This is a genomic window from Bradyrhizobium manausense (assembly GCF_001440035.1).
GTDB lineage: Bacteria > Pseudomonadota > Alphaproteobacteria > Rhizobiales > Xanthobacteraceae > Bradyrhizobium > Bradyrhizobium manausense.
In genome coordinates this window covers 3866-60582 of record NZ_LJYG01000045.1, presented here as the reverse complement: position 1 = coordinate 60582, position 56717 = coordinate 3866, and the positions used below count along the sequence as shown (strand labels likewise).

Sequence of the window (56717 nt, the reverse complement as noted above, 5' to 3'; positions counted from 1 at the left end):
GCGTCAGGTTGGCGGCCTCTTTCATTCTCAACGTTCCGCTTATCGACCCAAAACCGAAGCCAGGTCTGGCGTATCGGACGTCTTGGCATGAGTTGCGGCCGAAGTCGCGCAATTCCTCGCCGAGGTCCGTGCGGCTGAGCGCATAGCGGCGCGATCAGGGCAATAACGGCGCCGCCGCCGTACCAAGATGCTCCGCAGCGGCCTGCACGCACGTTGCATGCCTACGGCGTCGCTCCGTAAACGTCAGCGCATCGATCGACGGTCGCAGCTTGTAGCCTGCGGCGGCCAGCCGGGCGCAGAGCTGTGGCACGGACGCTCCTGTCGTATCGTCAACCAGAGGATCGAGGCCGACCACTCGGTTCAATTCGTCAATGAGCCGCAATCCTTCGCTGCGAAGAAGGATCGCGGGAGCTAGGCTCCCCGGGTCATCGATCAGTAGCTCGAGGATGAGCGCGAGGTCCATCATTGCGCCAAGAGTCGCCGGCCACCCGGCGCCTACTGACGCCGACCTGAAGTAAATCAGGGAGGGGTGCGATGCATGGCTTTGGAGCACGGATGCGCACCAGTCGCGGCCGCCATAGAGAACGCGCCTGATTTCCTCGGGGGAGTTCAGGTCGGCGTAACGTTCCAGCAGTCCTAGCGCAGAGGGCGGCTCGCCCGCCGCCGTTGTGAGCTTCAAAATCCCGGAGTCGCGGCGAGAGATGCCCTCCTGCACCTCGAGCAAGTAGGTCACCGCCATCGTCAGGACCGAAAGGCCGGAGAAGCCCGCTAAAACGAGGGCCCAACGCGCGGGTCCTTGCGCCTCGATGCCGCTCAGCCCCACGGTACAGAGGGCGCTTCCGACGATGAACAACGCCTGAAGGAAATCGGGAGACGGAGAGAACGAATACCTCAAGCCATGGGCCACCAGGCCGAAGCCCAGCAAGAGAAGACCCATCCAGATGAAAAAAGAGCCCATCAAGATTGCGGGTGCGAAACTGGTCGAAACCGCACGCTTGCCGCGACGTGTCCACTTCCAGATCGGGACCGCCACCACGAGGAGCCTACGGGCTACGCGCAAAGCGCCTCTGCTCTCGCCAGGGACGACGACCGTGTCGAACACGTCTCGCAGAGCGAGCACGACCAGAACAACACCAGCAGCGATCTCGATTGCCCGCGCGATCACGGCAAGACGCCGCCAGAGGCGCGAGAACCCCACCTGAACACGTCAAGTCTCGCAGCGGGTCACGAGCACCGCTGCACACATTGCGAGCACCGCGATCAGAAAGGTTCCGGCGGACATCGTCCGCCTGCCGTACTCATGTCGGATCAGAAGCATCGGATCACTTCCGATTGTCGATCATGAACCCTGCAGTTTTGTTTTCGTTCCGACACTCTGGACCGGCGATCACTCGCCGCTGGCGGCGGTACGCTATGCCTGGTTAGGTCCGATGTTGGCCAATCTGCGAAGATGCGCCGCCGTCTGGCGGAGGTCCGCTCATCCCTCACGCCGCCACAGCGGAGGAGCTAGTTTGCTCGTTCTGGCGGGCGCGCAACTTGAAGGACAGAACGACCAGCGCAATACCGAAGGCCATCGCGTAGGCTCCCATCCACCACGTAAGGACCACTGCCCCGATCAGCGGCATAGCAACCAGAAGCGCGCCATAAACGAGAGACAACAGCCCGCCCAGAACCATCCACCAGCGGCCATGGTCAAGCTTGAGGCGAAAGGCCGCAGCCATCATCAGCGCGCCTGAGATGATCGCCCAGGCAGCGACCATGAAGACAAAGGCAAGCACCGTCAGGCCAGGCCAGACAAAGGCGGCAACGCCGACGGCGATATTCAGCAGGCCTTCAAATACCAGCAGTCCCCATTGATCCTTCCGTCGCATCGCACGAACGGCGGAAATGATTCCTGCTATGCCGTCGACCAACATGTAAGCCGAGAACAACAACGCCAGCGAAAGCATGGTGGGCCCCGGAAAGAGAAAAGCGAGCAACCCGAAGATAATTCCGAAGATGCCCCGCAGCAGGAACAGCCACCAATTCCTGGCAAGCATCGCGGAGGCGGAGTCGATGTTGAAGTCAGCATTGCTGTTGAACGTCGTGCTGGTCATGTCTAGCTCCAAGAATAGCAGTCGGAATAGCCGTCGGTTCCAGGTCCCCGCCATCCTAGCGACCTGCCGCCACGACGTGCCTTGACAGCTATCAAGCTTTGAGCGCTCCGAGACAATTCGGATCGTAGAGTCTTACGTATTACTTCTAAATGGCAGAACCGCCCTTGAGCAGTACGATGAGCAGGGGCGCGAGTACCTCTGCAGAGGCAAGGAGAAGAGCGTGCCGAAAGACCGTCCCATGAACGGCGTTGAACCCGACAAGTCAGAAGATGACATTCAACGCGAGATGTTGGGGCCGCGCGGCGTTCCCGGAGCGCCAGACCCCGCCAAGATGACGCCGCAGCGCGCGAAGAAGACGCCGCTCTACCATTTGGACCCCGGCCACCCTTCGTAGAGGGGGACGACCGTGCTGATCGGTACCATCGGTGGGAGCGATCGACAGAACTGCTCGGCCTCTTCGTCCGGCCGGGCATTGTGGCCGCTGTGCTGTGCGTGGATCCGCGCCGGCGACGCCTGGTCTCTCATTCGCGTGCAGAAAGAAAGGACCGCTCAGCTGTGTGCTGGCGGTCCAAGTCAAGGGAGGACGCCCGGGGAAAGGGCAGCGATGGTGGACACCGCGTTTGATTGATCGCAAACGCCAAAGGGCCGCGCATTGACGGTTCTCAATGAGATCGCGGTAAAAGTGAAGAGCGTGGGGCCATGAGCGCCGGACACTGCTGACACCAGTCTGGGCGGCAGAACATCCTCCGGCTATATGGTCCCGGCTGACATCGCATGGGAAGAAAGCGTCGGGGGCGTGCGCGCGGTCCGCTCCGATGCCCTGCTGGATTCATGGCCGGCGATCAACCCTCAATTTTCTTGATCGTTGAAATGGGCCACTGACCATCATGTCCAACTATGGATATGCGCAGCCCATGAATGTCGTCGAGAAACAGGCGTTCAATCGAACCTGCCTTACCGTCCGTCAAGATGACAGCGCGCCCTATCAGCTCTTCCTCAGCTTCATGTAGCTCGGCAAGGATGTTCATAGCTCGCTGGTCACCCGTCACTTCGGGCACCGCTACTTGCCGGTGAGCGACTTCATCGCCTCAAGAAGGCGTTCAAGTCTGAATGGCTTTTGAAGCATGACACTGCCCGATACCGGACGCGGCGCGGTGTGAGTGTAGCCGGTCGCGTAGATGACCGGGATACGTGGATTCGACTCCCGACATTTGATGGCTACATCCCATCCCGACAAAGTGCCGGCCAACCTTATATCGGTGAATAGAAGTTCGGGTGTGGCCTGCGCGCAGAGCTGGAGCGCGCGTTCGCCGCTATCGGCCTCCATCACTTGATGTCCGTGCGCCTCCAGAATGTCCACCACCACGTCACGGATCAGGTCTTCGTCCTCTGCTACAAGAACCCGCAAGTTATCCTCCGCTCGCGCTCTTCGTCCACGACATGAGGACCTTGCGCAAAATGGTGGTCCCTTCCCTGCAGGAAAGGGCAGCTCGCCGATGCAGCCAGCAAACCAGCGCATAACAATTCGCCGCCGGTTCCAGCGTTCCTAAGGACACCAGGCCTTATCCCCCCAGACGAGCCGCAGGCAATTCGAGGATTGGTAGGCCGAGATCCCGCGTTCTTTCCGAGGGGCTAGAATAGTCGATCGAGGAGACGTGGCGATGTGACAGTGATCGGACCCTGGCTATCCCGGTTGCGTTCCTCCGCAGCGCTTTCCCGCTTGTTTGGTCGCGGAGTGGTTGGAGCGGCTACTAGGAACGATCCAACAGAAGGTGAGTTCGTCCTCCAGACACAATTGAAAACAAGACCAAGAGGACGAACATGACTCGATCGGTGGAGGAGCTACGACGCGAGTCCGAGCGTAGCCGGGCAGAGTTGGCGGCCACGGTCGACCGTCTGAAGCAGGGGATCTCCGAAACGACGCGGGATCTGCGTCAGATGGTCTCGCCCCAGCACGTCAAATCGGAAGTGTCGGAGTATGTGAGCGACAAAGCTCAAGGCTGGGTCGAAGGGCTCAAACAGCAGGCGATGGACAACCCGATGCATGCGATCGCCGCGGGCACCGCAGTGGCCGTGCCTCTGCTGCGATTGGCGCGAGGTGTACCCCTGCCGCTTCTCATGATTGCTGCGGGCCTCGCTCTTACCTCCAAGAGCGTCCGCGAGCGGGCTGCTGGAGCGGCGTCGCCGCTGGTGGATGGTGCGGGCCGATTCATCGGCCAAACTGCCGAGGGAGTGCAGGCGAAGGCGAAATTTTCCGAATTCCAAGGACGGGCCGCCGGCGCCGTCAACGATGCGATGGACGCGGCCAAGACGGCGGCCGACGACCTCAAGACGCGAGCAACGGAGGCGGCTGGAACAGTAGCTACCAAGATCACCGGGGGAATGGACGCCATCAGGGATTCGGCGACCGCCGCTCCGGAACAGGCGCGCCAGATCGTCGGCGACAATGCCGCGCTGATTGGAGGACTCGGTATCGCCATCGGAGCCATGATTGCGGCCGCGCTCCCGGAAACGAAATTCGAGGACAGGACGGCAGGCCCGACCAGGGACAGCCTTAAGGAGGCGGCAAGCGAAATGGCTCAATCCGGTTTCGCGGCAGCCAAGGAGGCCACGTTGTCTGCCGCCGATGCTGCCACGACATCCGTGAGTGAAGCCGATCTCGGGCGGCACGCGAGCCGCATGACACGCAATCTTGCCGACAACCTCAAGGAGGCGGCGGGCGAGGCCGTCGACGCAGCATTCAGCCCATCCTCAAAATCGAGCACCTGAGAGACAGAACATGAGCGATTCAGATGTGATCAAACCGGCCAACTTCAACAAAGGTAAGAACAACTCCTCCACAAGCCTGAAGGATCAGGTTGGGGACGCCGGGGCCGAGATGAAGCAGCGCGCCACGGAGGCCCTGCAGGCATCGGCGGACATGGCCCGTGACAGGTTCAGCGAAGCCACCGATGCCGCTAAGGACGTCGCGAGTGGTACCGTCGACCAAATTCAAGAGCGTGCGCGGGAACAACAGCGAGCGGGCGCCGATTTCATCGAGCGCCTAGCGGGCAACTTCCGCCAGGCCGCCGGCGCCTTCGAGATTGACGTGCCATTCGCCGCACGAGGGATCAATTCAGCTGCGGACTACGTGGAAGAAGCGGCCGCGAAGGTTCGCGACGGCAGCTTCCGCGAACTCGTGGGCGGTGCGACCGATTTTGCGAAGCGGCAACCCGCGGCATTTCTAGGCCTGTCCGTTTTGGCCGGGTTCGCCGCAGTACGCTTTCTAAAGGCTTCCGGCGGCTCCTCGACCTCACAGCGAACGGGCTCGACGACAGCCGCAGGAGCTGGCTCATCTGGGCAGAGAGCCGCCTACGCGAGTGGCTTCAGTGGCCAAAACTCGACGGAATCCACGACTGGACAGCAGCAGAAGTCACCTTCGGGGAATGGTGGCGCATCATGAGCATCAAGCACGATATCGAAACCGGCGAGAACGATCTTCACAAAATTTCGGGACTCGTCGGCGACGCAATGGCTCAGGTCGCGAAGCTTTTCCAGAATGAGCTTGATCTGGCGAAGGCCGAACTTGCGGAAAAGGTGCAGAGGCTCGGTGGAGCCGTTGGACTATTTGCCGGAGGCGCAGTCCTGGTTATACCTGCCGTAGTGATGGCATTGTTCGCGTTGTCATCGGCGCTGATCAGTGCCGGGTGGTCGCCGACATTGGCCTACCTAAGCGCGGCGATTGTCGCGGCCGCCATATCGGGCGCCTTGTTTGCTGTTGGCGTGAAGCGGCTGGACCCGCGCAACCTCACGCCGCAGGAGACGATACGGCAGCTTGAAAAAGACAAGGACACTGTGAAGGGAATGGTGCGATGAGCGGTGGTGCGCAAACCGGTTTTTTTGACAGTCTCCTCGCTGCGGCCCGAGAAAACCCGCTCTCCGCCGCGCTGATCGGGGCTGGAGCACTCTGGCTGCTGGTTGGCGACGAGAAGATTAAGGGTGCTGCACGATCGGCTGCCAACGTCGCGTCAGATGTCGTCGACACCAGCGCGAGCAATCTTCGGGCTGCCGCCTCGGGCTTGCAGCGGACGGCAGCACCGCCGACTGCCCCGGAGTTTGACCATGACGGGAGCGATGCGGGCGGGACGATACGCGCGGCCGCCGGAACTGCAGCCGACACGATGTCTGATGCGGCGGAGGGCGTCCGGGACCGTTTCGAGGAAGGCGTAGCTTACGCTCGCGAACGGTTCGCCAACGTGGGCACAGCAGAGACCTTGGCGAAAGCTCAGTCTTCGCTCGGCGACATTATGGAGAGGCAACCGCTGGTCATCGGCGCCATCGGCTTGGCCATCGGCGCCGCACTCGCGGGCGCGTTTCGAACGTCTCAGATCGAAGACGAGTACATCGGCGGGGTCAGCGACGAGGTGAAGGATGATCTGAGCAGGCGTGGGACTGCCGTGTCGAAGGCGCTGCGCGAAGCGGCCGATACGCTGGTGGCGGAGGCGGGCGATATGGGTGCCGAGGCGGTGGATCGGATGAAGCAAGCGGGAACGGATGCCGTCAAAGCAGCAAAGGAAAAGGCAAAGCAGTCGTGAGGCCGGACGGCCTTGCGATGGGCCACCATCTCGCAGTTCTAAATCTTGAGCCAGGCAGCCGAAATGAGCCGCGGAATCTCGCGGCGGCATGACTGACAGCAAGGCGCCGCCGGGACGCCGCTGCACGGACTGGGCTTCAGGAGACCTGTCATTTGCTACCCCGGAGATAGCTCGCTTTTGGTCAAAAGCGCCGTGCCGATCGGGCGTTTCCTGTTTACCTTCGCCTTCGGACATCTCGCCGCAACGCCCTAATGGAAGCGATGGGCACAACAACGCACATCGGACGTTCGCCCTATCTTAGTGCGGCGCTGATCGCGTTAACTAGGTCGTTTTCCGTGAATGGCTTCAAAATTATTCGCAGGTCGTTGAATTCCTTCCGGACATTCAGATCACGATAGCCGCTCATGAGGACGACCGGCAAAATTGGCCGCATCGCGCGGATCGCTTTCGCAACCTCGCCGCCGCTCATTTCCGGCATCGCGAAGTCCGCGAGAACGAGATCTATTTCCTGATTGCTTGCGAGCACGCGGAGCGCTGCGCTGCCGCTCTCCGCCGACACCGCTGCATATCCGAGAACATCGAGCATCCTGACCGTGGACCTCAGAACAGCCTTGTCGTCATCCACGACCAGAACACGCAATCGCGTCGTGGTCTGCAGGCGTTTGCTCGCATCAACGGAGTCGGCATGGTGATCGGCAGCGTCGATCCTAGCGCGCGGCAAGAAGACCTTCACCGCAGTACCCTCGCCGAGGCGGGTCTCAATACGCACGCCACCGCCGGACTGTTTAGCAAAACCGAAGACTTGCGCTAATCCGAGGCCCGAGCCCTTTCCCGGTTCCTTCGTCGTGAAAAACGGCTCGAAAACATGCAGCAGAACCTCGTCTGGGATACCGTTGCCGGTATCCTTGATGGCGAGAACCACGTAGTCTCCCGGCGACGGCTCTTCCGGCTGGAATGACTCGCGTTCGATGACGGTGTTGAACGTCTCGATGGTGAGTGTGCCGCCCGGCTGCATGGCGTCCCTGGCGTTGATAGCGAGATTGAGAACGATCATCTCGATTTGGTTTGGATCGACCAAAGCGAGCCAGAGATCCGGAGCAAATATCGTTTTGAGTTGCACCGTTCCGCCTAGGGTGACGCCGAGCAGATCGCCCATTCCGGCGATCCTGCTGTTTAGATCGACCTGGTCGGGCTCAAGCCGCTGTTGCCGCGAAAAGGCGAGGAGTTGCGCAATGAGCTTCGCACCCCGATCAGCAGCAGACCGGATCAATTCGATGCCTTCCTGATCGTAAGGCCCTTGCACCGTATGGGAAAGCAGACGCGCATTGGTGAGCACCACGCTCAGCAGGTTGTTGAAATCGTGCGCCACGCCTGACGTGATCTGCCCGATCGCATCGAGCCGCTGCAACTGCTGGACCTCGGCTTCGGCGATCTCCCGTTTCTCTATCTGAGAGCGCAGCGCGTTATTGGCCTCTTCCAGCTCCCGGGTTCGTGCTTCGACGCGGCGTTCGAGTCTTTTCTCAATACGTTTTCGGTCGGTGACATCGATCACGACACCATAAAACCAAACGGGCTTGTCATTCTCGAACTGCGTCTGGCCACGCGTCGCGATCCAACGCTCCCCGCGGTCATCGCCGAGCACCCGATATTCGACATCGTAAACCCCGTCGCCCCGTGGATCGATACATCGTTGAATAGCAGCCTCGACAGCTCCCACATCCTCCGGATGCACCGCTGTGAGCCAGGTGTCGTAGTCCACGGTCGCATCCGCTGGAAGGCCCCACATTGCCCGGCACTTTTCGTCCCATTTCAGCTCATTGGTTTGAGGGTTCCAGGAATAGCGGCCCAATTCTACCAAGTCGACCGCAGCCTTTAGCCGCGCTTCGCTCTCGCGCAAGGCCGCTTCGGTTTGCGCCCGCTCGATCAAGTCGGCCGCTTCCCGGCCCAGCACATCGAAGCGGCTGAAATCGTCCTTGCTGGGCTCGTGCGGCTCCCGCCAATGGGTCGAGACCATGCCGAGCGCGCGGCCATTGCGAGACTGCAGCGGCGTCGACTGGACCGCGCGCAGGCTGGAGAGGCGGTAGGCCTCCAGGTCCTCGGTCCCCGCCATGAAGGTGCAGGTCTCGGTGTCGCTGACGAGAATGCGCCGTCCTGTCTTCAGCGCTTCGCTGCACGTGCTCGCCGAGTTGCAGTCGACGCGATCCCAGAACGCCGCCGCGTCCGGATGAAAGCCGCGCCAGGCCAGCAGCTTCAAAATCCCCGTATCCGGCTCAAGTATCTGCATGCTCGCACCCTGTGAGCGCATCACCGCCATGGCCGCATCGAGAATTTGCTCGTAGAGAAGCTCAGGGCGGTTGGAGAGCAGCTCCAAGCTGACCTGCTGGAGCTGACGAGCACCTTCGAGCTCTTGCGCGAGTCTGGCCTCGATTTTTCGCGCGCTTTCTTGGGCTTCCGAGAGGTCGCGTGTGCGGTCCTCAATCCCCCGCTCCAGTTCCATGCAGCGGGCTTCTGCTTGATCCAACGCCTCGGTAGTCTGGAAGGTGCCGGCCGCGGTGTGGGAAAGGCTTTGCAACAGGCGGGCATCTTCCGCGTCGAATTGCCCCTCCGGCGTATGCTTCATCGCCCAGAGCGCGCCGACCGGCTTCCCGCGCGCATGCCAGGGCGCCGCCAGGACCTCGTAGACATGCGGTCCATGTCCCGTCATCCCGGGAAAGAGCCGCTCCCCTTCGCGGAACAGGACTACGCTGTCGCGAGCGATCACGGCCTCGCTCAGGCGAGCGTCATCAGGCACGGTACGGCCAGCCTCGGCCGCGAGCTCGCCGCTAACGGCGCGCCAGCGGAAAACCCGGTCGCCACGGTCGGGAAGGCTGATGCCAGCGGAGTCGGCATGGCATAGCAACACGGCCAACTCGGCGCATTTCTGAAGCACGGCACGCGGCTCGGCGGTCATATCCTGAACCAGAGCAGTCAGGGCCCGGTTCTCGGCCTCATAGTCCGGGGCCTTGCACGGGCGCCGGGCCAGCTCCGCCGTAATCACGCAATCGTCAAGTCCATCCAGTGTACTGGTCTGGCCTTCAGGCGTGGTCATGATGACCTCCTGAGATGAGCCAAGAGTGCTCGCGAACCCTGACGCATTCAATGTGCAGCGAACTGGCTCCGGCCAAGTGGCCACCTCGATCTCGATGATGGCATCGCGGTCCAGATGCGGTGGCATACGGACTGATCGCCAGCACAATGAGCAGTGATAGCGCGCCGTTCCTAGATTGGCGCGACTGGTAATGACTTATGTTGGCCCGGAGGTCCCCGGCGAGCGATTGCAAGCAAGCGTCTGATGGGCTTTTGGTGCGGCATGGCTGTGCTCCCCAACTATGCAGGCGGGAGCTCGCTCGGTCTCTCAGCCACCGGTGCCTACGGACAAAGCCTCGACCGATGATAGAAGCAAGCTACCACAGGTCGTACTGGACCGAAAGGCGACGGCGACAGATGGAGGAGGGAGCGCTCAATTACTCACTTGGCTTGGACTGCCGTGAACCCGACGATCGTCTTGGGACAGGATAGATAGGCCGACGTGACGATCCTCTGGACTAACGAGCCGAATTTTGCGCGCTGACGCGCCACACCGTGTTGCCGGTATCGTCGGCAACCAGCAGCGCACCGGTGCGGTCAAGCGCTACGCCCACGGGGCGACCATGCACCGTATCGGTATCATTGCCGAGAAATCCGCTGACGACCGGGATGGGTTTGCCCTCCGGTCGCCCATTCACCAGCGGCACGAAAATGACCTGGTAACCGTTGACCGGGCTGCGGTCCCAACTGCCGTGCTCGCCGACAAAGATGCCGTTGTCAAACTTCGGAGATAGCGTCTCGCCTTTGCTGAATGCAAGGCCGAGCGCGGCCACGTGAGAACTTAGGCCGTAGTCGGGCTTGACGGCCTTGGCCACAAGGTCAGGTCTCTGCGGATGGACTCGGACGTCAATGTGCTGGCCCCAATAGCTGTAAGGCCAGCCATAGAAGGCGCCCTCCTGCACCATTGTGAGATAGTCCGGGACAAGATCCGGGCCGATCTCGTCCCGCTCGTTCACCACCGCAAACAACCGGCCAGTTTCGGGATCGACCGCCAGATTAGTTGGATTGCGCGTACCCGAAGCAAAGATGCGCTTGGCACCAGTCTGGCGGTCGACCTGATAAATCGCGGCGCGACCCTCTTCGGCGTCGAGGCCGTTTTCGGTGATGTTGCTGTTCGACCCGACCCCAACGTAGAGCTTGGATCCATCGGAGCTCGCTGCCATCGCCTTCGTCCAGTGGTGGTCGATCGGTCCGGCAGGAAGGTCCGCAAGCTGCGAACCTGGCTCGGTGATCTTGGTCTGTCCGAGCGTGTATTTGAACGCCATGATTGCGTCCGTGTTGGCTACGTAGAGTGTGCCGTCCACATAAGCCACGCCGTAGGGCGAGTGGAGGTGGTCGACGAGTATTGTTTGCTGCTCCGGCGTTCCATCTCCGTCGGCATCGCGAAGCAGTGTGATGCGGTTACCGCCCTTGCCGGCGGTTCCGGCCCGCGCCTTAACCTTGCCTTGGATGAAGTCCTTGGGCCGGAAAGGTGTGGTGCCGGGGCTGTTGCCCTCGACAACGAGGACGTCGCCGTTCGGCAGAGGATAAACGATGCGAGGATGCATCAGCCCTGTCGCCATTGCCTGAACTTTCAATCCTCCCGCGACCGTTGGCGTCTCCCCTGGTTTCCAGCCAATCTCCTTGGGAACGCTCATGGGTGGCAACAAGTAGTTCTGAGGCTCCGGCAGATAGGGATCCGACCCGTATTGCCGCATTGGATCACCGCCTTGGTCGCTGCAGGCGGTCAGCGCGAGGAGGGCGCAGAGGGCTGGCAAGGCTCGAAGCATTGCATGGGTCACAGGCTGTCTCCGGTCGCGGTGGTACGAACCGTTGTCACCTTCCAACCGGTGGCGGCGGCCATCAGGAGCAGAATCGTCACGATCGCGGAAAGCGAAATCCCCTGCGGCACTACCGAGGTCCAGGCGTCGCGACTGTGAACGAAGACATTCACGAGCGACAGCAGCGCTGCCGCTGCCACGAGCAGGAAGGGGATCCAATTGATCCGTCCAGCTCGGCTGGTGAGAAAATCGATGATCAGGATGATGGTGGCGAACAGAGCCAGGACCAAGCCTGCCGCGATCAACCATGTTGACGAATTGGCCCACTGCCAGTTCGACGTATTCCAGTACATGATATCGGTCGCCAACCCTGCGATCAGCAGGGTTGATCCGGCACCGATGAAGCCGGGATGCAGCAGTGATCTGGGAGCGGCTCCGGGCGCCAATCTCGACATTTGTCCTCCGAAGGCATCGCCGCCGCGCCAAGCCGGCGCATTCGCTGAATTCAGACGTGGCGGGAACGCGGGAGCACTCGGGCAGTTCCTACCTACCGGCGGGGGCGTTGGCGACCATCGGTTAAGCGCGGGCCATCAGCCGTTCTGGATGGTGGAGGAGTTTGAGCTCGTTCAATTTCGTCCGTTCCGTGGTCGATCCGGCCATGGAACTCGCGGGCGCGGTGGGTGTTGCATGGCCGCGGCAGCAGGAGCGAGTAGGAGGGCATGTGAACCGACGCCAGCTTGTTCAAGGGTCGGCAGTGCTGCCGGCGTTGCTGCTCGCTTCGCGCAGCGGTTTCGCCGCGGCGCCGGATGGTGTGTTTGGGCCGTCGACGGTGAGGGACTTGGCCCGCATGCTGGCGGGCAAGCCGTACGAGGCTCCCGACGAAAAGCTTCCGAGCGAATTGAGGGACTTGGATTACGATCAGTACCGTTCGATCCGCTTTTTGCCCGAACGGGCGCTTTGGCGCGACAAGAATCTTCCATTCGAGGCGCAGTTCTTTCATCGCGGCTTCTTCTACAAGAACAAGGTGACGATCTTCGAGGTCGCCGACGGAAAGGCAACCGAGATCAAGTACCGCAAGGCGGACTTCTCGTTCGGCGAGAAGGTCCCGGCGTTCGAAGACATCGATCTCGGGTTTGCCGGCTTCCGCATACACTCGCCCATAAACCGCCCCGACTATTACGACGAGGTCTGCGTCTTCCTCGGCGCGAGCTATTTCCGCGCCGTGGCCAAGGGGCAGACGTACGGGCTTTCCGCCCGGGGGCTTTCGATCGATACGGGTGAAGCCAAGGGCGAGGAATTTCCGCTCTTCAAGGCCTTCTGGCTCGAGCGGCCGGCATTGGGTGCGACCTCGCTGGTGATCCATGCTCTGCTCGATAGCAAAAGCTGCGCAGCGAGCTACCGGTTCACCGTGCGGCCCGGGGACACGACGGTGTTCGATGTCGAGATGTCGGTTTACCCGCGAGTCGAAATGCAGCGCGCCGGCCTCGCACCCATGACCAGCATGTTTTTCTACGGCCCGAACGACCGCAACGACATCGACGACTTCCGTCCGTCCGTCCACGATTCCGATGGGCTTGCGATCTTCAACGGAAAGGGCGAAAGCCTCTGGCGCCCACTCAGCAACCCTCGCGATCTGCAGATCAGCACCTTTCAGGATCTCAATCCGCGGGGGTTTGGCTTGATGCAGCGCGAGCGAAATTTCTTCGCCTACCAAGACATCGAATCCGGCTTCGAGAAACGCCCAAGTCTGTGGATGGAGCCGATCGGTGACTGGGGCGAGGGCGGCGTCGTGCTGTTCGAGATCCCGACCAAAGAGGAAGTCCACGACAACATCGCCGCGTTCTGGCGGCCGAAAACCCCGCTCCAGGCTAAAGGCGAACACAACTACACCTATCGGCTGCATTGGGGACCGGATAGCCCAAAACCGCATTCGCTCGCCAGATTCACCCGAAGCGGCATCGGCGCGAGGGGCGAGGACGCGCGCCTCTTCGTGCTCGATCTGGTCGGCGACAACCTCAAGGGCATCGATCCTGCGGCCGTCAAGGGCGTGGTGACGGCGGAGAAGTCCGAGGTGAAGAACATCGTGACGCAGCCCAACCCGTACACCGGCGGCTGGCGGCTCAGCTTCCAGTGCCAGGTGAAAGGCGAGCCGATCGAGCTGCGCGCGTTTCTCACCCAAGGCGACAAGCCCTTGTCGGAAATCTGGGTCTACCGATGGGCACCCTGACTGCACCGCAGCCGATGGCTGGCGATGTCGCGACCCAGCGCCTGCTGCCGCGCGAGGCCCCACTTCCGATGGCTGCTGGCGACCTCGGAAAGAGCCGGATACCGGACCGTCTTCCTGCGGCGGCTGTGCCCGCGTTGGCCTGGCGACGCGGCGTCATCCTTGTCTCCACGGCGGCGCTTACGGGAGCGGGTGGCTACGAGATGTATCGCGTGCTGCAGGTCGGCGGCGTTACCATCCTCGAAGCCATGGTGCTGGCGCTCTTCTTGGTTCTGCTCGCTTGGGTCGCCTTTTCTTTCGCGTCTGCGTTGGCCGGCTTCTTTGTGCTGCTGGCCCATCGTCCGGACGGGGACGGCCCGGCGACGGAGCTGCCTGCCGTCGCAAGCCGCACCGCTATGCTGCTTCCCACCTACAATGAAGACCCGCACCGATTGACGGCGCGGCTTCGTGCGATGATCGAATCCTTGGAGGCGACATCGCACCAAAAGCTGTTTGACTGGTACGTTCTGAGCGACAGCACTGATCCGGACATCTGGGTGGCCGAAGAAAAAGCCCTGCTCGCGTTGCGACAGGCCGTTGGAACGCGGCTGTATTATCGCCACCGGGCCGACAACACGGCGCGGAAAGCCGGTAACATCTCCGACTGGATCACGCGGTTCGGTGGCATCTACGACTTCATGATCGTGCTCGATGCCGACAGTCTGATGAGCGGGCGGACCATCGTCCGATTGGTCCATGCTATCGAGAGCAACCCGAGCGCCGGGCTCGTCCAGACGCTTCCCATGGTCGTGAACGCGCGAAGCCTGTTCAGCCGCGTCCAGCAATTTGCGGGCCGCCTGTACGGCCCCATGATCGCGGCCGGCGTGGCGTGGTGGCACGGCTCGGAAGGCAATTACTGGGGCCACAACGCGATCATCCGGGTGAAGGCTTTCGCGGAATCGGCCGCGCTGCCGCAGCTGCGCGGACGCAAGCCATTCGGCGGCCACATCCTGAGCCACGATTTTGTCGAGGCCGCACTGATGCGGCGGGCCGGATGGGGCATCTACATGCTGCCGACGCTTGGCGGCAGCTACGAAGAGGTGCCGCCCTCGCTCCTCGATTTTGCGGCGCGCGATCGACGCTGGTGCCAAGGCAATCTTCAGCATCTCGCTGTCGTGCCGGCGCGAGGTCTGCATTGGGTGTCGCGCCTGCATTTCATGGTGGGAATCGGGGCATATCTGACCGCACCGCTGTGGCTGCTCTTCCTGCTGCTGGGCATGCTGATCTCGCTGCAGGCCCGCTTCGTGCGGCCGGAGTATTTTCCGAAGGGGTTCTCGTTATTTCCGACCTGGCCGGCCCAGGATCCCGTACTCGCCATTTGGGTGTTCGTCGCCACCATGGGTCTGCTGCTGCTACCGAAGCTGCTCAGCCTAATCCTGCTTTGCGTGCGGGGTTCGGCGCGACGCCAATTCGGCGGCGCATTGCGAGCCTTGGCCGGTCTTTTCGCAGAGATCATCGTATCCGCGCTGATGGCACCGGTGATGATGATCTTTCAGTCGATCGCGGTGGTCGAGATTCTGGCCGGTCGCGATGCGGGCTGGCAGACGCAAAGGCGCGACGACGGCACGGTGGAGCGCCGCGAGCTCTATCGGAAATACGGCGTTCCAACCCTGTGCGGCGTGGCGATGGCGGCAAGCGCCTACGCCGTTTCGCTGCCGCTTCTGCTCTGGATGTCGCCGGTTATCGTCGGACTGCTGTTCGCCGTTCCCATCGGCGCGCTCACCTCCCAGCCCATCTCGGGCAATTTGTTTGTCACCCCCGAAGAACGAGAGCCGCCTCCGATCCTGCGTCGGGCGAACGAATTGAGCGCGTCGGCGGATGCAGGGATCAAACCCGCGTTGGTGGAGCTGCGCGAAGACCCTGCGCTCCTGACCTTCCATCTCGCGCAGCTGCCGCCCCCCCGCGCCGCCAGGCCCGACAAGGTCGACCCCAATCTGGCGGTCGGCCGTGCCAGGGTCGATGCGAGCGATACTTTCGAGGAGGCCGCAGAACATCTGTCTTCGCGGGAGGTCTTTTCGATCTTGAACGACGGTTCGGCGCTCTCGACCGTGTTGAAGAAGCGATGAAGGTTTGGTCTGCCGGCGCGTCTATCGGCGAGAGGCAAGGGTTGGGCTCGAAGCCCTTGCTTCGATTGCGCCGCCCCTGCAGCGCCGCTCCCAAAGGCGAGGGCGCTGATGGGCGATCTGCAGGGAACGGGTCAAAGCCGTTTGGGGCGCGCCCCAAGGGACAGATAAATCCTTGATCGGCTTGGGCTCTGCCTCGTCGCCCAGGCAGGGCCGGTCGGGCCGGGAAGGCTCCCTCGATCTTGACCTTTGGCCTCATTCGCAGTAGATACCCCGCACTCGCAGCCGGCCCGTTAAACGCGGATCTCCGGCGCGGCTTTGAAATCCCCGAACATCAGAGCCCGGTTTTCCGGCTCATCCTTCGAGACAGAGGGCTGGGCCACAGGCGGCTGTTCGGATCCCTGAAATCCTTATTGGCGTCTCAAACGATGGCAGTCAGCCCGTTCAAGTTCTTGCAGGAAGTGCGCTCGGAGACCGCCAAGGTCACCTGGCCGACCCGTCGTGAGACCACGATCACCACCATCATGGTGTTCGTGATGGTCGCCGTGGCCTCGATCTTCTTCTTCGCCGCCGACCAGATCATCCGCTACCTCATCACCTTCCTTTTGGGCATTCACTGATGGCAACAGCCGCCGCAACCCAATCGTCCGACAAGCGCTGGTATATCGTCCACGCTTATTCGAACTTCGAGAAGAAGGTCGCCGAATCGATCCGCGAGCAGGCCAAGCAGCGCGGGCTCGAGGAGCTGTTCGAGCTGGTGCTGGTTCCGACCGAGAAGGTCACGGAAGTGCGCCGCGGCCGCAAGATCGACGCCGAGCGCAAGTTCTTCCCGGGCTACGTGCTGGTGAAGATGAAGCTGACCGACGAGGCGTTCCATCTGATCAAGAACACGCCGAAGGTGACGGGCTTCCTCGGCGCGGAAAACAAGCCGATGCCGATCTCGGAATCCGAGGCCATGCGCATCCTGCACCAGGTGCAGGAAGGCGTGGAACGGCCGAAGGCGTCGGTGTCGTTCGAGATTGGCGAGAACGTGCGCGTGGCCGACGGCCCGTTCGCTTCGTTCTCCGGTGTGGTCGAGGAAATCGACGAGGCGCGCTCGCGCGTGAAGGTCGCCGTGTCGATCTTCGGCCGCGCCACGCCCGTGGAACTGGAATTCGGTCAGGTCGAGAAGGTCTGACCGTTCGTCATTGCCGGGNCCATCCCCTTCGCAGAAGTTCTTGCGAAGATTGATGGATGCCCGGGTCAAGCCCGGGCATGACGGAAGTGGAGGCGGCGACGTCTCTAGTGAGAGGCCGTGGGAGGGAGAGGGCGGTTGCCAGCCGCATCCGACCCAGACCACGAACCTGAACCGCCGGCGTCAGCCGGCACAACAGGAGTGATACATGGCAAAGAAAGTGACCGGATACCTGAAGCTTCAGGTCCCGGCCGGTGCGGCGAATCCCTCGCCCCCGATCGGTCCCGCGCTTGGTCAGCGCGGTCTCAACATCATGGAGTTCTGCAAGGCGTTCAACGCCCAGACCCAGAAGGAAGAGAAGAACACCCCGATCCCGGTGATCATCACCATTTACGCGGACCGTTCCTTCACCTTCGAGATGAAGACGCCGCCGATGTCCTACTTCCTCAAGCAGGCCGCCAAGATCCAGTCCGGCTCGAAGGCGCCGGGTCGTGACAAGGCTGGCAAGGTGACGCGCGCGCAGGTGCGCGAGATCGCCGAGAAGAAGATGAAGGATCTCAATTGCGACACCATCGAATCGGCCATGAAGATGGTCGAGGGCTCCGCCCGTTCGATGGGTCTGGAAGTTGCGGGGTAAGCGGTCATGGCAATCGGAAAGCGTTTGAAGAAAGCCCGTGAAGGTGTTGACCGCGAAAAGCTTTACCCGCTCGCGGACGCCATCAAGATGGTCAAGGAACGCGCCAAGGCGAAGTTCGACGAGACCATCGAGGTCGCGATCAATCTCGGAGTCGATCCGCGCCACGCCGACCAGATGGTCCGCGGCGTCGTGACCCTGCCGAACGGCACCGGCCGTACGCTCCGCGTCGGCGTGTTCGCCCGCGGCGCCAAGGCTGACGAGGCCAAGGCCGCCGGTGCCGACGTCGTCGGCGCCGAGGACCTGGTCCAGAAGGTGCAGGAAGGCACGATCGATTTCGATCGTTGTATTGCGACCCCCGACATGATGCCGCTGGTCGGCCGCCTCGGTAAGGTGCTTGGCCCGCGCGGCCTGATGCCGAACCCGAAGATCGGCACCGTGACCATGGACGTCACCGGTGCGGTCAAGGGGGCCAAGGGCGGCTCGGTCGAGTTCCGCGTCGAGAAGGCCGGCATCCTGCAGGCTGGCGTCGGCAAGGCCTCCTTCTCAGAGGAGAAGCTGGTCGAGAACATCAAGGCGCTCGCTGATGCGGTCGCCAAGGCAAAGCCGGCCGGCTCCAAGGGCACCTACATCCAGCGCGTTGCGGTGTCCTCGACGATGGGCCCGGGCGTGAAGGTCGAACCGGGCACCATTCTCGGTTAAGTCTGGAAATTGCATGAGGCGAGGGGCGGAATCGGGCAACCGATTCCGCCCCTCGTCGTTTGTGGGCGGCACTCATCGGAAACAACAATGGCTGACAAGGTCCTGGTCTACTCGCGCTTTCCCAAGTCGATGATCGCGCGCTTCGCCGAGCGGTTCGAACTGCTCGACACGCGCGGCCAGCCTGCGCAGGAGGTGTTTTCGGCGGACGAACTCGGCTCCGTCCGCGCCTTGCTCACGGCCGGCGGATCGCCGCTCGATACGGATGCGATGGACCTGTTCCCGAAGCTCGGCGCGATCGTCTGCTACGGCACGGGCCATGACGGGGTCGACCTGGGGGCCGCGGCCGCGCGCAACATCGCTGTCGGACACAGCCCGGGCGCCAATGCGGCCTCAGTCGCGGATATTGCGATGACCCTGATGCTGGCGACGACGCGGCGGCTCATGGTCGCCGACCAATATGTCCGCAGCGGCGACTGGGCCACATCGAAGCCCTCGCCGATGATGCGCCCGCAAGCCGGCATGCCCGGCCGGCGCATCGGCGTCTATGGCATGGGCGAGATCGGCCGCAAGATCGCGGCGCGCTGCGCCGCGTTCGAGAGCGAGGTCGGCTATTTCAGCCGCAGCAAATACGATCTGCCCTATCAATATTTCCCGACCCTCGAGGCGCTGGCCGACTGGTGCAGCGTCCTGATGATCGCAGTTCGGGCAGGGGCGGCGACCCAGCACGTCGTCAACGCCGACATCCTGGGGCGCCTCGGCGCGGACGGCTATGTCGTCAACATCTCCCGCGGCTCGGTGATCGACCAGAAGGCCCTACTCGCGGCCTTGATCGACAAAACCATCGCCGGTGCCGGTCTCGACGTCTTCGAGAAGGAGCCGCACACCCCTGACGCGCTGACGGCGCTATCGAACGTGGTGTTCTCCCCGCATATCGGCGGCCACACCCTCGAATCGCAGGTCGCCATGCAGAACTGCGTGCTGGCCAACCTCACAGCGTTTTTCGAGGGCAAGCCGCTGCCTTATGCGGTCAAATCGGCCTGAATCGGCCCTTGTTGGCCCGGATCAAGCCGGGTCGGCAACGGATTGGAACTGGTGTGAATTTTGCTCTTGGCAATCCGGCAGAGAGCGGTTAAAGAACCGCTTCCGGACGTGCCGGCCCTGGCTGGCGCGTTCGTGCACGCATTCCGAAAACCGACACGCAGGAGATCATTCCTTTTCAGGACGTCCGTAAGGATTTGCCCGAAAAGGAAGGAAAATCCATCGGCCGGTGGGATGCGGGCAGGGGTCAGGCGGTTCGCCGGCTGGCCTTGTCCTGTCCAAGACTGCAGGCGCCCGCGGGAAATTTCGATTCTCAACGGCTTAATCGCATGGCCTGCATAGACGGGTGAAGACCGGATTTCACTTCGCCTTCCACCCCTGGGTGGTTGCGGAACGGGTCTGGTTCGGACCTCGACACGCCGTGGGCCTTAGCCGGCTCCCGGAGGGCAGGCTTTGAATTGTCGTCTTGCCCGGCGTGTCCGATGGGTTTTGGCCCTGAGGTCCAGGTTTGGGCGGGACGATGGGTGCAACCCGGCGGTCCCGCTTTCGCGATGACCGCCAACCGGAAAGAGCTTGCTGTGGAACGAGCGGCAAAAAAAGAGGCGGTCGAACAGCTCAATGGGGTCTTCAAGACCACGAGCGTCGCGATCGTTGCTCAATATTCCGGCCTGACCGTTGCCCAGATGCAGACCCTGCGCAAGCAGATGAAGCAGGCTGGAGCCTCGGTGAAGGTCTCGAAGAACCGTCTCGCCAAAATTGCTCTTGAAGGCACCGACGTCGTTGCCATCGGCCCCATGCTGAAGGGACCGACCGTGATCGCCACTTCGAACGATCCGGTAGCGGCGCCGAAGGTCGCCATCGAATTCGCCAAGGCGAACGAAAAGTTCGTCATCGTCGGCGGCTCGATGGGGAAGACCGTCCTGAATGTCGACGGCGTGAAGGCGCTTGCCTCGCTGCCGTCGCTTGACGAACTGCGCGGCAAGATCGTCGGCCTGCTTGTGGCCCCGGCGACCAAGCTTGCTCAGCTCGCCAACGCGCCCGCGGGCAAGCTCGCGCGCGTCATCCAGGCTCATGCCTCAAAGGGCGAAGCGGCCTGACGCCCTTCGCAAAACTCAAACCCGAACCAGACTTACACCTAAGGAAACTGAACAATGGCTGACTTGCAGAAGATCGTTGAAGACCTCTCGAGCCTCACCGTGCTCGAAGCCGCTGAACTGGCGAAGCTCCTCGAAGAGAAGTGGGGCGTTTCGGCTGCCGCGGCTGTCGCCGTGGCCGGTCCGGCTGGTGGTGGCGCTGCCGCCGCTCCGGCTGAAGAGAAGACCGAGTTCACGGTCGTTCTCGCCTCCGCCGGCGAGAAGAAGATCGAGGTCATCAAGGAAGTCCGCGCCATCACCGGTCTCGGCCTCAAGGAAGCAAAGGACCTCGTCGAGGGTGCTCCGAAGCCGCTGAAGGAAGGCGTGAACAAGGAAGAAGCCGAGAAGATCAAGGCCCAGATCGAGAAGGCTGGCGCCAAGGTTGAGCTGAAGTAACACAGGTTGCTTCAACGATATCCCGGGCTCGCGAAGCGAGATCCGGGATCTCGTCTCCAGATCGTGGATGGCCGGGTCAGGCCCGGCCATGACGATCCGAAGGGACGGGGCCAGATGCAAAAGGCGTGCGACGGATCGTCCCGACGCGGGCCACACACGAAAATGTGTGGGGATTTGAGGGTTTGACCCTCGAATCTGCACTATTGTCGCCCCATATCGGGTCGACAGCACGAAAGCGCGGTGGGCAGGGGTGCCGGGTTTCCCTGTAAGCCGTTGGGAGAGCAGGCTATTTCGGGCTTTTGCAGTCCGTGAAGACGATCGTTGTGACGGGCGGGCGTGCCTATGCGCCCCGCGCGTCGTTTTGCGTTTTGAAGGTCTGAAGAACAGATTCAGGACATGACGGCCTGAAACTGGTTTTTCGGTCCCCCAAAACGGGTTCGAAAAATTCAACCCGGGGGCGGCGGCAGCTGCGTTCCGGACGGTTCGCCCAGATCGGGCGACGAAAATGAGAGGCCACGATGGCGCAGCAGACATTCACCGGTCGCAAACGCGTTCGCAAGTTTTTCGGACACATCAAGGAAGTCGCCGAGATGCCGAACCTCATCGAGGTTCAGAAGGCGTCCTATGACCAGTTCCTGATGGTCGATGAACCCGCGGGCGGGCGCCTCGACGAGGGCCTGCAGGCTGTGTTCCGTTCCGTATTCCCGATTTCCGACTTCTCGGGAACCTCGATGCTCGAATTCGTCCGCTACGAGTTCGAGCAGCCCAAGTATGACGTCGACGAGTGCCGCCAGCGCGGCATGACCTTCGCGGCCCCGCTCAAGGTGACGCTGCGCCTCATCGTGTTCGATATCGATGAAGAAACCGGCGCGAAGTCGGTCAAGGACATCAAGGAGCAGGACGTCTACATGGGCGACATTCCGCTCATGACGATGAACGGCACCTTCATCGTGAACGGCACCGAGCGCGTCATCGTCTCGCAGATGCACCGTTCGCCGGGCGTGTTCTTCGACCACGACAAGGGCAAGACCCATTCGTCGGGCAAGCTGCTGTTCGCTGCCCGCGTGATCCCGTATCGCGGCTCCTGGCTCGACATCGAGTTCGACGCCAAGGACATCGTCTATGCGCGTATCGACCGTCGCCGCAAGATTCCGGTGACGTCGCTGATGTTCGCCCTCGGCCTCGATGGCGAGGCGATCCTGTCCACGTTCTACAAGAAGATCCTCTACAAGCGGACCAAGGAAGGCTGGCGCGTTCCGTTCGACGCCAACCGTTTCCGCGGTTACTCGACCGTCAACGACCTGATCGACGCCGACACCGGCAAGGTCGTGCTCGAAGCCGGCAAGAAGCTCACCGTCCGTGCCGCCCGCCAGCTCCAGGAAAAGGGGCTCAAGGCGCTGCGTCTGTCGGATGAAGAGCTCGTCGGCAACTACCTCGCCGAGGACCTGGTCAACCCGAAGACCGGCGAGATCCACGCCGAAGCCGGTGAGGAAATCACCGACAAGTCTCTGAAGGTGCTCAACGAGCAGGGCTACAAGGAGCTGCCGCTGCTCGACATCGACCACGTCAATGTCGGTCCCTATATCCGCAACACGCTCGCGGCCGACAAGAACATGACGCGTGAAGACGCGCTGTTCGACATCTACCGCGTGATGCGTCCGGGCGAGCCGCCGACGCTGGATTCGGCGCAGGCGATGTTCCAGTCGCTGTTCTTCGATGCCGAGCGTTACGACCTCTCCGCGGTCGGCCGCGTCAAGATGAACATGCGCCTCGACCTCGATGCGCCCGACACCCAGCGCACGCTGCGCAAGGAAGACATCCTTTGCGTCATCAAGACGCTGGTGGACCTGCGCGACGGCAAGGGCGAGATCGATGACATCGACCATCTCGGCAACCGCCGTGTGCGCTCGGTCGGCGAGCTCATGGAGAACCAGTACCGCATCGGCCTGCTCCGCATGGAGCGCGCGATCAAGGAGCGCATGTCCTCGGTCGATATCGACACGGTCATGCCGCAGGATCTGATCAACGCCAAGCCGGCGGCTGCCGCCGTGCGCGAGTTCTTCGGCTCCTCGCAGCTCTCGCAGTTCATGGACCAGACCAATCCGCTCAGCGAGATCACCCACAAGCGCCGCCTCTCGGCGCTTGGACCGGGCGGTCTGACCCGCGAGCGCGCCGGCTTCGAAGTGCGCGACGTGCACCCGACGCATTACGGCCGTATCTGCCCGATCGAGACGCCGGAAGGCCCGAACATCGGTCTGATCAACTCGCTTGCGACCTTCGCGCGCGTGAACAAGTACGGCTTCGTCGAGACGCCGTATCGCAAGGTCAAGGACGGTCGCGTCACCGACGAGGTCGTGTACCTCTCGGCGATGGAGGAAGGCCGCTATTCGGTCGCGCAGGCCAACGTGCCTGTCGACGCCAAGGGCCGCTTCACCGAGGACCTCGTGGTCTGCCGCGCCAGCGGCACCCGCGATGTCGTGCCGTTGACGCCCGACAAGGTCGACTACATGGACGTGTCGCCGAAGCAGCTCGTTTCGGTCGCCGCGGCGCTGATCCCGTTCCTCGAGAACGACGACGCCAACCGCGCGCTGATGGGCTCGAACATGCAGCGCCAGGCGGTGCCTTTGGTTCGCGCCGAGGCGCCGTTCGTCGGCACCGGCATGGAAGGCGTGGTTGCGCGTGACTCGGGTGCCGCGATCGCGGCGCGCCGTTCCGGCGTGATCGACCAGATCGACGCGACCCGCGTCGTTATCCGTGCGACGGAAGATCTCGATCCGACCAAGTCGGGCGTCGATATCTACCGTCTGATGAAGTACCAGCGCTCCAACCAGTCGACCTGCATCAACCAGCGTCCGCTGGTGAAGGTCGGCGACATCGTCAAGAAGGGCGACATCATCGCTGACGGTCCGTCGACCGATCTCGGCGAACTCGCTCTGGGGCGCAACGTGCTCGTCGCGTTCATGCCGTGGAACGGCTACAACTTCGAAGACTCGATCCTGCTCTCCGAGCGGATCGTGAAGGAAGACGTCTTCACCTCGATCCACATCGAGGAGTTCGAGGTGATGGCGCGCGACACCAAGCTCGGGCCTGAGGAAATCACCCGCGACATTCCGAACGTCTCGGAAGAAGCGCTGAAGAACCTCGACGAAGCCGGTATCGTCTACATCGGCGCGGAAGTGCGTGCGGGCGACATCCTGGTCGGCAAGATCACGCCGAAGGGCGAGAGCCCGATGACGCCGGAAGAAAAGCTGCTGCGCGCCATCTTCGGCGAAAAGGCGTCCGACGTTCGCGACACCTCGCTGCGCGTCCCCCCGGGCGTGCAGGGCACGATCGTGGAAGTCCGCGTGTTCAACCGCCACGGCGTCGACAAGGACGAGCGTGCGCTGGCGATCGAGCGGGAAGAGATCGAGCGTCTGGCCAAGGACCGCGACGACGAGCAGGCGATCCTGGACCGCAACGTCTACAACCGTCTCGCCGAGCTCCTCGAAGGGCGGCAGGGCATTGCCGGTCCCAAGGGCTTCAAGAAGGACACCAAGATCACCCGTGCGGTGCTCGAGGAGTACCCGAAGTCGCAGTGGTGGCTGTTCGCTTCGCCCAACGACAAGCTGATGGCCGAGATCGAGGCCATGCGGAAGCAGTACGACGAGTCGAAGAAGGGGCTGGAACAGCGCTTCCTCGACAAGGTCGAGAAGCTTCAGCGTGGTGACGAATTGCCGCCCGGCGTGATGAAGATGGTCAAGGTCTTCGTCGCGGTGAAGCGCAAGATCCAGCCCGGCGACAAGATGGCCGGCCGCCACGGTAACAAGGGCGTGGTGTCGAAGATCGTGCCGATCGAGGACATGCCGTTCCTCGAGGACGGCACGCATGCCGACATCGTGCTCAATCCGCTCGGCGTGCCCTCGCGCATGAACGTCGGACAGATCCTCGAGACGCATCTTGGCTGGGCTTGCGCCGGCCTCGGCAAGCGTATCGGCCAGACGGTCGATGCTTACCTGTCGAAGCAGGACATCAAGCCGCTCAAGGAAACCTTGAAGAAGGTCTACGGCGAGGACGAAACCATCAAGTCGCTCAACGACAACGAGCTGCTTGAACTCGGCCATAATCTGAGCCGCGGCGTGCCGATCGCGACGCCGGTATTCGATGGTGCCAAGGAGACCGACATCGAGGAGATGCTGAAGCTCGCGGGTCTCGACGCTTCGGGTCAGTCGACCGTCTATGACGGCCGCACTGGCGACGCCTTCGATCGCAAGGTGACGGTGGGCTACATCTACATGCTCAAGCTGCACCATCTCGTGGACGACAAGATCCACGCGCGTTCGATCGGTCCGTACTCGCTCGTCACCCAGCAGCCGCTGGGCGGCAAGGCGCAGTTCGGCGGCCAGCGTTTCGGCGAAATGGAGGTGTGGGCGCTCGAAGCTTACGGTGCGGCCTACACGCTCCAGGAAATGCTGACCGTGAAGTCGGACGACGTCGCCGGCCGTACCAAGGTGTACGAGGCGATCGTGCGTGGCGACGACACCTTCGAGGCCGGTATTCCGGAATCGTTCAACGTGCTGGTCAAGGAAATGCGCTCGCTCGGCCTCAACGTCGACCTGCACAATTCCAAGATGGGTCCGGCGCCGACGTCGGAAGCGGCCGAGTAACACGACCTTTCATGCCCGGCCATCGCGGCCGGGCATTGGCGCCCTTTCCGATGCCTTGAGGGCAGGGCGCCCCGCTCGAGTGATTTTCGAATTTGCGGCCGGAGGCGACCGGTACGCGAGGAGAAGACGATGAATCAAGAAATTATGAATCTCTTTAACCCGACGACGCCGGCTCAGGTCTTCGACCAGATCCGGATCTCGATCGCGTCCCCGGAGAAGATTCTGTCCTGGTCCTACGGCGAGATCAAGAAGCCGGAGACCATCAACTACCGCACCTTCAAGCCCGAGCGCGACGGCCTGTTCTGCGCCCGCATCTTCGGGCCGATCAAGGATTACGAGTGCTTGTGCGGCAAGTACAAGCGCATGAAGTACAAGGGCATCATCTGCGAGAAGTGCTCGGTCGAGGTCACGCTGTCGCGCGTCCGGCGCGAGCGCATGGGCCACATTGAGCTCGCGGCGCCCGTTGCCCATATCTGGTTCCTGAAGTCGCTGCCCTCGCGCATCGGCCTTCTGCTCGACATGACGCTGAAGGATCTCGAGCGGATCCTGTACTTCGAATATTACGTCGTGCTGGAGCCGGGCCTCACCGCGCTGAAGGACCGTCAGTTGCTGTCGGAAGACGAGTATCTGAAGGCGCAGGACGAGTACGGCCAGGACAGCTTCACCGCCATGATCGGCGCCGAGGCGATCCGCGAGCTGCTCAAGGGCATGGACCTCGAGAAGCTCGAGCTCAGCTTGCGTGCCGAGATGCAGGAGACCGACTCCGACATCAAGCACAAGAAGCTCGCCAAGCGCCTGAAGATCGTCGAGGCCTTCCGCCACTCCGGCAACAAGCCGGAATGGATGATCCTGACCGTCGTTCCCGTGATCCCGCCGGACCTGCGTCCGCTGGTGCCGCTGGATGGCGGCCGCTTCGCGACCTCCGACCTCAACGACCTCTATCGTCGTGTCATCAACCGCAACAATCGCTTGAAGCGGCTGATGGAGCTGCGCGCGCCCGACATCATCATCCGCAACGAGAAGCGCATGCTTCAGGAAGCGGTCGATGCGCTGTTCGACAACGGCCGCCGCGGCCGCGTCATCACGGGTGCCAACAAGCGCCCGCTGAAGTCGCTCGCCGACATGCTGAAGGGCAAGCAGGGCCGTTTCCGTCAGAACCTGCTCGGCAAGCGCGTCGACTATTCGGGCCGTTCGGTCATCGTGGTCGGTCCCGAGCTGCGCCTGCACCAGTGCGGCCTGCCGAAGAAGATGGCGCTCGAGCTGTTCAAGCCGTTCATCTATTCCCGGCTTGACGCCAAGGGCCTGTCCACCACCGTGAAGCAGGCGAAGAAGCTGGTCGAGAAGGAGCGGCCCGAGGTCTGGGACATCCTGGACGAGGTCATCCGCGAGCATCCGGTGCTGCTCAACCGCGCGCCGACGCTGCATCGTCTGGGCATCCAGGCGTTCGAGCCGGTGCTGATCGAGGGCAAGGCGATCCAGCTTCACCCGCTGGTCTGCTCGGCGTTCAACGCCGACTTCGACGGTGACCAGATGGCCGTGCACGTTCCGCTGTCGCTCGAAGCGCAGCTGGAAGCGCGCGTCCTGATGATGTCGACCAACAACATCCTGCATCCGGCGAACGGCCAGCCGATCATCGTGCCGTCGCAGGACATCGTGCTCGGTCTCTACTACGTCTCGATCATGCGCGAAGGCCTGCCCGGCGAGGGCAAGCTGTTCGGCGACATGGCCGAGCTCGAGCACGCCCTGCATGCGAAGGTCATCCACCTCCACACCAAGATCAAGTACCGGTGGGAAGGCATGGACGAGACCGGCAAGGTCTCCAAGCGCTGGATCGAGACCACCGCCGGCCGCGTCATGCTCGGCAATCTGCTGCCGAAGAACCCGCGCATCTCGTACGAGATCATCAACAAGCTGATGACCAAGCGCGAGATCTCGGGCGTCATCGACCAGGTCTATCGTCACTGCGGCCAGAAGGAGACTGTGATCTTCTGCGACCGCATCATGGCGCTCGGCTTCTACAACGCGTTCAAGGCCGGCATCTCGTTCGGCAAGGACGACATGGTCGTGCCGCACGGCAAGTGGAAGATCGTCGACACCACCCGTACGCTGGCGAAGGATTTCGAGCAGCAGTACAACGACGGTCTGATCACCCATGGCGAGAAGTACAACAAGGTCGTCGACGCCTGGTCGAAGGCCACGGAAGAAATCGCCAAGGCGATGATGAAGGAAATCTCCGCCACCAAGAAGACGGCGAGCGGAGCCGATGCCGACATCAACTCGATCTACATGATGGCTCACTCCGGTGCCCGCGGTTCGCCGGCCCAGATGCGCCAGCTCGCCGGCATGCGCGGCCTGATGGCCAAGCCGTCGGGTGAGATCATCGAGACGCCGATCATCTCGAACTTCAAGGAAGGCCTCTCGGTTCTCGAGTACTTCAACTCGACCCACGGCGCCCGCAAGGGCCTCGCGGACACCGCGTTGAAGACCGCGAACTCGGGCTACCTGACCCGTCGTCTGGTCGACGTCGCGCAGGACTGCATCATCACGCAGTCCGATTGCGGCACCAAGCTCGGCATCAAGATGCGCGCCATCGTCGATGCCGGCACCGTGGTCGCTTCGCTCGGCTCGCGCATCCTCGGACGCACGGCCTGCGAAGACATCAAGGACGCTTCGGGCAAGGTGATCATCAAGCGCGATACGCTGATGGAAGAGAGCCATCTGGAGGCCATCCAGCAGGGCGGCGTTCAGGAGGTGAAGATCCGCTCGGCGCTGACCTGCGAACTCGTCAACGGCATCTGCGGCAAGTGCTACGGCCGCGACCTCGCCCGCGGCACGCCGGTCAACCACGGCGAAGCGGTCGGCGTCATCGCGGCGCAGTCGATCGGCGAGCCGGGCACCCAGCTCACCATGCGTACCTTCCACATCGGTGGTGCGGCGCAGCTCAACGAGCAGTCGTTCGTCGAAGCCAATTTCGACGGCAAGATCGTGATCCGGAACAAGGCCATCGCCCGCAACAGCGAAGGTCACCTGATCGCGATGGTGCGCAACATGGTGGTTGCGGTGGTCGATGCCGACGGCACCGAGCGCGCAACGCATCGTGTCCAGTACGGCTCGCGTCTGCATGTCGACGACGGCGACATGGTCAAGCGCGGCCAGCGCATCGTCGAGTGGGACCCGTACACCCGTCCGCTTCTCACCGAAGTGGAAGGCACCATCGGCTTCGAGGATCTGGTCGAGGGCCAGTCGATCTCGGAAACGCTGGACGAGGCCACCGGCATCGCCAAGCGCGTGGTCATCGACTGGCGCTCGACCCGCGNGGCGGCTCGGACCTGCGTCCGGCCATCGTGGTGAAGGGCAAGGACGGCAAGGTGCTCAAGCTCGCCCGTGGCGGCGATGCCCGCTACATGCTGTCGGTCGACGCCATTCTCTCGGTCGACGTCGGGGCCAAGGTCAACCCGGGTGACATCCTTGCCCGTGTCTCGACCGAAAGCGCCAAGACGCGTGACATCACCGGCGGTCTGCCGCGGGTGGCGGAACTGTTCGAGGCACGGCGTCCGAAGGATGCGGCGATCATCGCCGAAATCGCGGGCACCATCCGGTTCGGACGCGACTACAAGAACAAGCGTCGCATCTCGATCGAGCCGATGGACAAGACCGACGAGCCGCGCGAGTACCTGATCCCGAAGGGCAAGCACATCCACCTTCAGGACGGTGACATCGTCGAGAAGGGCGACTTCATCGTTGAAGGCAACCCGGCGCCGCACGACATCCTTGCGGTCAAGGGCATCGAGGAACTGGCTGCCTATCTCGTCAACGAAATCCAGGAGGTCTACCGGCTCCAGGGCGTGCTCATCAACGACAAGCACATCGAGGTGATTGTCCGTCAGATGCTCCAGAAGGTGGAAATCACCGACCAGGGCGACACGGACATGATCTCCGGCGAGCAGGTCGACAAGATCGAGTTCGACGCGCTGAACGAGAAGGCCAAGGAAGAGGGCAAGAAGCCCGCCACGGGCACGCCGGTTCTGCTCGGCATCACCAAGGCGAGCCTGCAGACGCGCTCCTTCTTCTCGGCGGCCTCGTTCCAGGAGACCACCCGCGTCCTCACGGAAGCGGCGGTCAACGGCAAGATCGATCCGCTCGAAGGCCTCAAGGAGAACGTCATCGTCGGCCGGCTGATCCCGGCAGGCACCGGCGCCTCCATGGCCAAGATCCGCGAAGTCGCCATGAAGCGCGACAAGCTGATCCTGGACGAACGCGAGAAGCAGGCGGCCGTCGTGTCGCCGGCGCCGGAGGCCGAGCTTCCTGCGCTGCCGCCCGCGGAATAATAGCTCCTCCGTACGATTACTGAGGATAACGGAAAGGCCGGCTTTTGCCGGCCTTTTTGTTGCTTTCTCCGTCTGCTGCGATGCGGGATCAACCTTTGTTCATCTTTCCTTCAGCCTGAAAAGCGCTTCTGCTAAGGGAGCTTAGACCGGTGGTCCCGTGACGGGGGCAGGGCCGGAGACCACGGAACTCACATGCTTGATCTCGCAATCGTAGGCGGCGGCCCCGGCGGGCTGATGAGCGCCTGGTACCTGAAGCGTAAGCTCGGCGACCTCTGCCGCATCACCATCTTCGAGGCCTCCGACCGGCTCGGCGGCAAGATCGTCACGCGCAAATTCGATTCCGCGCCGGCAATGTACGAAGCCGGCGTTGCGGAGATCTACGATTACTCGATGACGGGCCCGGATCCGCTGCGCGAGCTGATCCAGCATTTCGGCCTGCAGACCATTCCGATGGACGCCGAGCAGGTGCAGTTCGGCGGCGAGCTGCTCGACGACGTCGCCGGCATGCGCCGCAAATACGGCGCCAAGACCGCAGCGGCAATCGAGGCGTTCCGCAAGCGCTGCACCGAGGTGATGTCACCGATCGAATATTACGAGGGCGTCGGTGCGCACGACAACGAGAACCCCTGGGCCTACAAGACCGCCGAACAGGTGCTCGACGAGGAGGTCGAGGACGAGACCGCAAAGCGCTTCTTCAAGGTGATGGCGCGTTCGGACATCGCGACCGAAAGCCACAACACCAACGGCCTCAACGCGCTCAAGAACTATCTGATGGATGTCGACGGCTATATCGGCCTCTACTCCATCCAGAACGGCAACGAGCAGCTGATCGAATGCCTGCAGTCCGAGGTCAACGCCGACATCCAGCTCAATCATCGCGTGCTTGCCGTCGGCAAGGCGACGACCGGGCGCTATCAGCTCAAGATGATGAACGGGAAGGGGCCGGAGACGCGCGACTTCGATCTCGTGCTGGTCTGCCTGCCGCATTCCTGGCTCTCCACGATGGGGTGGGAAGGCGAGCAGCTGCGCAAGTCGATGGTCAAGCACGTCGCTTATTTCGACCGTCCCGCGCATTATTTGCGCGTCTCGATCCTGTTCGATAGCCCGTTCTGGGGCGACATGATTCCCGGCGCCTGGTTCATGTCGGAAGCCTTTGGCGGCTGCTGCGTCTACAACGAGGGCGCGCGCCACGACGTCGGCAAGCACGGCGTGTTGAACTGGCTGATTCCCGGCTCCGATGCGCTCGCCTTCGCCAATCTGTCGGACCAGGAGCTGATCGACGCTGCGCTGAAATCGCTCCCCGCATCGCTCGGCGATGCCGGTGCGCACTTCATGGAAGGCAAGATCCACCGCTGGCTGTCCTCGGTCAATGCGATACCGGGCGGTCTACCCGTGCGCGACGTCATGACCAATCACCGGCCCGAGCCGAAGGAACATCCTGGGATCGTCGTGGTCGGCGACTATCTGTTCGATTCCACGCTGAACGGCCTGCTCGATTCCTCGGATGCCGCGACCGACATCATCCTGACCGAGATGATGCGGCTGCGCCGTGAGCGCGCGCAGGAAAAGGGCGAGCCGATCTCGGACAAGATCGATCGCGACTATTTCGAGAATTATCGCGGCCTCGGCCCCTATAGCGAGGCGTGGCGCCACTTCACCGATCCCGACTATCTGACCAGGCTGATCGGCATCGTCTGGGGCAGGGCCAAGGGCACAAAGCTCCTGGTCGCGGGCTCCGCCAGCGGCGAGCTTGTCGGCGCGCTGCGCGAGCGCGGCATCGATGCCTTCGGCATCGAGAACAACCGCGCCATCCACGCCAAGACGCCGAAGGCGCTGAAGAAGTACAACAAGCTCGGCTCGATCACCGACATGCCTTTCAAGGATGGCTCGTTCGATTTCGTGTTCGAGACCTGCCTCTGTCACATTGCCCCGAAGCAGGTGGTCCGCGCGATCCGTGAGCTCAACCGCGTGGTCAAGACCGGACTCGTGTTCGGCTCGGTCACCTCGGACATGGCCCCGGCCGTGATCGACCGCTACGACCTCCTGCGCGGGGTCAAGAAGCTCGGCACGTGGTGGGAATGGTCCGAACTGTTCTTCGGCAACGGCTTCGATCTGTCGATGCACCGCAAGGATTGCACCGATGCGCTCTGGACCGCGACGCTTGCCGCAGACAAGGGCCCGGGCCAGTGGTATGCCGACGCCGACAGCTTGCGCTATTCCTTCTTCGACAAGGTCGAGGACGAAGACGAAGACGACGACTAGCACTTCAAGGCGGAATGAATTCGCCAATTGCTTTGCCGAATTCATCCTGATCGCATAGAATCGGTGCAAGTAGCGGCTTTCCGCTATTTTCTGCTTTCTCTGCGGTCATGCCGGCCGTCAGCATCGGTTGGTTTCATGGCGTCCAGGCCCCTTTCTCCCGACAAACAGAAGCTCGCCGCGCAAGAGGCGGCCGAGCTCGACGACAAGCTCGCCTCCAGCATCAAGCCGGACCTCGAAGACGACGAGGACGACGAAGAGGAGGATGATGACGAGCTTGAGCTCGACGACGACGATGATGATGAGGATCTTGTCGTCTTTACCGCGCGCGAAGCCGCCGGTGCGCTCGCGACCATCCTGGGTTTCGTCAAGCCCTTCCTGTCCAACTACAAGCGCATCCTGGGCTATGTGGCGTTCGGCGTTCTGGTCGAGACGCTGTTCAACGTCATCATGCCGCTCAGCCTGAAGTTCCTGATCGACGACGCGCTCGGCGAGGAGGATTTCCAGGCGCTGTACAAGATCCTAGGCGTGCTCGCGGCCGCCGGCATCTTCACCTCGATCGTCGCGGTCTGGTACGAACGCTGGGACGCGCGGCTCGCCGCCTGCGTCATCTCCGATGTCCGCAAGCGCCTGTTCGAGCACGTTCAGGACCTGCCCGCCGCCTATTTCGGCCGCACCAAGCGCGGCGAGATCCTGTCGCGCTTCTCGGTCGACCTCTCGGCCTTCGAAGGCTCGGTCAAGACCTTCACCAACAGCGCCGCGCTGCCGTTCCTGGAGTTGATCGCCGGCATTATCCTGATGCTGTTCCTGAACTGGCAGCTCGCAGTCGTCGCGCTGCTGGTGTTCCCGATCACGCTGATCGGTCCACGTATCCTGACGCCGAAGGCGGTGCAGGCCAATTACGAGCAGAAGCTCAACGAAAGCGCGCTGCTCGGCATGGTGCAGGAGAACGTGGCGGCGCAGGCCGTGATCAAGGCCTTCAGCCTGCAACGCAAGATGTTCGGTTTCTTCACCTTCCGCAACGACGAGACCCGCAACAAGATTGCGGCTGCCGGGTTCCTGTCGACGATGGTGGAGCGCACCGTCACCATCTCGGTGCTGTTGCTGCACCTCGTCGTGCTCGCGATCGGCGCTTACCTGGCGACCAAGGGCCAGATCACCATCGGAACTTTCGTCACTTTCGAGAGCGCGTTCTGGGAGGTCTCCTACAACATCGCCCATGTGATGCACTTCATCCCGGTGTCGATCTCCTCGGCCGCCGCGATCCGTCATATGCAGGAGTTGCTGGACGAGCCCACCCGCGCTGCCGACCGTCCCGGCGCGCCTGATCTGCCGCGCATCACCCACGACATCACCTTCGACCACGTGACGTTCCAGTACGAGGGCGCGCAGACTCCGGTGCTGGACAATCTCAGCCTCAGGCTCAACGCCGGCAAGCGCATCGCCATTGTCGGCCCCTCGGGCTCCGGCAAGAGCACGCTGCTGAACCTGATCCTGCGGCTCTACGTGCCGGACGAGGGCCGCGTCACCATCGACGGTGTCGACGTCCGCAAAGTGACTCTGGATTCGCTGCGCCGGAGCATGGCGGTGGTGTTTCAGGAGAACATGCTGTTCAACATGTCGATCCGCGAGAACATCCGGCTCGGCAAGGAGGGCGCGACCGATGATGAGGTGGAGGAGGCGGCCAAGAAGGCCGAGATCCACCGCTACATCATGAGCCTGCCGCAGCGCTACGACACCCCGGTCGGCGAGCGCGGTGATACACTCTCAGGCGGCCAGCGCCAGCGCATTGCGATCGCGCGCGCGGTCATCCGCAATCCCTCCGTGCTGCTGCTCGACGAGGCGACCTCGGCGCTCGACCAGACCACGGAGGCCGCGATCAACCGCACGTTGCTGAAGGTCGCCAAGGGCCGCACCATGATCTGGTCGACCCATCGCCTGACGTCGGTGGTCGAGATGGACGAGATCATCGTGATTTCAGGGGGCAGGGCGATCGAGCGCGGTTCGCATGCCGAGCTGCTCGCCAAGAACGGCACCTATCGCAAGCTGTGGAACGACCAGATCCACCAGCCGCACGGCGTGGCCGCTCAGGCTGACGATGACAGCGATGACGACGAGGACGATGAGGACCTCGACGAGGACGAGGAGTGACCGAGAAAGTTCGGCTCCAGGTGGACAGCCCCTCCGAGCCGCCGCAATAATCCCTGGGTCGACCATGCCATGAAGCGCGCCCAGCGCTGCGCCGTCCAGTAGGGGCTCGTCGCAATCGAAACCGAGCGGAAGTCGAAGGCTTTCGCCGCCGACCATTCATCGCAGGCCCGCTTGACGGGATCAGCGTAGAATGCGGCGATCTTGTTCGCATCCATCCCGTCCGACGCCAGCCATTGGGGGATGTAGACGTTGCAGAGCCGCTCGACGTCCGTGAACACCCTGTCGCAGCCCGTGCCCGCAGCCGGGCAGGAGGTTGCGTAGGCATCGCCTGCCAGCACCACGCCGGGCTGATCGCTGGCATCGTTCACATAGAGATCGACCGGGCGAATCTTCACCTCGCCCATGATGTCGAAGGCGCTGGTGATGCACTTGAGCCGCGGCAGGGCTGCGTTCAAGGTCTCGGCCGGCGCGCGGCGGAATTCGTTCAGCCAGGGATCGTCGAAGCTGCGATAGACGAACAGATTGGCCCGCATCCGGGTGCCGATCGGAAACAGCGAGATGTAGGCAATACGGTCGCTCGGCCGCTCGGAGAAATAGGTCAGCGCCGGGAAGTCGAACGCGTTCCGCCCGGCCGGAGCCACATCGAACCCGATCGAGATCGAATGACAGGCGCTGACGATGTTTCTGCTGATGCCGAGCTGGTGCCGCAAGCCGACATTCAGACCGTTGGCGAGCACGACCAGGCGGGCGGAAATCGTCTCGTCATTGGCGAGCGCCACCCTCTGCCGTTCGGGGCTGGTCTCGATCGAGACCGCCTTGGTCCAGATTCGCTCGACGGTGCCGGGAATCTCGTCGCGGATCGCGTTGACCAGGGAATCATAGAGGAGGTTGAACTGGCGGCTCGGCGCCTTGTCGAGCAGATGGCCGAACCGTGCGATCCAGTTCTCGCCGGATAAAGTCGCGCGGCGCAGCACTGAGTCGGCGATTCCCGTGCGCTGGAATCGCTCGAGCTGCGCGTGACCGCTGAGTTTCTCGACACGAAAATCGGCCGGATAGGTCTCGCGCGGGTCGATCAGCACGGCTGAAGCTCCGGCACGCCCAAGCATTGCGGCGGCGGTCGAGCCGGCAAGTCCCCCACCAATGATGGCAATATCGGTGTACCGCATCGCGATTGCCTCTGCCGAAAGTGGGCAGATTGCCGCGTGAACAGAAAAAAAAGCCTTAGCGCTGGTTATAAAAGTACATTTAGCCCGGGTAAAAACTGGTCTGAGGCTGGCGGAGCAGGGGCTTCGCTCCCATATCCGGGACGCGCTGTGAGGGCGCCAAGCAGGCAATTTCTGAAGGCGCGAGAAGCGCTTTGTGACTGTCGTTTCGCCTTGACTTGAACGATTCTCACTTATAGAAAGCGCCTCACTTAACGACAGGCGGTGAGCATCGCCAACGTCGGAACGGGCTACCCGTTTGATCCCTGAGGATCGCAAAGACGGGCACCAACCTCGACGAATGCCGCTCAAACGCTGTCGATAATAGCTAGGCAATGCCAGTGCGATTTTAGGTCTTCCGAGCATGTTCTCGCGAGGCCGAATTCGGATGCATGACCTCAGTGCGCGGGCCGTCGCTTTACGCTGATCGGCCCAAAGACTGCGGTCCTCTGTGGCGTCGAAGCGCTTTCCGCTCAGCGATGGAGCGGTTGGCGCGATTTCGCTTTGTGCGGATTGTTCCCGTGCGAGGCGGCCCCGTCGGGCGGGTAGCGCGACAAGAATTTGCGGTCCCGGCAACGGGCTCGCGGCAAGACAGCGGACCCGCAAGGGGCTGCGATAACAAAGGGTAAGGCCAGGATGCCGACGATCAACCAGCTGATCGCTCAACCGCGTGAAGTGCAGAAGTCGCGCAAGAAGGTGCCAGCGCTGCAGCAGTCGCCGCAGAAGCGTGGCGTTTGCACGCGCGTCTACACCACGACCCCGAAGAAGCCGAACTCGGCGCTTCGTAAGGTCGCCAAGGTGCGTCTGACCAACGGTTTCGAGGTGATTGGCTACATCCCGGGTGAGGGCCATAACCTTCAGGAGCACTCGGTGGTCATGATCCGCGGCGGTCGCGTCAAGGACTTGCCCGGCGTGCGCTACCACATCCTCCGCGGCGTTCTGGATACCCAGGGCGTCAAGAACCGTAAGCAGCGTCGTTCGAAGTACGGCGCGAAGCGTCCGAAGTAAGCGGGAACCAGCTCAATGTCTCGTCGCCACTCAGCGGAAAAGCGCGAAGTTCTTCCCGATCCGAAGTTCGGGAACATCATCGTCACGAAGTTCATGAACTCGGTGATGTACGCCGGCAAGAAGTCGGTCGCGGAAGGCATCGTCTACGGTGCGTTCGGCATCATCGAATCCAAGACCAAGCAGAACCCGCTCGGCGTGTTCGAGCAGGCGCTCGAGAACGTCATGCCGACGATCGAGGTGCGCTCCCGCCGCGTCGGCGGCGCGACCTATCAGGTTCCGGTCGAAGTTCGCTCGACCCGCCGTCAGGCGCTGGGCATCCGCTGGCTGATTTCGGCTGCACGCGAGCGCAACGAGAAGACCATGACCGAGCGTCTCTCGGCAGAGCTGCTGGATGCATCGAACAACCGCGGGAACGCCGTCAAGAAGCGTGAAGACGTGCACCGGATGGCGGAAGCCAACCGCGCCTTCTCGCATTATCGCTGGTAACGGCGAACCAAACGGACTCGCAAGGAACACCCCATGCCCCGCCAACATGCCATCGAGGACTACCGTAACTTCGGTATTATGGCGCATATCGACGCCGGCAAGACGACGACGACCGAGCGCATCCTCTATTATACCGGCAAGAGCCACAAGATCGGCGAAGTGCACGAAGGTGCCGCGACGATGGACTGGATGGAGCAGGAGCAGGAGCGTGGCATCACGATCACCTCGGCTGCGACCACCGCGTTCTGGAACGGCAAGCGCCTGAACATCATCGACACTCCCGGCCACGTCGACTTCACCATCGAAGTCGAGCGCAGCTTGCGCGTGCTCGACGGCGCCGTCTGCGTGCTCGACTCGAACCAGGGTGTTGAGCCCCAGACCGAGACCGTCTGGCGCCAGGGCGACAAGTACAAGGTTCCGCGCATCGTCTTCGCCAACAAGATGGACAAGATCGGTGCCGACTTCTTCAAATGTCTGGCCGACATCGTCGACCGTCTGGGTGCCAAGCCCGTCGCGATCCAGCTTCCGATCGGTGCCGAGAACAACTTCAAGGGTCTCGTCGACCTCGTGAAGATGAAGGGCGTCGTCTGGAACGACGAGTCGCTCGGTGCGAAGTTCGACTATGTCGACATTCCGGAAGACCTCGTCGACCAGGCCAAGGAATACCGCGAGAAGATGGTGGAAGCCGCCGTCGAGCTCGACGACGACGCCATGGCCGCTTACCTCGACGGCAAGGAGCCGGACGAGGCCACCCTGAAGCGCCTGATCCGCAAGGCGGTGCTGACCGGCGCGTTCTATCCCGTGCTGTGCGGCTCGGCCTTCAAGAACAAGGGCGTGCAGCCGCTGCTCGACGCGGTCGTCGACTATCTGCCGTCGCCGCTCGACGTGCCCGCGATCAAGGGCACCGACGACAAGGGCAACGAGGTCGTGCGCAAGGCGGACGACAAGGAGCCGCTGGCTCTGCTCGCGTTCAAGATCATGGACGACCCGTTCGTCGGCACCATCACCTTCTGCCGCATCTACTCCGGCGTTCTGCAGAGCGGCACCGGCGTCGTGAACTCGACCCGCGAGAAGAAGGAGCGCATCGGGCGCATGCTCTTGATGCATGCGAACAACCGCGAAGACATCAAGGAAGCCTATGCCGGCGACATCGTCGCGCTGGCTGGCCTGAAGGAAGCGCGCACCGGTGACACGCTGTGCGATCCCGACAAGCAGGTGATCCTGGAGAAGATGGAATTCCCCGAGCCGGTCATCGAGATCGCGATCGAGCCGAAGTCCAAGGCCGACCAGGAGAAGCTGGGCGTGGCGCTGGCCAAGCTCGCCGCGGAGGATCCGTCCTTCCGTGTGTCGACCGACCACGAGTCCGGCCAGACCATCCTCAAGGGCATGGGCGAACTCCACCTCGACATCAAGGTCGACATCCTCAAGCGTACCTACAAGGTCGACGCCAACATCGGCGCGCCGCAGGTGGCGTTCCGCGAGCGCATCACCAAGCGCGTCGAGCACAGCTACACCCACAAGAAGCAGACTGGCGGTACCGGCCAGTTCGCGGCCGTGTCGTTCATCGTCGAGCCGAACGAGCCCGGCAAGGGCTACGAGTTCGAATCGAAGATCGTCGGCGGCGCGGTGCCGAAGGAATACATCCCCGGCGTCGAGAAGGGTCTGGAGAGCGTGCTGTCGTCCGGCGTGGTCGCGGGCTTCCCCGTGGTCGACGTCAAGGTGACGCTCGTCGACGGCAAGTATCACGACGTTGACTCGTCGGCGCTGGCCTTCGAAATCGCTTCGCGCGCCTGCTTCCGCGAAGCGCTGCAGATGGGCAAGTCCGTCCTGCTCGAGCCGATCATGAAGGTCGAAGTGGTGACCCCGGAAGACTATACCGGTTCGGTCATCGGCGACCTGAATTCCCGGCGCGGTCAGATCCAGGGCCAGGACATGCGCGGCAACGCCAACGTCATCAATGCGATGGTGCCGCTCATGAACATGTTCGGTTACGTGAACAACCTGCGCTCGATGAGCCAGGGCCGCGCGACCTTCACCATGCAGTTCGATCACTACGCAGAAGCGCCGGCTAACGTGTCGGCGGAAGTCCAAAAGAAGTTTGCCTGATTGTCGTCGGTCTAGAGCTGACGATTGAACGGAGAGTCAAATGGCCAAAGCAAAGTTTGAACGTACCAAGCCGCACTGCAACATCGGCACCATCGGTCACGTCGACCATGGCAAGACGTCGCTGACCGCGGCGATCACCAAGGTTCTCGCCGAAGCCGGCGGTGCGACGTTCACCGCGTACGACCAGATCGACAAGGCGCCGGAAGAGAAGGCGCGCGGCATCACCATCTCGACCGCGCACGTCGAGTACGAGACGCCGAACCGCCACTACGCGCACGTCGACTGCCCCGGCCACGCCGACTACGTGAAGAACATGATCACCGGCGCCGCCCAGATGGACGGTGCGATCCTGGTCGTGTCGGCTGCTGACGGCCCGATGCCGCAGACCCGCGAGCACATCCTGCTCGCCCGCCAGGTCGGCGTGCCCGCGCTCGTCGTGTTCCTCAACAAGTGCGACATGGTCGACGATCCGGAGCTGCTCGAACTCGTCGAGCTCGAGGTTCGCGAGCTGCTCTCCAAGTACGACTTCCCGGGCGACAAGATCCCGATCATCAAGGGTTCGGCTCTCGCCGCCCTCGAGGATTCGGACAAGAAGCTCGGCCACGACGCCATCCTCGAGCTGATGAAGAACGTCGACAGCTACATCCCGCAGCCGGAGCGTCCGATCGACCAGCCGTTCCTGATGCCGGTTGAAGACGTGTTCTCGATCTCGGGCCGCGGCACCGTCGTGACCGGCCGTGTCGAGCGCGGCGTCGTCAAGGTCGGCGAGGAAATCGAGATCGTCGGTCTCCGCGCCACCCAGAAGACCACCGTCACCGGCGTCGAAATGTTCCGCAAGCTGCTCGATCAGGGCCAGGCCGGCGACAACATCGGTGCGCTGCTCCGCGGTACCAAGCGTGAAGACGTCGAGCGCGGCCAGGTGCTGTGCAAGCCGGGTTCGGTCAAGCCGCACACCAAGTTCAAGGCCGAGGCTTACATCCTCACCAAGGAAGAGGGCGGTCGTCACACCCCGTTCTTCACCAACTATCGTCCGCAGTTCTACTTCCGCACCACCGACGTGACCGGTGTCGTGCATCTGCCGGAGGGTACCGAGATGGTGATGCCGGGCGACAACATTGCGATGGAAGTGCACCTGATCGTGCCGATCGCGATGGAAGAGAAGCTCCGCTTCGCGATCCGCGAAGGTGGCCGCACCGTCGGCGCCGGCGTCGTCGCCTCGATCATCGAGTAATTACGCGAATAGGGATTGGCGGGTAGCGAATGGGGACATTCGCTATTCGCTATTCGCCACCCCCCACTAAAGAGAGACCACGGCAATGAACGGCCAAAACATTCGTATCCGTCTCAAGGCGTTCGACCATCGTATCCTCGATACGTCGACCCGCGAGATCGTGAACACGGCGAAGCGCACCGGTGCGCAGGTCCGCGGACCCATTCCGCTGCCCACCCGCATCGAGAAGTTCACCGTCAACCGTTCGCCGCACGTCGACAAGAAGAGCCGCGAGCAGTTCGAGATGCGCACTCACAAGCGCCTGCTCGACATCGTCGATCCGACCCCGCAGACCGTCGATGCTTTGATGAAGCTCGACCTGGCCGCCGGTGTCGACGTCGAGATCAAGCTCTAAGATTTTGGATCACGTTCGCACCTAGCGGACAGAAAGAACAGGAAGCACGCCGATGCGCTCCGGAGTGATCGCACAAAAGGTCGGGATGACGCGGGTCTTTACAGAGGCCGGCGAACATATCCCCGTGACCGTGCTGAAGCTCGGCAATTGCCAGGTCGTAGGCCACCGCACTGAAGAGAAGAACGGTTACGTCGCGCTCCAGCTGGGTTCTGGCAGCCGCAAGACCGTGTACATGCCCAAGGCGGAGCGCGGCCAGTTCGCGGTCGCCAAGGTCGAGCCGAAGCGCCAGGTCGAGGAGTTCCGCGTCAGCGCGGACGCCATGATCCCCGTTGGCGCCGAGATCCAGGCCGATCACTTCGTCGTCGGCCAGTTCGTCGACGTCACCGGCACTTCGGTCGGTAAGGGCTTCGCCGGCGGTATGAAGCGCTGGAATTTCGGCGGTCTGCGCGCCACGCACGGTGTGTCGATCTCGCACCGTTCGATCGGTTCGACCGGTGGTCGTCAGGATCCCGGCAAGACCTGGAAGAACAAGAAGATGCCCGGCCACATGGGTGTCGACCGCATCACCACGCTGAACCTTCGCGTCGTCCAGACCGATGTCGAGCGTGGCCTGATCCTCGTCGAAGGCGCCGTTCCCGGCTCCAAGGGCGGCTGGATCCGCGTGCGCGACGCCGTCAAGAAGCCGCTGCCGAAGGAAGCTCCGAAGCCCGGCAAGTTCAAGGTTGCGGGCGGCGAAGCCGAGGCTGCGGCCCAGCAAGAGGGTGCGTGAGATGGAACTGAAGGTCACCACCCTTGAGGGTAAGGAAGCTGGCTCGGTCCAGCTGTCCGACGCCATTTTCGGCCTCGAGCCGCGACAGGACATCATTGCGCGTTGCGTGCAGTGGCAGCTCAACAAGCGCCAGGCCGGTACGCACAAGGCCAAGGGCCGCGCCGAGATCTGGCGCACCGGCAAGAAGATGTACAAGCAGAAGGGCACCGGCGGTGCTCGTCACGGCTCGGCCCGCGTGCCGCAGTTCCGCGGCGGCGGTCGTGCCTTCGGTCCGGTCGTGCGTTCGCACGCCACCGACCTGCCGAAGAAGGTCCGCGCGCTCGCTCTCAAGCATGCGCTGTCGGCCAAGGCCAAGGACGGCGATCTGCTCGTGATCGAGAAGGCCGCGCTGGAAGCCGCCAAGACCAAGGCGCTGCTCGGTCACTTCTCGGGCCTCGGCTTGACCAACGCGCTGATCATCGACGGCGCCGAGCTCAACAACGGCTTCGCCGCTGCGGCCCGCAACATCCCGAACATGGACGTGCTGCCGATCCAGGGCATCAACGTCTATGACATCCTGCGCCGTCAGAAGCTCGTTCTGACCAAGGCCGCCATCGATGCGCTGGAGGCGCGCTTCAAATGAGCAAGAACATCGAGCCTCGGCACTACGACGTGATCGTCGCCCCTGTCGTCACCGAAAAGGCGACGCTGGCGTCGGAGCACAACAAGGTCCTGTTCAAGGTGGCCGCCAAGGCGACCAAGCCGCAGATCAAGGAAGCGGTCGAGAAGCTCTTCGACGTCAAGGTCAAGAGCGTCAACACGCTGGTCCGCAAGGGCAAGGTCAAGGTCTTCCGCGGCAATCTCGGCTCGCAGTCGAACACCAAGCGCGCGATCGTGACCCTCGAAGAGGGCCACCGGATCGACGTCACCACCGGTCTGTAAGGTCGCACGACGATGGCACTGAAGACATTCAATCCCACGACGCCGGGCCAGCGCCAGCTGGTGATGGTCGATCGTTCGGCGCTCTACAAGGGCAAGCCGCTCAAGGCGCTCACCGAAGGCAAGAAGTCCTCGGGTGGCCGCAACAACACCGGCCGCATTACCGTGCGCTTCCGTGGCGGTGGCCACAAGCAGACGCTGCGCACCGTCGACTTCAAGCGCGAGAAGACCGACGTTCCCGCGACCGTCGAGCGGCTGGAGTACGATCCGAACCGCACCGGCTTCATCGCTCTGATCAAGTATCAGGACGGCGAGCAGGCCTACATCCTGGCGCCGCAGCGCCTGGCCGTGGGTGACACCATCGTCGCCGGCAACTATGTCGACGTGAAGCCGGGCAACGTCATGCCGCTGGGCAACATGCCGGTCGGCACGATCATCCACAACATCGAGGTCAAGATCGGGAAGGGCGGCCAGCTCGCCCGTTCCGCCGGCACCTACGCCCAGCTGGTTGGCCGCGACCAGGACTACGTCATCATTCGCCTCAACTCGGGTGAGCAGCGCCTGGTGCACGGCCGTTGCCGCGGCACGATCGGCGCGGTGTCGAACCCGGACCACATGAACACCTCGATCGGCAAGGCCGGTCGCAAGCGTTGGATGGGCCGTCGCCCGCACAACCGCGGTGTCGCCATGAACCCGATCGACCATCCGCACGGCGGTGGTGAAGGTCGCACCTCGGGCGGTCGCCACCCGGTCACCCCGTGGGGCAAGCCGACCAAGGGCAAGAAGACCCGCACCAACAAGTCGACCAACAAATTCATTCTCCTAAGCCGCCACAAGCGGAAGAAGTAAGGAACGCCGGACATGGTTCGTTCAGTCTGGAAAGGCCCGTTCGTCGAGGGTTCTCTGCTCAAGAAGGCAGATGCCGCCCGAGCGTCCGGCCGTCACGACGTCATCAAGATCTGGAGCCGTCGCTCGACGATCCTGCCGCAATTCGTCGGCCTGACCTTCGGCGTCTACAACGGTCAGAAGCACGTGCCGGTGGCCGTCAACGAGGAAATGGTCGGTCACAAGTTCGGCGAGTTCTCGCCGACCCGGACCTTCCATGGCCACTCCGGCGACAAGAAAGCCAAGAAGGCTTGAGGATTAAACGATGAGCAAACCTAAGCGCGAACGGAGTCTCGCCGAGAACGAGGCCAAGGCGGTCGCCCGGATGCTGCGGGTGAGCCCGCAGAAGCTCAACCTGGTCGCCCAGCTCATTCGCGGCCGGAAGGCTTCCGCTGCGCTCGCCGACCTGCAGTTCTCGCGCAAGCGGATCGCGGTCGACGTGAAGAAGTGCCTGGAATCGGCGATCGCCAATGCCGAGAACAACCACGACCTCGACGTCGATGATCTCGTCGTGGCGCAGGCCTTCGTCGGCAACGGCCTCGTGATGAAGCGCTTTGCCGCCCGCGGCCGTGGCCGTTCGGGCCGTGTCTACAAACCATTTTCGCAGCTGACGATCATTGTTCGTCAGGTCGAAGCCGAAGCAGCAGCGGCTTAAGGGTCGCAGGAGAAAACGATGGGTCAAAAGATCAATCCGATCGGTCTGCGTCTCGGCATCAACCGGACCTGGGATTCCCGCTGGTTCGCCGGCAAGCAGGAATACGGCAAGCTGCTGCACGAGGACGTCAAGATCCGCGAGATCCTGCACAAGGAGCTCAAGCAGGCAGCCGTCGCCCGCATCGTGATCGAGCGTCCGCACAAGAAATGCCGCGTCACCATCCACTCGGCTCGTCCGGGCGTGGTGATCGGCAAGAAGGGCGCGGACATCGACAAGCTGCGCAAGAAGGTCGCGGACATCACCTCGTCCGACGTCGTCATCAACATCGTCGAAATCCGCAAGCCGGAGCTCGATGCGACGCTGGTGGCCGAGTCGATCGCGCAGCAGCTGGAGCGCCGCGTGGCATTCCGCCGTGCCATGAAGCGCGCCGTGCAGTCGGCGATGCGTCTCGGCGCGGAAGGCATCCGCATCAACTGCTCGGGACGTCTGGGCGGTGCGGAAATCGCGCGCATGGAGTGGTATCGCGAAGGCCGCGTGCCGCTGCACACGCTGCGCGCCGACATCGACTACGGCGTTGCGACCGCGTTCACGACCTTCGGCACCTGCGGCGTCAAGGTCTGGATCTTCAAGGGCGAGATCCTCGAGCACGATCCGATGGCCCAGGACAAGAGAATGGCCGAGGGCGAGACGGGTGGCAGTGGCGATCGCGGTGGCCGTCAGCGCCGCGATACGGCTGCGGCCTGATCAGCACAGGAATTTGAGGGCTTAAAGCCATGATGCAACCTAAGAAAACGAAGTTCCGGAAGGCGCATAAGGGCCGTATCCACGGCGTTGCGTCGTCGGGTGCGACGTTGGCGTTCGGCCAGTTCGGCCTGAAGGCGACCGAGCCGGAGCGCGTCACCGCGCGCCAGATCGAAGCCGCCCGCCGCGCGCTGNCCCGCCACATGAAGCGCGCCGGCCGCGTCTGGATCCGCGTGTTCCCCGACGTTCCGGTGTCGAAGAAGCCGGCCGAAGTCCGCATGGGCTCCGGCAAGGGCTCGCCGGAATTGTGGGTCGCCCGCGTCAAGCCGGGCCGGGTGCTGTTCGAGATCGACGGCGTCAACACCCAGACGGCGCGCGAAGCGCTGACGCTCGCGGCCGCCAAGCTGCCGATCAAGACGCGCTTCGTCGAGCGCATTGCGGAGTAATGGCCATGGCCCAGATGAAGATCGAAGACATCCGCGCGATGAGCCCCGACCAGCAGGACGATGCCGTCCTGAACCTGAAGAAGGAGCGCTTCAACCTGCGCTTCCAGCGTGCCACCGGGCAGCTCGAGAACACCTCGCGTCTGCGCGAGGCTCGCCGCGACATCGCCCGGATCAAGACCGTCGCCGCGCAGCAGCGCGCGAAGAAGAAGTAAGGGGCTAACGGATATGCCGAAACGTACTTTGCAAGGCGTGGTCGTCAGCGACAAGACTGCCAAGACCGTCGTGGTGCGCGTCGATCGCCGCTTCACGCACCCGATCTACAAGAAGACGATCCGCCGTTCGAAGAACTACCACGCGCACGACGAGAACAACGAGTTCAAGCCGGGCGACATGGTCTGGATCGAAGAGACCAAGCCGATCTCGAAGTTGAAGTGCTGGATCGTGATCCGGGGCGAACACAAGAAAAGCGCCTGATCTGTTGGCCTTGGCCGTTCATTTGGCCGACCGACTTCAGGGAAATGTTGAGCGCCGGCTAGGCTGGCGCAAAGAGAAAGAGGACGAGGTGCATCAATGATTCAGATGCAGACCAACCTCGACGTGGCCGATAATTCTGGCGCACGCCGTGTCATGTGTATCAAGGTGCTCGGAGGCTCCAAGCGCCGCTACGCCACGATCGGCGACATCATCGTCGTCTCGATCAAGGAAGCCATTCCGCGTGGCAAGGTGAAGAAGGGCGACGTGATGAAGGCCGTCGTGGTGCGCGTCCGCAAGGACATCCGCCGCGCCGACGGTTCGGTCATCCGCTTCGACCGGAACGCCGCCGTCCTGATCAACAACCAGGCCGAGCCGGTCGGCACCCGTATCTTCGGGCCCGTGCCGCGCGAGCTGCGTGCGAAGAACCACATGAAGATCATTTCGCTCGCGCCGGAGGTGCTGTGATGGCTGCGAAGATCCGCAAGGGCGACAAGGTCGTCGTGCTGACCGGTCGCGACAAGGGCCGCACCGGCGAAGTGTTCGAAGTTCGCCCCGACGCCGGCACGGCGCTCGTGCGCGGCATCAACATGGTCAAGCGTCACCAGAAGCAGACGCAGGCCCAGGAGGGCGGCATCATCTCGAAAGAGGCGCCGATCCAACTGTCCAACATCGCGTATGTCGGCAAGGACGGAAAGCCGACCCGCGTCGGATTCAAGATTCTGGCGGACGGCAAGAAGGTTCGCATCGCCAAGAGCTCGGGAGCTGAGATCGATGGCTGAGACCGCTTACACCCCGCGCCTGCGCGCGGAATACGATGCGAAGATCCGCACGGCGTTGACCGAGAAGTTCGGTTATCAGAACGTCATGCAGGTTCCGCGTCTGGACAAGGTCGTGCTGAACATGGGCGTCGGCGACTCCGTCAACGACCGCAAGAAGGCCGAGACCGCCGCTGCCGAGCTGACCCAGATCGCCGGCCAGAAGGCGATCGTGACCTACTCGCGGATCGCGATCGCGACCTTCAAGCTGCGTGAGAACCAGCCGATCGGCTGCAAGGTCACGCTGCGCAAGGCCCGCATGTACGAGTTCATCGATCGCCTGGTCAACGTCGCGCTGCCGCGCGTCCGCGACTTCCGCGGCCTGAACCCGAAGAGCTTTGACGGCCGCGGCAACTACTCGCTCGGCATCAAGGAGCACATCATTTTCCCCGAGATCGACTTCGACAAGGTCACGGAAGCCCGCGGTATGGACATCACCGTCTGCACCACGGCCAAGACCGACGAAGAGGCGAGGGCCTTGTTGACCGCTTTCAATTTCCCGTTCCGGCAGTGAGACGCTGACCTAAAGCCTCTCAAACGCGGATACCCAGGAGCCAAGCATGGCAAAGAAGAGTTCAGTCGAGAAGAACAACCGGCGCAAGCGGATGGTGAAGAACGCCGCCCCGAAGCGCGAGCGGTTGAAGGCGATCATCGCCGACAAGACGCTGCCGATGGAGGAGCGGTTCGCCGCGACCCTGAAGCTTGCGGAAATGCCGCGCAATTCGTCGGCCACCCGCATCCGTCTGCGTTGCGAGCTGTCGGGGCGCCCGCGCTCGAACTATCGCAAGAACAAGCTGTCCCGTATCGCGCTCCGCGACCTTGGCTCCAAGGGCATGGTCCCGGGCCTCGTGAAGTCGAGCTGGTAAGGAGGGTCGTTTAGATGTCTACGCACGATCCAATCAGCGATCTGATCACCCGCATCCGCAACGCGCAGATGCGCTCCAAGAGCAAGGTCTCCACACCGGGCTCGAAGATGCGCGAGAACGTCCTCGAAGTGCTCAAGAGCGAGGGCTATATCCGCGGTTACGCGACCCTCGAGCACGCCTCGGGCCGCAGCGAGATCGAGATCGAGCTGAAGTATTTCGACGGCGAGCCCGTCATCCGCGAGATCGAACGTGTCTCCAAGCCCGGGCGTCGCGTGTACGCCTCGGTGAAGAACCTGCCGCGGGTCAATAACGGGCTCGGTATTTCGGTGTTGTCGACGCCGAAGGGGATCATGGCCGACCACAGTGCGCGTGAAGCGAACGTGGGCGGTGAAGTCCTCTTCACGGTGTTCTGAGAAGGGTTTTTGATCCATGTCACGAGTTGGCAAAAAGCCTGTGGCGGTGCCGTCCGGTGTGACCGCGACCGTCGATGGGCAGACCGTCAAGATGAAGGGGCCGAAGGGCCAGCTTCAGTTCGTCGTCCATGACGACGTCGAGGTGAAGCTCGAGAACGGCCAGGTCAAGGTCAAGCCGCGGGCCGAGACCAATCGCGCGCGGGCGCTGTATGGCACCGCTCGCGCCCAGGTCGCGAATCTGGTCGAAGGCGTGACCAAGGGCTTCGAGAAGAAGCTCGAGATCACCGGCGTCGGTTACCGCGCCGCGATGCAGGGCAAGAACCTGCAGCTCGCGCTCGGTTACAGCCACGACGTGATCTATCCGATCCCGGAAGGGATCACGATCGCCGTGCCGAAGCCGACCGAAATCACGGTGTCGGGCAGCGACATCCAGCGCGTCGGCCAGGTTGCCGCCGAGATCCGCTCCTATCGTCCGCCGGAGCCCTACAAGGGCAAGGGCGTGAAGTATGTGGGCGAATTCATCTTCCGCAAGGAAGGCAAGAAGAAGTAACGGAGCCGGTCATGTCCAAAGCCAAGGTTACCAATGCCCGGCGCAAGCGGAGTGTGCGGCTGAAGCTGCGCCGCTCCGGCGGTGGTCGTCCGCGTCTGTCGGTGTTCCGCTCGTCCAAGCACATCTACGCCCAGGTCATCGACGATCTGAAGGGCGAGACGCTGGCCTCTGCCTCCTCGCTCGAGAAGGCGATGCGCGACGGCGGCAAGACCGGCGCCGACATCGATGCGGCGAAGGCGGTCGGCAAGCTGCTGGCCGAGCGCGCTGCCGAGAAGGGCGTCAAGGAAGTCGTGTTCGATCGCGGCAGCTACCTCTACCACGGGCGCGTCAAGGCTCTCGCCGACGCTGCGCGTGAGAGCGGGCTGAGCTTCTAACAGAATTTGAGGATTGAGGCGCAAGCCTCTGAAGGATTGGAAAAATGGCAGAACGCGAACAACGTGGTGGACGCGATCAACGCGGCGGCGGACGTGAACGCAAGGAGCGCGAGGAGCGCGACAGCGAGTTCGTCGACAAGCTCGTCCACATCAATCGCGTGGCCAAGGTCGTCAAGGGCGGCAAGCGCTTCGGTTTCGCAGCGCTGGTCGTGATCGGCGATCAGAAGGGCCGCGCCGGCTTCGGTCACGGCAAGGCACGCGAAGTGCCTGAGGCGATCCGCAAGGCCACCGAGTCCGCCAAGCGCAACCTGACCCGCGTGTCGCTGCGCGAGGGCCGCACCCTGCATCATGACATCGCCGGCCGTCATGGCGCTGGCCGCGTCTATCTGCGTGCAGCTCCGGCCGGTACCGGCATCATCGCCGGCGGTCCGATGCGCGCCGTGTTCGAGACGCTCGGCGTCCAGGACGTGGTGGCGAAGTCGATCGGCTCGTCGAACCCGTACAACATGGTTCGCGCGACCTTCGATGCGCTGAAGCATCAGGATAGCCCGCGCTCGGTCGCGGCGCGCCGCAACATCAAGGTGTCCACCCTCCAGGGTCGTCGCATCGGCGGCGATGCCGAGGCGGCGGCGGACTAACCAACGCTTTTCGGAGTAGATCACGATGGCCAAGGACGCCGCTAAGTCCGCAAAGACGATCAAGCTCGAGCAGACCGGCAGCGCGATCCGCCGCCATCACTCGCAGCGTTCCACGCTGATCGGGCTCAAGCTCAACAAGATCGGCCGCGTCAGCGAATTGCCGGACACCCCGGCCGTCCGCGGCATGATCGAAAAGGTTCACCATCTCGTTCGCATCGTCGACGAGAAGTAAGATAGCGCGCATGATCCCGGTTTTCGGGCCAGATCATGCGCAAAACACAAGGAGCAGGGCGATGAAGCTCAGCGATATCGCCGACAACGCCGGCTCGCGCAAGAAGCGCATGCGCGTCGGCCGTGGCATCGGTTCGGGCAAGGGCAAGCAGTCGGGCCGCGGCGGCAAGGGCCAGACCGCGCGTTCGGGCGTGCGCATCAAGGGTTTCGAAGGCGGCCAGATGCCGTTGCATCGCCGTCTGCCCAAGCGCGGCTTCAACAACATCTTCCGCGTCGAGTACGCCGAGATCAATCTCGACCGGCTCCAGGATGCGGTCGATGCCAAGAAGCTCGACACCGGCAGCGTCGTCAACGTCGAGGCCCTGGTCAAGGCGGGCGTGCTGCGCCGCGCCAAGGCCGGTCTGCGGCTGCTCGGCCGCGGCGAGCTCAAGGCCAAGCTGAACATTGAGGTCCACGGCGCCACCAAGTCCGCGATCGAAGCGGTCGAGAAGGCCGGCGGATCGGTGAAGATCCTTGCCCCTGCGAAGGAAGAAGGCGAGGCGGCGTAACAACTGCGTCATTGGCCCGCGGCTCGCGGGCCTTTTCGCATGCGGGACGATGGACTTATCGAAGCCGAAGCGCCAGATAATGTCCGGCGTCCGCTAAAGTAGCCCGGCCGCGGGTATGACGGCGCAAAAGGCGGCGGGAGAAAGTCCAATATGGCCTCAGCAGCGGAACAACTGGCAGCCAACCTCAATTTCGGCGCGTTTGCCAAAGCCGACGAACTGAAGAAGCGTATCTGGTTCACCCTGGGTGCGCTGCTCGTTTATCGGCTCGGAACCTACATCCCGCTGCCCGGCATCGATCCCAACATCTGGGAGCAGGTGTTCAAGTCGCAGGCAGGCGGCATCCTCGGCATGTTCAACATGTTCGCCGGCGGCGGCATCCACCGCATGGCGATCTTCGCGCTGAACATCATGCCGTACATCTCGGCCTCGATCATCATCCAGCTCCTGACCACCGTCTCGCCACAACTCGAGGCGCTGAAGAAGGAAGGTGAGGCGGGCCGCAAGACGCTGAACCAGTACACGCGCTATCTGACGGTAATCCTGGCCGCGTTCCAGTCCTACGGCATCGCGGTCGGTCTCGAAGGCGCCGGCAACGTCGTCAGTGACCCCGGCATGTTCTTCCGTCTCTCCACCGCGATCACGCTGACCGGCGGCACCATGTTCCTGATGTGGCTGGGCGAGCAGATCACCTCGCGCGGCATCGGCAACGGCATCTCGCTGATCATTCTCTCGGGCATCGTCGCCGAGCTCCCGGCGGCGCTCGCCAACATGCTCGAGCTCGGCCGTCAGGGCGCGATGTCGACCGGCCTGATCCTGATCGTGATCGTGATGGCGGTCGCCGTGATCGCCTTCATCGTGTTCATGGAGCGCGCCCAGCGCCGGCTGCTGATCCAGTATCCGAAGCGCCAGGTCGGCAACAAGATGTTCGAGGGCCAGTCCTCGCATCTGCCGCTCAAGCTCAACACGTCGGGCGTGATCCCGCCGATCTTCGCATCCTCGTTGCTGCTGCTGCCGACCACGGTCGCAAACTTCAACGCGGGCAAGGGACCGGAATGGTTCCAGTGGATCACCACGCAGCTCGGCCACGGCCGTCCGCTGTTCCTGGTGCTCTATCTCGCGCTGATCGTGTTCTTCGCCTTCTTCTACACCGCAATCGTGTTCAACCCGACCGAGACGGCGGACAATCTGAAGAAGCACGGCGGCTTCATCCCTGGCATCCGTCCGGGCGAGCGCACGGCCGAATATATCGACTATGTGCTGTCGCGCATCACCGTGCTGGGTGCGATTTATCTGGCGATCGTCTGCTTGATCCCGGAAATCCTGATCTCCTACGCCTCGGTGCCGTTCTACTTTGGCGGCACCTCGCTGCTGATCGTCGTCAGTGTCACCATGGACACGGTGGCGCAGGTGCAGGGCTATCTGCTGGCCCACCAGTATGAAGGCCTGATCCGCAAGTCGAAGCTGCGCGGCCGCCGCCGCTGAGCGGCACGTTGACTGAAGGCGGCGCGTCCGCGCCGCCGATTCGCCACCCAAGTGATGCGCGGCGCCCGCCGAGACGATCAGCCCGTCCTTCGGTCGCATCGGATGAGCTGCTCTCACTGCAGCGCAATCCCTGATTTCAAAGGCCTTCTTGGCGTCCGGGCACTTGCTCCCTTATGATATGGGTAGCGGCGCGGCGCTGATTATGATTTGCACTGTTGCTGAAGTTTCAAAACACGGGTGCGCGACGTATCGCTCACCAATCCGGGGGGCGTACGCCGATGAGAATTATACTTCTGGGACCGCCGGGGTCAGGCAAAGGGACCCAGGCGCAGCTGCTGGTGCAGCGCTATGGCATTGTCCAGCTCTCGACCGGCGAGATGTTGCGCGCAGCGGTCGCGGCCGGCACGCCGGTCGGGCTGAAGGCCAAGGAGATCATGGCCAGCGGCGGTCTCGTCCCTGACGATATCGTGGTCGGAATCATCTCCGACCGCATCGACCAGCCGGACGCCAAGCACGGCTTCATCCTGGATGGCTTTCCCCGCACCGTGCCGCAGGCCGAAGCGCTGGACGAGCTGCTGAAGCACAAGCACATGAAGCTCGACGCCGTGATCGAGCTCCGTGTCAACGAGAGCGCGCTTCTGAACCGCGTCGAGACCCGTGTCGCCCAGATGCGGGAGCGCGGGGAGGAGGTCAGGGTCGACGACACCCCGGAGGTCCTGACCAAGCGTCTCGCCAGCTACCGCAGCCAGACCGAACCGCTGATTCACTACTATTCCGAGCGCCGCAAGCTTTCGACCATCGACGGCATGATGGCCATCGATGAGGTCACCCGCGCCATCCACCGCCAGCTCCTGGCGCTGGGTGCGATCGAGCCCAGGACTCACGCCAAGAGCGCCGCCAAGGCAGGGCCGGCCAAGAAGGCAGCCAAAAAGCCAGCGAAATCCGCCAAAAAGGCCGCCAAATCGGCCAAATCCACCAAAAAGGCCGTGAACGGCGCCAAAAAGACGGCCAAGAAAATGGTCAAAAAGGCGGCCAAGAAGGCCGTCAAAAAAGGTGCCAAAAAGGCTGCAAAAAAGGTCACGAAAAAGCGAGCCAAGCGCTAGCGGCGGTTGACGAAAGCCCCCGGAATCCCTTAATAAGCCCCGCATCCAAGTCGGATAGTTTCAAACGATGCCGGGCCCCAGGAAGACCAGGGGTGGGCGTCGTGTTCGCGTTTGTGAACACCTGCCCGAGAAACATAAGCACTTAAAGCCCGATTCCTGACGAGGGGTCGGCAACAGGAGAGAAGGCCGTGGCCCGTATTGCCGGCGTGAACATTCCGACCAACAAGCGCGTGCTGATCGCGCTCCAGTACATCCATGGCATCGGCCAGAAGATCGCTGGTGAGATCCTCGAAAAGGTGAAGATCCCCGAGGATCGTCGCGTCAATCAGCTCAGCGACGCTGAAGTGCTCCAGATCCGCGAAGTGATCGACCGCGACTATCTCGTCGAGGGCGATCTGCGTCGTGAAGTCGGTATCAACATCAAGCGTCTGATGGACCTCGGCTGCTATCGCGGCCTGCGTCATCGTCGCGGTCTGCCGGTGCGCGGTCAGCGCACCCACACCAATGCGCGTACGCGCAAGGGTCCGGCCAAGGCCATCGCCGGCAAGAAGAAGTAAGTTTTCTATTCCAATCGCGGCGTGTGGCGATAGGGGAAACCCTTTCGCCACGCGCCTTTCGTTCCACAGGTGTAGCCGCTGGCATTACGGCGGCGTTTGAGATCTTCAGGAAAGGTACTCTATGGGCAAGGAAGCCACCCGCGTTCGTCGTCGTGAGCGCAAGAACATCGCCTCCGGCGTCGCGCACGTGAACTCGTCCTTCAACAACACGACCATCACCATCACCGACGCGCAGGGCAACACCATTGCCTGGTCCTCGGCCGGCACGATGGGCTTCAAGGGCTCGCGCAAGTCGACCCCCTATGCCGCGCAGGTCGCCGCTGAAGACGTGTCCAAGAAGGCGCAGGAGCACGGCATGCGCACGCTGGAAGTCGAAGTCGCCGGTCCCGGTTCGGGCCGTGAGTCGGCGCTCCGCGCGCTGCAGGCCGCGGGCTTCACCGTCACCTCGATCCGCGACGTGACCACGATCCCGCACAACGGTTGCCGTCCGCGCAAGCGTCGGCGCGTCTGATACGAAGATGCGGGCGCTGTGGTGCCCGCGATGCTTTTTTAAGAAGCCGCGGGTTTGATCTGCGGCCTTTCTCCAACGCCAGTATTTGAATTTTCAAATCGGCTGGCCTGTATGGGTGAAACAGTGACGATCCAGAAAAATTGGCAAGAACTGATTCGGCCGAACAAGCTCCAGGTGACCCCTGGCAGCGATCCCTCGCGTTTCGCGACCATCGTCGCCGAGCCGCTCGAGCGCGGTTTCGGCCAGACGCTCGGCAACGCGCTGCGCCGCATCCTGCTCTCCTCGCTCCAGGGCGCGGCGGTGCAGTCGGTGCACATCGACGGCGTGCTGCACGAGTTCTCCTCGATCGCTGGCGTCCGTGAGGACGTCACCGACATCGTGCTCAACATCAAGGACATCTCGATCAAGATGCAGGGCGAAGGCCCCAAGCGCATGGTCGTGAAGAAGTCCGGCCCGGGCGTCGTCACCGCCGGCGACATCCAGACCGTGGGCGACGTCGTGGTGCTCAACCCGGACCTGCAGATCTGCACCCTCGACGAGGGCGCCGAGATCCGCATGGAGTTCACGGTCTCGACCGGCAAGGGCTACGTGCCCGCCGAGCGCAACCGTCCCGAGGATGCGCCGATCGGCCTGATCCCGGTCGACAGCCTGTATTCGCCGGTCCGCAAGGTCTCCTACAAGGTCGAGAACACCCGTGAGGGCCAGATCCTCGACTACGACAAGCTGACCATGACGATCGAGACCAACGGCGCGATCTCGCCGGATGATTCGGTGGCCTACGCCGCCCGCATCCTGCAGGATCAGCTCAACGTGTTCGTCAACTTCGAAGAGCCGCGCAAGGAAGTCGCCCAGGAGATCATCCCGGACCTCGCCTTCAACCCGGCCTTCCTCAAGAAGGTGGACGAGCTCGAGCTGTCGGTGCGTTCGGCCAACTGCTTGAAGAACGACAACATCGTCTACATCGGCGACCTCGTGCAGAAGAGCGAGGCGGAAATGCTCCGCACTCCGAACTTCGGCCGCAAGTCGTTGAACGAAATCAAGGAAGTGCTGGCCCAGATGGGTCTGCACCTCGGCATGGAAGTGCCGGGCTGGCCGCCGGAGAACATCGACGAGCTCGCCAAGCGCTTCGAAGATCACTACTGAGACTTCGTCGTTCCGGGGCGGCTCGCAGAGCCGAGCCCGGAACCTCGAGATTCCGGGCTCGTGCTTCGCACGCCCCGGAATGACTGAAAGGGCGAACGCAGGCAGCCCACCTGAGCAACTGGTCCGACGAACCGTCGCGGCAGTTCTAGAACAAGGAATAGTTACATGCGTCACGGCAAGGTTCATCGGAAGCTCAACCGCACGGCCGAGCATCGCCGCGCGATGTTCGCCAACATGGCGGCCGCGCTGATCAAGCACGAGCAGATCGTCACCACGCTGCCGAAGGCCAAGGAGCTTCGTCCGATCGTCGAGAAGCTGGTCACCCTCGGCAAGAAGGGCGGCCTGTCGATGCGCCGCCAGGCCATCTCCGAGATGCGCGACAAGGACCAGGTCAAGAAGCTGTTCGACGTGCTGGCGCCCCGCTACAAGGATCGCCAGGGCGGCTATACCCGCATCATCAAGGCGGGCTTCCGCTACGGCGACAACGCCGCGATGGCCGTGATCGAGTTCGTCGATCGCGACGTCGATGCCAAGGGCCAGGACTCAGGTCCGGTGCAGGCGAAGGAAGCTGAGGCGGCGTAAGCCAAATCGCAGCATTGAGTTTGAAAACGGCGCCTTCGGGCGCCGTTTTTGTTTGGGGAATTCGGCCAATCAATCCCACAAATTCGGCACTCGCGTTTGTCAGAACGCTGCAACCAAAGAAATGGTGCCGTACGGTGGGCAAAGGCGCGCGTGCTTCGCGCGCCGTGCCCACCACCTGCAGATGGTGGGCACGCTTCCGCCTTCGCTCTTCGAGCTTCGGCGGACAGGCCGCTTTGCCCACCCTGCAAATTTGCCGTTGTGGCAGCTCTCACGCATCGGTGAGCGGTGATTGCACCCGCCCGTGCAGCGCACGATATCCGCTTCAACCTCAGCGGAGATGACATATGAAGATCGATCTTTCCGGAAAGACTGCCCTCGTCACCGGCTCGACTGCCGGCATCGGCCACGCCATCGCGAAGGGCCTTGCGGGCTCTGGTGCGAGCGTCGTGATCAACGGGCGCGGCCAGGACAAGGTCGATGCCGCTGTGCGCAAGCTGGAGGGGGCGGGTGCCAAGGTGCGCGGCATCGCCGCCGACGTCTCGACCGCGGCCGGCTGCAAGGCGCTGGTTGCGGCGCTGCCCGAGGTGGACATCCTCGTCAACAACGCCGGCATCTTCGAGCCGAAGGGCTTTTTCGAGATTCCGGACGAGGACTGGATCCGCTTCTTCGAGGTCAACGTGATGAGCGGCGTGCGGCTCTCGCGCGCCTATATGCAGGGCATGCTGCAGCGCAATTGGGGCCGCATCGTCTTCATCTCCTCGGAGTCCGGACTCAACATTCCCGCCGAGATGATCCACTACGGCGTGACCAAGACGGCCCAGCTCGCGGTCGCCCGTGGCCTCGCGCAGCTCACCCAGGGCACCGCCGTCACCGTGAATTCGGTGCTGCCTGGCCCGACCATGTCCGAGGGCGTCGAGACTTTCGTGAAGGATCTGGCCAGGCAGAACGGGCAATCGGTGGATGAAGCCGCCGCCAATTTCGTCAGGCAGCATCGCCCGAGCTCGCTGATCCAGCGTTTTGCCAGTGTCGAGGAGATCGCCAACATGGTGGTCTATGTCGCCTCGAAGGAGGCATCAGCGACCAACGGTGCGGCGCTGCGTGCCGAAGGCGGCATCGTCAACACCATCGCTTAAGCCGCGATTGGGGCGCGGGACGGGCCGCCTGGCTGCTCTGCTCTTGCGCCCCCTTTCATTCGTGCCGGGACTGGCTAAAACGGGGTCTCCATGCCCTGGCCCCTCTCGACCCGCCA

Annotated in this window: 57 protein-coding genes and 3 pseudogenes; 52 read left to right on the top strand and 8 right to left on the bottom strand. The window is 62.8% G+C overall.

All coding sequences use genetic code 11. The features are described from left to right. Positions 1-154 precede the first annotated feature (154 nt). Positions 155-1165, bottom strand: coding sequence for a hypothetical protein (locus tag AOQ71_RS10590; RefSeq protein ID WP_157083474.1), 1011 nt, complete (start codon positions 1163-1165; stop codon positions 155-157). A 319-nt stretch (positions 1166-1484) separates the two neighbouring features. After that, the gene (locus AOQ71_RS10585; RefSeq protein ID WP_057745576.1) at positions 1485-2096 is read right to left on the bottom strand and encodes an HdeD family acid-resistance protein; all 612 of its coding nucleotides are present in this window, start codon (positions 2094-2096) and stop codon (positions 1485-1487) included. 238 nt (positions 2097-2334) lie between these two features. On the opposite strand from AOQ71_RS10585, the gene AOQ71_RS46265 reads away from it, so the two are divergent. After that, positions 2335-2490 (top strand): hypothetical protein, encoded by a 156-nt coding sequence (locus tag AOQ71_RS46265; protein ID WP_167353971.1) that lies wholly within the window; start codon positions 2335-2337, stop codon positions 2488-2490. Positions 2491-2938: 448 nt separating this feature from the next. On the opposite strand, the gene AOQ71_RS43010 is transcribed toward AOQ71_RS46265, so the two are convergent. Next, a complete protein-coding gene (locus AOQ71_RS43010) occupies positions 2939-3124 on the bottom strand; it encodes a photosystem reaction center subunit H (protein ID WP_083514119.1) in 186 nt (61 codons plus the stop codon). A 32-nt stretch (positions 3125-3156) separates the two neighbouring features. Beyond that, positions 3157-3504, bottom strand: a complete 348-nt coding sequence (locus AOQ71_RS10580) for a response regulator (RefSeq protein ID WP_057745572.1) — start codon at positions 3502-3504, stop codon at positions 3157-3159. A gap of 413 nt (positions 3505-3917) precedes the next feature. Between AOQ71_RS10580 and AOQ71_RS10575 the strand changes: the two genes are divergently transcribed. From AOQ71_RS10575 to AOQ71_RS10560, 4 genes are read left to right on the top strand one after another with little or no spacing between them, the layout of a single operon-like run. Further along, positions 3918-4865: a DUF3618 domain-containing protein gene (locus AOQ71_RS10575; RefSeq protein WP_057745570.1), complete on the top strand. Its 948-nt coding sequence runs from the start codon at positions 3918-3920 to the stop codon at positions 4863-4865. Positions 4866-4875: 10 nt separating this feature from the next. Further along, entirely contained in the window at positions 4876-5538 is a 663-nt protein-coding gene (locus tag AOQ71_RS10570) for a hypothetical protein (RefSeq protein ID WP_057745565.1), read from the top strand. Continuing rightward, positions 5535-5951 (top strand): phage holin family protein, encoded by a 417-nt coding sequence (locus AOQ71_RS10565; protein ID WP_057745562.1) that lies wholly within the window; start codon positions 5535-5537, stop codon positions 5949-5951. The genes AOQ71_RS10570 and AOQ71_RS10565 overlap by 4 nt, the downstream gene beginning before the upstream one ends. Beyond that, positions 5948-6670, top strand: a complete 723-nt coding sequence (locus AOQ71_RS10560) for a hypothetical protein (RefSeq protein WP_057745559.1) — start codon at positions 5948-5950, stop codon at positions 6668-6670. The genes AOQ71_RS10565 and AOQ71_RS10560 overlap by 4 nt, the downstream gene beginning before the upstream one ends. A gap of 292 nt (positions 6671-6962) precedes the next feature. On the opposite strand, the gene AOQ71_RS10555 is transcribed toward AOQ71_RS10560, so the two are convergent. From AOQ71_RS10555 to AOQ71_RS10545, 3 genes are all read right to left on the bottom strand, one after another. Next, positions 6963-9758, bottom strand: coding sequence for a response regulator (locus AOQ71_RS10555; protein WP_162268344.1), 2796 nt, complete (start codon positions 9756-9758; stop codon positions 6963-6965). A gap of 496 nt (positions 9759-10254) precedes the next feature. Beyond that, entirely contained in the window at positions 10255-11577 is a 1323-nt protein-coding gene (locus AOQ71_RS10550) for a PQQ-dependent sugar dehydrogenase (RefSeq protein ID WP_057745552.1), read from the bottom strand. Further along, the gene (locus AOQ71_RS10545) at positions 11574-12002 is read right to left on the bottom strand and encodes a DUF2231 domain-containing protein (protein ID WP_245316832.1); all 429 of its coding nucleotides are present in this window, start codon (positions 12000-12002) and stop codon (positions 11574-11576) included. Before AOQ71_RS10545 ends, AOQ71_RS10550 begins: the two co-directional genes overlap by 4 nt. A 275-nt stretch (positions 12003-12277) precedes the next feature. On the opposite strand from AOQ71_RS10545, the gene AOQ71_RS10540 reads away from it, so the two are divergent. The 14 genes and pseudogenes from AOQ71_RS10540 (at position 12278) to AOQ71_RS10480 (ending at position 34340) form a co-directional block, all read left to right on the top strand. After that, entirely contained in the window at positions 12278-13783 is a 1506-nt protein-coding gene (locus tag AOQ71_RS10540; RefSeq protein ID WP_057745892.1) for a glucan biosynthesis protein G, read from the top strand. Further along, positions 13771-15885 (top strand): glucans biosynthesis glucosyltransferase MdoH, encoded by a 2115-nt coding sequence (mdoH, locus tag AOQ71_RS10535; protein ID WP_057745531.1) that lies wholly within the window; start codon positions 13771-13773, stop codon positions 15883-15885. Before AOQ71_RS10540 ends, mdoH begins: the two co-directional genes overlap by 13 nt. A 425-nt stretch (positions 15886-16310) precedes the next feature. Next, entirely contained in the window at positions 16311-16502 is a 192-nt protein-coding gene (secE, locus tag AOQ71_RS10530; RefSeq protein ID WP_007611620.1) for a preprotein translocase subunit SecE, read from the top strand. Further along, a complete protein-coding gene (gene nusG, locus AOQ71_RS10525; RefSeq protein WP_015685389.1) occupies positions 16502-17059 on the top strand; it encodes a transcription termination/antitermination protein NusG in 558 nt (185 codons plus the stop codon). Before secE ends, nusG begins: the two co-directional genes overlap by 1 nt. A 205-nt stretch (positions 17060-17264) precedes the next feature. Beyond that, positions 17265-17693 carry a 50S ribosomal protein L11 gene (rplK, locus tag AOQ71_RS10520; RefSeq protein WP_057745528.1) on the top strand — a complete coding sequence of 143 codons (429 nt, stop codon included), beginning with the start codon at positions 17265-17267 and terminating at the stop codon, positions 17691-17693. Positions 17694-17699: 6 nt separating this feature from the next. Further along, a complete protein-coding gene (rplA, locus tag AOQ71_RS10515; RefSeq protein ID WP_057745525.1) occupies positions 17700-18392 on the top strand; it encodes a 50S ribosomal protein L1 in 693 nt (230 codons plus the stop codon). Positions 18393-18479: 87 nt separating this feature from the next. After that, on the top strand, positions 18480-19433 hold the full coding sequence (locus AOQ71_RS10510; protein WP_057745522.1) for a 2-hydroxyacid dehydrogenase: 954 nt from the start codon (positions 18480-18482) through the stop codon (positions 19431-19433). Between the two features lie 575 nt (positions 19434-20008). Continuing rightward, positions 20009-20527: a 50S ribosomal protein L10 gene (gene rplJ / locus AOQ71_RS10505; RefSeq protein WP_057745888.1), complete on the top strand. Its 519-nt coding sequence runs from the start codon at positions 20009-20011 to the stop codon at positions 20525-20527. 54 nt (positions 20528-20581) lie between these two features. Further along, positions 20582-20959 carry a 50S ribosomal protein L7/L12 gene (gene rplL / locus AOQ71_RS10500; protein WP_057745519.1) on the top strand — a complete coding sequence of 126 codons (378 nt, stop codon included), beginning with the start codon at positions 20582-20584 and terminating at the stop codon, positions 20957-20959. 518 nt (positions 20960-21477) lie between these two features. Then, complete coding sequence (gene rpoB / locus AOQ71_RS10495; protein WP_057745516.1) at positions 21478-25602, top strand: DNA-directed RNA polymerase subunit beta; 4125 nt, start codon at positions 21478-21480, stop codon at positions 25600-25602. Between the two features lie 129 nt (positions 25603-25731). Next, positions 25732-28918: pseudogene (gene rpoC, locus AOQ71_RS10490) on the top strand (DNA-directed RNA polymerase subunit beta'); the annotation flags it as partial. A 1-nt stretch (position 28919) separates the two neighbouring features. Further along, a pseudogene (locus AOQ71_RS47605) lies at positions 28920-29930 on the top strand (DNA-directed RNA polymerase subunit beta'); the annotation flags it as partial. A 192-nt stretch (positions 29931-30122) separates the two neighbouring features. Beyond that, positions 30123-32192: an FAD-dependent oxidoreductase gene (locus AOQ71_RS10485; protein ID WP_057745513.1), complete on the top strand. Its 2070-nt coding sequence runs from the start codon at positions 30123-30125 to the stop codon at positions 32190-32192. A 135-nt stretch (positions 32193-32327) separates the two neighbouring features. Further along, positions 32328-34340: an ABC transporter ATP-binding protein gene (locus tag AOQ71_RS10480; RefSeq protein WP_057745511.1), complete on the top strand. Its 2013-nt coding sequence runs from the start codon at positions 32328-32330 to the stop codon at positions 34338-34340. On the opposite strand, the gene AOQ71_RS10475 is transcribed toward AOQ71_RS10480, so the two are convergent. Then, the gene (locus AOQ71_RS10475; RefSeq protein WP_057745508.1) at positions 34277-35506 is read right to left on the bottom strand and encodes an FAD-dependent oxidoreductase; all 1230 of its coding nucleotides are present in this window, start codon (positions 35504-35506) and stop codon (positions 34277-34279) included. The genes AOQ71_RS10480 and AOQ71_RS10475 overlap by 64 nt on opposite strands. Positions 35507-36178: 672 nt before the next feature. Between AOQ71_RS10475 and rpsL the strand changes: the two genes are divergently transcribed. The 33 genes and pseudogenes from rpsL (at position 36179) to AOQ71_RS10315 (ending at position 56601) form a co-directional block, all read left to right on the top strand. Then, a complete protein-coding gene (rpsL, locus tag AOQ71_RS10470; RefSeq protein ID WP_007603006.1) occupies positions 36179-36550 on the top strand; it encodes a 30S ribosomal protein S12 in 372 nt (123 codons plus the stop codon). Between the two features lie 15 nt (positions 36551-36565). Continuing rightward, the gene (rpsG, locus tag AOQ71_RS10465; RefSeq protein WP_008136420.1) at positions 36566-37036 is read left to right on the top strand and encodes a 30S ribosomal protein S7; all 471 of its coding nucleotides are present in this window, start codon (positions 36566-36568) and stop codon (positions 37034-37036) included. Positions 37037-37069: 33 nt separating this feature from the next. Beyond that, positions 37070-39142: an elongation factor G gene (gene fusA / locus AOQ71_RS10460; RefSeq protein ID WP_057745506.1), complete on the top strand. Its 2073-nt coding sequence runs from the start codon at positions 37070-37072 to the stop codon at positions 39140-39142. 40 nt (positions 39143-39182) lie between these two features. Beyond that, positions 39183-40373, top strand: coding sequence for an elongation factor Tu (gene tuf / locus AOQ71_RS10455; protein WP_057745503.1), 1191 nt, complete (start codon positions 39183-39185; stop codon positions 40371-40373). An 85-nt stretch (positions 40374-40458) separates the two neighbouring features. Further along, positions 40459-40767 (top strand): 30S ribosomal protein S10, encoded by a 309-nt coding sequence (gene rpsJ / locus AOQ71_RS10450; protein WP_002712302.1) that lies wholly within the window; start codon positions 40459-40461, stop codon positions 40765-40767. 52 nt (positions 40768-40819) lie between these two features. Further along, positions 40820-41536 carry a 50S ribosomal protein L3 gene (rplC, locus tag AOQ71_RS10445; protein ID WP_057745500.1) on the top strand — a complete coding sequence of 239 codons (717 nt, stop codon included), beginning with the start codon at positions 40820-40822 and terminating at the stop codon, positions 41534-41536. Between the two features lies 1 nt (position 41537). Continuing rightward, positions 41538-42158: a 50S ribosomal protein L4 gene (gene rplD / locus AOQ71_RS10440; protein ID WP_057745497.1), complete on the top strand. Its 621-nt coding sequence runs from the start codon at positions 41538-41540 to the stop codon at positions 42156-42158. Beyond that, entirely contained in the window at positions 42155-42457 is a 303-nt protein-coding gene (locus tag AOQ71_RS10435; RefSeq protein WP_057745495.1) for a 50S ribosomal protein L23, read from the top strand. Before rplD ends, AOQ71_RS10435 begins: the two co-directional genes overlap by 4 nt. Before the next feature lie 12 nt (positions 42458-42469). Then, the gene (gene rplB, locus AOQ71_RS10430; protein ID WP_057745491.1) at positions 42470-43303 is read left to right on the top strand and encodes a 50S ribosomal protein L2; all 834 of its coding nucleotides are present in this window, start codon (positions 42470-42472) and stop codon (positions 43301-43303) included. A gap of 12 nt (positions 43304-43315) precedes the next feature. Then, positions 43316-43594, top strand: a complete 279-nt coding sequence (gene rpsS, locus AOQ71_RS10425) for a 30S ribosomal protein S19 (RefSeq protein WP_008136357.1) — start codon at positions 43316-43318, stop codon at positions 43592-43594. 10 nt (positions 43595-43604) lie between these two features. Beyond that, complete coding sequence (gene rplV, locus AOQ71_RS10420) at positions 43605-43994, top strand: 50S ribosomal protein L22 (RefSeq protein ID WP_057745488.1); 390 nt, start codon at positions 43605-43607, stop codon at positions 43992-43994. 18 nt (positions 43995-44012) lie between these two features. Continuing rightward, entirely contained in the window at positions 44013-44738 is a 726-nt protein-coding gene (gene rpsC / locus AOQ71_RS10415) for a 30S ribosomal protein S3 (RefSeq protein WP_014494500.1), read from the top strand. A gap of 29 nt (positions 44739-44767) precedes the next feature. Beyond that, positions 44768-44929, top strand: a pseudogene (locus tag AOQ71_RS47600) (ribosomal protein L16); the annotation flags it as partial. 1 nt (position 44930) lies between these two features. Beyond that, positions 44931-45181 (top strand): 50S ribosomal protein L16 (gene rplP, locus AOQ71_RS47595; RefSeq protein WP_245316831.1); only part of this gene is annotated, 251 nt, incomplete at its 5' end. A 5-nt stretch (positions 45182-45186) separates the two neighbouring features. Continuing rightward, on the top strand, positions 45187-45393 hold the full coding sequence (gene rpmC, locus AOQ71_RS10405; RefSeq protein ID WP_027520957.1) for a 50S ribosomal protein L29: 207 nt from the start codon (positions 45187-45189) through the stop codon (positions 45391-45393). A gap of 13 nt (positions 45394-45406) precedes the next feature. Next, positions 45407-45655 carry a 30S ribosomal protein S17 gene (rpsQ, locus tag AOQ71_RS10400; RefSeq protein WP_057745481.1) on the top strand — a complete coding sequence of 83 codons (249 nt, stop codon included), beginning with the start codon at positions 45407-45409 and terminating at the stop codon, positions 45653-45655. Between the two features lie 96 nt (positions 45656-45751). Beyond that, the gene (gene rplN, locus AOQ71_RS10395; RefSeq protein WP_008549246.1) at positions 45752-46120 is read left to right on the top strand and encodes a 50S ribosomal protein L14; all 369 of its coding nucleotides are present in this window, start codon (positions 45752-45754) and stop codon (positions 46118-46120) included. Next, the gene (gene rplX, locus AOQ71_RS10390; RefSeq protein WP_011088142.1) at positions 46120-46434 is read left to right on the top strand and encodes a 50S ribosomal protein L24; all 315 of its coding nucleotides are present in this window, start codon (positions 46120-46122) and stop codon (positions 46432-46434) included. The genes rplN and rplX overlap by 1 nt, the downstream gene beginning before the upstream one ends. Continuing rightward, the gene (rplE, locus tag AOQ71_RS10385; RefSeq protein ID WP_057745478.1) at positions 46427-46984 is read left to right on the top strand and encodes a 50S ribosomal protein L5; all 558 of its coding nucleotides are present in this window, start codon (positions 46427-46429) and stop codon (positions 46982-46984) included. The genes rplX and rplE overlap by 8 nt, the downstream gene beginning before the upstream one ends. 46 nt (positions 46985-47030) lie before the next feature. Continuing rightward, positions 47031-47336: a 30S ribosomal protein S14 gene (gene rpsN, locus AOQ71_RS10380; protein ID WP_057745473.1), complete on the top strand. Its 306-nt coding sequence runs from the start codon at positions 47031-47033 to the stop codon at positions 47334-47336. 14 nt (positions 47337-47350) lie between these two features. Beyond that, positions 47351-47749 carry a 30S ribosomal protein S8 gene (gene rpsH / locus AOQ71_RS10375; protein ID WP_057745471.1) on the top strand — a complete coding sequence of 133 codons (399 nt, stop codon included), beginning with the start codon at positions 47351-47353 and terminating at the stop codon, positions 47747-47749. A gap of 16 nt (positions 47750-47765) precedes the next feature. Next, positions 47766-48299, top strand: coding sequence for a 50S ribosomal protein L6 (gene rplF / locus AOQ71_RS10370; RefSeq protein ID WP_057745468.1), 534 nt, complete (start codon positions 47766-47768; stop codon positions 48297-48299). 11 nt (positions 48300-48310) lie between these two features. Beyond that, positions 48311-48673, top strand: a complete 363-nt coding sequence (rplR, locus tag AOQ71_RS10365) for a 50S ribosomal protein L18 (RefSeq protein WP_008549238.1) — start codon at positions 48311-48313, stop codon at positions 48671-48673. Between the two features lie 44 nt (positions 48674-48717). Continuing rightward, the gene (rpsE, locus tag AOQ71_RS10360; RefSeq protein ID WP_057745465.1) at positions 48718-49311 is read left to right on the top strand and encodes a 30S ribosomal protein S5; all 594 of its coding nucleotides are present in this window, start codon (positions 48718-48720) and stop codon (positions 49309-49311) included. Positions 49312-49336: 25 nt separating this feature from the next. Beyond that, positions 49337-49543 (top strand): 50S ribosomal protein L30, encoded by a 207-nt coding sequence (rpmD, locus tag AOQ71_RS10355; RefSeq protein ID WP_057745463.1) that lies wholly within the window; start codon positions 49337-49339, stop codon positions 49541-49543. A gap of 61 nt (positions 49544-49604) precedes the next feature. Continuing rightward, a complete protein-coding gene (gene rplO / locus AOQ71_RS10350; protein WP_057745461.1) occupies positions 49605-50090 on the top strand; it encodes a 50S ribosomal protein L15 in 486 nt (161 codons plus the stop codon). 150 nt (positions 50091-50240) lie between these two features. Then, complete coding sequence (gene secY, locus AOQ71_RS10345; RefSeq protein WP_057745459.1) at positions 50241-51572, top strand: preprotein translocase subunit SecY; 1332 nt, start codon at positions 50241-50243, stop codon at positions 51570-51572. 278 nt (positions 51573-51850) lie between these two features. Continuing rightward, positions 51851-52675, top strand: coding sequence for an adenylate kinase (locus tag AOQ71_RS10340; protein ID WP_057745455.1), 825 nt, complete (start codon positions 51851-51853; stop codon positions 52673-52675). Between the two features lie 188 nt (positions 52676-52863). Beyond that, positions 52864-53232, top strand: a complete 369-nt coding sequence (rpsM, locus tag AOQ71_RS10335; RefSeq protein ID WP_014494511.1) for a 30S ribosomal protein S13 — start codon at positions 52864-52866, stop codon at positions 53230-53232. 121 nt (positions 53233-53353) lie between these two features. After that, positions 53354-53743, top strand: coding sequence for a 30S ribosomal protein S11 (gene rpsK, locus AOQ71_RS10330; RefSeq protein ID WP_007603045.1), 390 nt, complete (start codon positions 53354-53356; stop codon positions 53741-53743). 111 nt (positions 53744-53854) lie between these two features. Then, positions 53855-54886, top strand: a complete 1032-nt coding sequence (locus AOQ71_RS10325) for a DNA-directed RNA polymerase subunit alpha (RefSeq protein ID WP_057745452.1) — start codon at positions 53855-53857, stop codon at positions 54884-54886. A 165-nt stretch (positions 54887-55051) separates the two neighbouring features. Then, on the top strand, positions 55052-55468 hold the full coding sequence (gene rplQ, locus AOQ71_RS10320) for a 50S ribosomal protein L17 (RefSeq protein WP_057745449.1): 417 nt from the start codon (positions 55052-55054) through the stop codon (positions 55466-55468). Between the two features lie 344 nt (positions 55469-55812). After that, positions 55813-56601 carry an SDR family NAD(P)-dependent oxidoreductase gene (locus tag AOQ71_RS10315; RefSeq protein WP_057745447.1) on the top strand — a complete coding sequence of 263 codons (789 nt, stop codon included), beginning with the start codon at positions 55813-55815 and terminating at the stop codon, positions 56599-56601. The last annotated feature ends 116 nt before the right edge of the window (positions 56602-56717 follow it).

Coding starts and splice junctions, on each gene's coding strand:
- fusA (WP_057745506.1), top strand. CDS start 37,070: ATGCCCCGCCAACATGCCATCGAGGACTACCGTAACTTCGGTATTATG.
- rplO (WP_057745461.1), top strand. CDS start 49,605: ATGAAGCTCAGCGATATCGCCGACAACGCCGGCTCGCGCAAGAAGCGC.
- rpsE (WP_057745465.1), top strand. CDS start 48,718: ATGGCAGAACGCGAACAACGTGGTGGACGCGATCAACGCGGCGGCGGA.
- rplN (WP_008549246.1), top strand. CDS start 45,752: ATGATTCAGATGCAGACCAACCTCGACGTGGCCGATAATTCTGGCGCA.
- rplF (WP_057745468.1), top strand. CDS start 47,766: ATGTCACGAGTTGGCAAAAAGCCTGTGGCGGTGCCGTCCGGTGTGACC.
- rplL (WP_057745519.1), top strand. CDS start 20,582: ATGGCTGACTTGCAGAAGATCGTTGAAGACCTCTCGAGCCTCACCGTG.
- rpoB (WP_057745516.1), top strand. CDS start 21,478: ATGGCGCAGCAGACATTCACCGGTCGCAAACGCGTTCGCAAGTTTTTC.
- nusG (WP_015685389.1), top strand. CDS start 16,502: ATGGCAACAGCCGCCGCAACCCAATCGTCCGACAAGCGCTGGTATATC.
- rplX (WP_011088142.1), top strand. CDS start 46,120: ATGGCTGCGAAGATCCGCAAGGGCGACAAGGTCGTCGTGCTGACCGGT.
- AOQ71_RS43010 (WP_083514119.1), bottom strand. CDS start 3,124: ATGAACATCCTTGCCGAGCTACATGAAGCTGAGGAAGAGCTGATAGGG.
- rpsK (WP_007603045.1), top strand. CDS start 53,354: ATGGGCAAGGAAGCCACCCGCGTTCGTCGTCGTGAGCGCAAGAACATC.
- AOQ71_RS46265 (WP_167353971.1), top strand. CDS start 2,335: ATGAACGGCGTTGAACCCGACAAGTCAGAAGATGACATTCAACGCGAG.
- rpmD (WP_057745463.1), top strand. CDS start 49,337: ATGGCCAAGGACGCCGCTAAGTCCGCAAAGACGATCAAGCTCGAGCAG.
- AOQ71_RS10565 (WP_057745562.1), top strand. CDS start 5,535: ATGAGCATCAAGCACGATATCGAAACCGGCGAGAACGATCTTCACAAA.
- rplQ (WP_057745449.1), top strand. CDS start 55,052: ATGCGTCACGGCAAGGTTCATCGGAAGCTCAACCGCACGGCCGAGCAT.
- AOQ71_RS10555 (WP_162268344.1), bottom strand. CDS start 9,758: ATGACCACGCCTGAAGGCCAGACCAGTACACTGGATGGACTTGACGAT.
- rplB (WP_057745491.1), top strand. CDS start 42,470: ATGGCACTGAAGACATTCAATCCCACGACGCCGGGCCAGCGCCAGCTG.
- rpsQ (WP_057745481.1), top strand. CDS start 45,407: ATGCCGAAACGTACTTTGCAAGGCGTGGTCGTCAGCGACAAGACTGCC.
- rplD (WP_057745497.1), top strand. CDS start 41,538: ATGGAACTGAAGGTCACCACCCTTGAGGGTAAGGAAGCTGGCTCGGTC.
- AOQ71_RS10475 (WP_057745508.1), bottom strand. CDS start 35,506: ATGCGGTACACCGATATTGCCATCATTGGTGGGGGACTTGCCGGCTCG.
- rpsC (WP_014494500.1), top strand. CDS start 44,013: ATGGGTCAAAAGATCAATCCGATCGGTCTGCGTCTCGGCATCAACCGG.
- rplC (WP_057745500.1), top strand. CDS start 40,820: ATGCGCTCCGGAGTGATCGCACAAAAGGTCGGGATGACGCGGGTCTTT.
- AOQ71_RS10435 (WP_057745495.1), top strand. CDS start 42,155: ATGAGCAAGAACATCGAGCCTCGGCACTACGACGTGATCGTCGCCCCT.
- rplK (WP_057745528.1), top strand. CDS start 17,265: ATGGCAAAGAAAGTGACCGGATACCTGAAGCTTCAGGTCCCGGCCGGT.
- rpsN (WP_057745473.1), top strand. CDS start 47,031: ATGGCAAAGAAGAGTTCAGTCGAGAAGAACAACCGGCGCAAGCGGATG.
- rpsS (WP_008136357.1), top strand. CDS start 43,316: ATGGTTCGTTCAGTCTGGAAAGGCCCGTTCGTCGAGGGTTCTCTGCTC.
- secE (WP_007611620.1), top strand. CDS start 16,311: ATGGCAGTCAGCCCGTTCAAGTTCTTGCAGGAAGTGCGCTCGGAGACC.
- rpsJ (WP_002712302.1), top strand. CDS start 40,459: ATGAACGGCCAAAACATTCGTATCCGTCTCAAGGCGTTCGACCATCGT.
- rpmC (WP_027520957.1), top strand. CDS start 45,187: ATGGCCCAGATGAAGATCGAAGACATCCGCGCGATGAGCCCCGACCAG.
- rplE (WP_057745478.1), top strand. CDS start 46,427: ATGGCTGAGACCGCTTACACCCCGCGCCTGCGCGCGGAATACGATGCG.
- AOQ71_RS10480 (WP_057745511.1), top strand. CDS start 32,328: ATGGCGTCCAGGCCCCTTTCTCCCGACAAACAGAAGCTCGCCGCGCAA.
- AOQ71_RS10485 (WP_057745513.1), top strand. CDS start 30,123: ATGCTTGATCTCGCAATCGTAGGCGGCGGCCCCGGCGGGCTGATGAGC.
- AOQ71_RS10575 (WP_057745570.1), top strand. CDS start 3,918: ATGACTCGATCGGTGGAGGAGCTACGACGCGAGTCCGAGCGTAGCCGG.
- rpsG (WP_008136420.1), top strand. CDS start 36,566: ATGTCTCGTCGCCACTCAGCGGAAAAGCGCGAAGTTCTTCCCGATCCG.
- rplR (WP_008549238.1), top strand. CDS start 48,311: ATGTCCAAAGCCAAGGTTACCAATGCCCGGCGCAAGCGGAGTGTGCGG.
- tuf (WP_057745503.1), top strand. CDS start 39,183: ATGGCCAAAGCAAAGTTTGAACGTACCAAGCCGCACTGCAACATCGGC.
- secY (WP_057745459.1), top strand. CDS start 50,241: ATGGCCTCAGCAGCGGAACAACTGGCAGCCAACCTCAATTTCGGCGCG.
- rplA (WP_057745525.1), top strand. CDS start 17,700: ATGGCAATCGGAAAGCGTTTGAAGAAAGCCCGTGAAGGTGTTGACCGC.
- rplV (WP_057745488.1), top strand. CDS start 43,605: ATGAGCAAACCTAAGCGCGAACGGAGTCTCGCCGAGAACGAGGCCAAG.
- AOQ71_RS10340 (WP_057745455.1), top strand. CDS start 51,851: ATGAGAATTATACTTCTGGGACCGCCGGGGTCAGGCAAAGGGACCCAG.
- AOQ71_RS10315 (WP_057745447.1), top strand. CDS start 55,813: ATGAAGATCGATCTTTCCGGAAAGACTGCCCTCGTCACCGGCTCGACT.
- rpsL (WP_007603006.1), top strand. CDS start 36,179: ATGCCGACGATCAACCAGCTGATCGCTCAACCGCGTGAAGTGCAGAAG.
- AOQ71_RS10570 (WP_057745565.1), top strand. CDS start 4,876: ATGAGCGATTCAGATGTGATCAAACCGGCCAACTTCAACAAAGGTAAG.
- mdoH (WP_057745531.1), top strand. CDS start 13,771: ATGGGCACCCTGACTGCACCGCAGCCGATGGCTGGCGATGTCGCGACC.
- AOQ71_RS10585 (WP_057745576.1), bottom strand. CDS start 2,096: ATGACCAGCACGACGTTCAACAGCAATGCTGACTTCAACATCGACTCC.
- rpsH (WP_057745471.1), top strand. CDS start 47,351: ATGTCTACGCACGATCCAATCAGCGATCTGATCACCCGCATCCGCAAC.
- AOQ71_RS10560 (WP_057745559.1), top strand. CDS start 5,948: ATGAGCGGTGGTGCGCAAACCGGTTTTTTTGACAGTCTCCTCGCTGCG.
- AOQ71_RS10510 (WP_057745522.1), top strand. CDS start 18,480: ATGGCTGACAAGGTCCTGGTCTACTCGCGCTTTCCCAAGTCGATGATC.
- AOQ71_RS10325 (WP_057745452.1), top strand. CDS start 53,855: ATGGGTGAAACAGTGACGATCCAGAAAAATTGGCAAGAACTGATTCGG.